This window comes from Tropicimonas isoalkanivorans (assembly GCF_900112335.1).
In the GTDB taxonomy this organism is placed as follows: domain Bacteria; phylum Pseudomonadota; class Alphaproteobacteria; order Rhodobacterales; family Rhodobacteraceae; genus Tropicimonas; species Tropicimonas isoalkanivorans.
In genome coordinates, this window is the sequence record NZ_FOLG01000005.1 from 55,564 (window position 1) to 113,010 (window position 57,447).

The window sequence follows — 57,447 nt, forward strand, 5'->3', positions numbered from 1 at the left end:
GGAACTTCGACGCCATGGAAATCGCGAGACGCATATAGGCGGTCACAAGACGGTGCATCGCTTTTTCATCACGATCGTCTCGCCAGGCGCGCGCGAGGGCGAGCTCCGTGTCGGCGTCGAGCAATTCGGCAGCCATCGCGTGTCTGGAAATGTTCAAGTCCTGAGATTCATCTCGAGCCATCGGCTATCCTTCCGTGGTCGTGCCCTGGGAGAGGGAATTTTGGCGGGTTGCAATTTTTACGCGCATAGCTGAACACCGGATCACTCAATCGGAGCAGCCTGCAAATGATGCCGAAACTGACCCTGGTGCTGGGAGGCGCAAGTTCCGGCAAATCCGCATTTGCGGAGGGATTGATGCGCGAGGTTGGCAGCGAAAAGATCTACATCGCTACTGCCCAAGCGTTCGACGCCGAGATGGAGGCAAAAATCGCCGCGCATAGGCAGATGCGTGGAACCCAATGGGAAACCATCGAAGCTCCGCAGACGCTTCCCGAGGTCATCGGGAACATCCCGGGGCAGCGCCGCGTTCTGATCGACTGTGCAACCATGTGGTTGAGCAACCGACTTCTCGCCGAAGCTGATATGGATTCCGAGATTTCTTGCCTGCTCCAAGCTCTTCACGGCTGTGCCTCTCCTATCGTCATAGTCTCAAACGAGATAGGTCAAGGAATTGTTCCGGAAAATTTTCTCGGACGCCGTTTCCGGGACCTTCAGGGACGGCTGAATCGCCTGCTCGCAGAGCGCGCGGACCTGGTCGTGGCCGTGATGGCGGGCCTTCCGCTTACGTTGAAGGGGGCGTTGCCGGAGATGGTGGAATGGTGAACTGGTGGTGGGTGCGCCACGGACCCACGGGGCGACGAGACATGAACGGGTGGACGGACGTCCCCGCGGACCTGTCCGACATCCCGCAACTGGACAGATTGGCGGACTTTCTCCCAGCGGAGGCAGCCATCGTCTCCTCCGATCTGGTCCGCGCCGTCGCCACGGCCGACGCCCTTCAGCGCGGCAGGGCACGTCTGCCGCACGAACGCGGACTGCGGGAGATCCACTTTGGCACGTGGGAGGCAAAAACCTTCGACGCTGTCGACGCGCAAGATCCACAGCTTGCCCGCCTCTACTGGGAAAGCCCGGGCGACGTTCGCCCACCGGGAGGCGAAAGCTGGAACGATCTGTCCCGCCGTGTCGACCGGGTCGTCGACTGGCTGACTGGCGAGGAAGGCGACATCATTGCCGTCTCCCATTTCGGCCCAATCCTGTCGCAGGTGATGCGGGCGCGCGCCTGCACGCCGGCGGAGGTTCTAGCGGAGACGATTGCCCCCCTTTCCGTCACCCGACTTGCCTGGGACGGAACGCGCTGGACGGCCGAACTGGTGAACCATTTGCCGTAGACCATCACCCCATCGCAGTAGTTCGGGGTGCAAACGTTTTCTGGTGATACACCCCCTCGGCATCTAGTTTCCTGCCATGTCCTACGAGCTTCTCATCGGAGATCCTGCGTACTCCAGCTGGTCGCTTCGCGCGTGGCTGTTGTTCGACCGTTTCGGGCTGCCGGTGAGAGAAATAATGGTAAGTTTCCTGCAGGATAGCGTCGCGGCACAGGTTGCGCCGCACCGACCTGCGCGCACCGTTCCAACCATGCGGACGCCGGACGGGACCGTCGTGTGGGATTCGCTTGCAATTGCCGAAGAACTTTGCAGCCGCCACCCGGATCTTGGCCTCTGGCCCCGCGACGCAACTGCGCGCGCCATCGCTCGTAGCCTGTCGGCCGAAATGCACTCGGGATTTGCGACGTTGCGCTCGGAATGCCCCATGAACCTCAATCGCGCCTACCGCAACGTGCCGGTCAGTCCAGAGTTGCGCAACGACCTGCGGCGCATCGAACACATGTGGGACTACGCACAAACGATCTGCCTCTCGGAAGGCCCGTGGCTGTGCGGCACCTACTCAATCGCGGATGCATTCTATGCACCGGTGGCAGCCCGGATCGCGGGCTACGGATTGTCCGTCTCCGCGACGGCCCGCGCCTACGTGGCGGCACATCTTCGCGATCCCGCCTTTCGGCGCTGGCGGGCCATGGCGCTCTCCGGTGGGCATATCCTGCCATGGTACGAACGCGGCTATCCCCGCTCGAACTGGCCCGGCCCCGTCCCCTCTCCCGCACGTGCCCTGCCAGACGGCCCCTCGGTCAACGCCGCCTGCCCCTTCACCGGCCGGCCGGTCACGGAATTCGCCGAAATCGAAGGGATGATAATCGGGTTCTCGGAAATTTCAAACAGGGACAAGGCCGTTGCGGACCCGGACGTCTGGCCGCAAGTCCTCGCGTTAACCAAATCTAAACCGCAACCGTCGCAACATTAACCATTCTTTTGGTGAGAGGCGGGGAATGGTATCACGCGCCCATACGGTGGCCTTCGAAGGCGTGGAGGCGCGTCCGGTGGAGGTGCAATGCGCCGTAACGGCCGGATTGCCCGCCTTTTCCATCGTCGGACTGCCCGACAAGGCGGTCAGCGAGGCCAGAGAGCGCGTTCGCGCCGCGCTCGGCAGCATGGCCATTGCCCTGCCCTCCAAGCGGATCACGATAAACCTGTCGCCGGCGAATCTGCCCAAGGAGGGCTCTCACTTCGACCTGCCCATCGCCATTGCGCTCCTTGCTGCTCTGGAAATTCTGCCCGATGAGGTCGCGGAAGAAACACTTTCGATTGGCGAATTGTCCCTCGACGGCTCGTTGGTGCCGGTCATTGGCGCGCTCCCTGCTGCGATGTCGGCGGCCGAAGAGGGCCGCAGCCTGCTGTGCCCGCACGGGTGTGGGCCGGAGGCCGCATGGGTCGGCGCTGCCAAGGTGATCGCACCCAAATCCCTCGCCGACGCGGTGCGCCACTTCACGGGCCAATGCCCGCTGGAACCGGCGCAACCCGGTGAGGTTGCCTCCCACGGTGGCGGACGTGATTTTCGGGACGTCAAAGGTCAGGAGCGCGCGAAGCGGGCGCTGGAGATTGCGGCTGCGGGTCGGCACCACGTGCTGATGGTCGGCGCGCCGGGGGCGGGGAAGTCAATGCTCGCAGCACGTATGCCAAGCATCCTGCCGCCGCTAACGCCGGCCGAGGCGCTGGAGACATCCATGATCCATTCCCTCGCCGGATTGCTGGACGAGGGCGGCATCTCCCGCGACCGACCGTTTCGGGAGCCGCATCATACGGCCTCCATGGCCGCCATCGTGGGCGGCGGGCGCGGGGCGAAACCCGGGGAGATCTCGCTGGCGCACAACGGCGTGCTGTTCATGGACGAACTTCCGGAATTTCCCCGAACCGTTCTGGAAACCCTTCGCCAACCGATCGAAAACGGCGAGGTGGTTGTGGCGCGGGCCAATGCCCATGTCCGTTATCCCTGCCGGTTCCTGCTGGTCGCCGCGGCAAACCCCTGCCGCTGTGGCCATCTGGCGGACCCGTCCCGCGCCTGTGCCCGCGCCCCTGGATGCGGTGACGATTATCTGGGACGCATCTCCGGCCCCCTGATGGATCGGATCGACCTCCGGGTAGACGTCCCGCCAGTGGGTCTCATGGACCTGGATCTGCCGGATTCATCCGAGGGCTCCACCGAGATCGCCGCCCGTGTCGCCAAGGCACGCGATCTGCAGACGCGGCGTTTCGCCAATGCACAGGGATGCCGAGTGAATGCGGATGCCGAAGGCGCCGAACTCGAGGAGGTCGCGACCCCGGACAGCGAAGGCCGCGCGCTCCTGCTCAAGGTTGCGGAGCGGTTCGGTCTCTCCGCGCGGGGATACCACCGCGTCCTGAGGGTCGCGCGGACCATCGCCGACCTCGACGGCAGCGAGAGCGTCCGACGGCCCCATATCGCGGAGGCCGTTTCCTTCCGGTTGTCGCTCGGGACCTCCAGCGCGGGTCAGGCGCGGCCGAGAAACCGGGCCACCGAAGCGACGGTTTCATCGGCCTCTGGCACATAGCCGCAAAAGATCGGCCACGCGTGGGGCACCTCGGGCCGTTCATCGAGTTCGACCTGCCCCCCGGCATTCCGCAGATGCTCCGCCATGGCCCGGGCGTCGTCCCTGAGGATTTCGGACCTGCCGACATGGATCTGCACCGGCGGAGGGGCCTCGAATGCAGCAAAGAGCGGCGAGACTCGGGGATCTTCGGGCGCGAGCGATCCGATCACCAGATCCCTCGCGAGTTCCATTCGGTTCGCCGGCAGATAGGCCTCGGTGTCCGCGTTTTCCCGAAGACTCGCGCCGGATAGCGTCATGTCCACCCAGGGAGAGAACGCAAACGCCGCCGCTGGCCGTTCCCCCCTGGCACACAGGTCCGCCAGCAACGAAAGCGCCAGACCGCCGCCCGCGCTGTCGCCCCCCAGCACGATCCTGTCCGGCGCGCCAACGCGATCGAGCACATTTGCATGGGCGGCGCACGCGTCCTCCAGCGCGGCGGGCGCCGGGTTCTCGGGCGCCAGGCGATAGTCCGGCAAAACCACTTCGCAACCGCTCGCCCGTGCCAGTGCCCCTGCCAAGGCCGCATGGGTTCGTGGACTACCGGCCATGTAGCCGCCACCATGAAAATACATAATGACATGCGAACCTTTGACCGCGCCCGGGCTGAACCTGTGCAGCGGAGGGCGGCCGGGCTCGACGGTGTGGGTCACGTCCGAGGCAAGCCGCAGGAAGAATTGCGAAAACAGATCGAAATCGCGCCGCGCCTCCCCCGGCTTCGTGACCGTGGCGAGGCGCGGCCTGACCGCAAGACGCAGTAATTCGTTCAGGATGACGAGTTGCCCGCTCACCCTGCGCGACGGGCCTCGATAGCTTGCCAGATCTTCTCGGCGACATTGATGCCGTCGAACCGCTCCAACTCCTGGATGCCTGTCGGCGAGGTCACGTTGATCTCGGTCAGGTAGTCGCCGATCACGTCGATCCCTACAAAGATCTGCCCGCGCTCCCGCAAGAGCGGCCCGATCGCCGCGCAGATTTCCCGATCTCGCTCCGTCAAAGCGATCTTTTCCGGGCGGCCGCCGACATGCATGTTCGAGCGCGTTTCCCCTTCGGCGGGCACCCTGTTGATGGCGCCTACGGGCTCTCCGTCCACAAGAATGATGCGTTTGTCGCCATTGGCGACGGCGGGAATGAACTTTTGCGCGATCAGGGGCTCGCGGCTGAAGGTGATGAAGAGCTCATGCAGCGAGGACAGGTTCCTGTCGTTCGGATCGAGCCGGAACACGCCGGCACCGCCATTGCCATACAGCGGCTTCAGGATGATGTCCCCATGATGCGCCTTGAACGCCTTCAGGTTTGCCAGGTCCCGCGCGATCATGGTCGGCGGAATCAGGTCCGGGAACTGCAGAACCAAAAGTTTTTCCGGGCAGTTACGCACCCAGAACGGGTCGTTGGCGACCAGAACATGCGGCTGGAGCCACTCCAGCAAATGCGTTGTGGTGATGTAGCCCATGTCGAACGGCGGGTCCTGACGCAGCCACACAACGTCCATCTCATTCAGGTCCAGCACGGTTTCCGGCCCGAGGGTTACGTGGTCCCCGCGTTGCCGTCGCACTGTCATCTTCTGAGCGCGGGCGAACACGCGGCCGTCCTCCCAGGTCAATCGGCCGGGAAGGTAGAAATACATCTCGTGGCCGCGCGCCTGCGCTTCTTCGGCCAGCCGAAATGTGCTGTCGGCGTCGATGTTGACGTCCGCGATCGGATCCATCTGAAAGGCGATCTTGAGCGGCATGGCAAAGGCTCCCGTTAACTTGGCGTCTTCATCGCTTATCGGCGACGGGGAGGCAACGGCCTGTTTTCAGCAGCCGAACGCGTTCTCGATGACTTGAAGTTGCCCTTGGCCGTCGACTAAGGCCACGTCGAAACGCACGTCCGTGAGCTGCCCCCGGGGCATGCGCCCCAGGTAGTCCGACGCGGATGCGAGGATGCGTTCCATCTGCCGGCGGCTGACGCGCTCAGAGGCCCGGGCGAAATCGCGGGCCTTCTTCACTTCGACAAAGATCAGGCCGTCGCCATCCCTGACGATCAGGTCGATCTCACCGCCCTGCCCGCGCCATCGGCGCTCTGCGACCGGCCTGCCAGTCCGGGCATAATGCTTCTCGACAATCCCCTCTGCGGCCAAACCCGCATGATAGGACACAGATCCACTCATCACTCCTCCGTTCCGCCTTTTCGCAACTGCAACGCCCTTTGGTAAGCCTCCCGACGGGCGACCCCGAATTGCGCCGCGACCTCCGCCGCCGCCTCCTTGACCGACAACCTTTCCAGCGCATCCTTTAGCGCCGCGTCCACGTCGGCTGGCTCCGCCGACGTCCGGCGCATCCGGTCGACCACGAGGACGATCTCCCCCCGCGGGGCGGTCTCGGCAAGCCGTGCGATCAGGTCATCTATCGTGCCGCGCAGAACCTCCTCGAACCGCTTCGTCATTTCGCGACACAGCGCTGCTTGCCTGTCGCCTCCGAAGATTGGACTCATTTCCGCTAACAATCGGCTAACGCGCTTGGGGGAATCGAACAGCACGAGCGTCGCATCGGAGGCTGCCATCCCCTCCAGCCATTTCTTCCGGGCCCCCGCGGCGGCGGGAGGAAACCCCGCGAAGAGGAACCGGTCGCTCGGCAACCCAGACAAAGTCAGCGCCGTCAGCACAGAGGACGGCCCCGGCGCACATGTCACGAACAGCCCCGCATCGATTGCGGCGCGCCCAAGCTGGTAGCCGGGGTCCGCGACCAGCGGCGTGCCCGCTTCCGAGGCGTAAGCCACTGACTTGCCCTCCTCTACCATCCGCAGCAATCGGGGGCGTTGGGCCGCGCCATTGTGATCGTGATAGGCGACCAGCGGGCGGCCACCGATCGGTACGCCGTGGAGCTCCATCAGGTGGCGAACCGTTCTCGTGTCCTCGGCGGCGATCACGTCGGCGGAGGCCAGGATATCGAGCGCCCGAAGCGTGATGTCCCGCGCCGTTCCGATAGGCGTGGCGACGAAGTGGAACCCGGCGGGCAGGTCCACGATCTTGAACACCGCAGGATGGTCCGTGTCAGACATTTACTTGCCGCCCTCCAAGCCTTACGGTCTGCCGGCAAACTCCGCCCCCGGCTCGAGCCATCGCCGATAGACCATGAAGAGCGAGATTTACACCATGTTCTCAGCATTTAGAAATCCCCTTGTGACGGCGCGACGGGGGCTCGCTCTCGCTGCGGCCCTGTTCGTGGCCGGGTGCGACACCGTGCCGACGGCGGGCGGAGGGCCGCGAATCGATGCCGGTCAGCCCGTCACCGTTGCGCTGCTGGTTCCCGGGGGGAGCGGCGGGGACGCGGTCGTCTCCCGCAGCCTCGAAAATGCGGCGCGCATGGCCATTACGGATCTCAATGGTACCAACATCGACCTGCGCACCTACACCACTGGCGGCAACGCCGATGGTGCCGCCGCCGCCGCCACGCGCGCGGCAGGGGATGGGGCGAAGATCATTCTCGGGCCACTCTATTCGGAAGCCGCGAACGCCGCAGGCCGCGCCGTGGCCAGCCGCAACGTAAACGTGCTCTCCTTCTCCAACAACACCGCCATCGCGGGCGGCAACGTTTTCGTCCTCGGGAATACCTTCGACAACACCGCCAATCGCCTGGCCCGCTACGCGGCATCCCATGGGCGTGGCGACATCTTTGTCGTGAACGCCCGCAGCACCGCCGAGGAAGTTGGGCGGGACGCCATCCTGCGCGCGATCAACAGCAGCAGCGCCCGTCTGGCGGGCAACGCGTCCTTCGATTTCTCGCAGCAAGGAATTATCGCCGCAGTCCCGCAGATCGGCCAGCAGGTGGAAGCGAGCGGCGCCAACGCGATCTTCTTCACCTCGGACAACGACGGCGCGATGAGCTACCTGGCGCAGCTTCTGCCGGAAAACGGCATCGGCGCGCCGAACCAGCAGTTCATCGGCCTCACCCGGCTCGACATCCCGCCGGCCGCCCTGTCTCAACCGGGACTGCAAGGTGCCTGGCTCGCGCTCCCCGATCCGGGGCTCAACGCCAACTTCCGCAGCCGCTACGCCGCCGCCTATGGGTCCGAACCGCACCCGCTTGCCGGCCTTTCCTATGACGGGATCGCCGCAATCGGCGCCCTCATCGAACGCGGCCGGTCCGATGCCCTGTCCCGCTCCGCGCTCACGCAAGGCTCCGGTTTCGTCGGCGTGAATGGCATCTTCCGGCTCAAGTCGGACGGAACCAACGAGCGTGGCCTTGCGGTCGGGCAGATCCAGAACAATCAGGTAAGCATCATTGACCCCGCCCCGAGAAGTTTCGGCGGTTTCGGCTTCTGAGCCGCCGCCTCCTCCCATCGTTGCGACACCGCCAGTCGATCTGATCCGGCCGGCGCAGGATATCTTCGACGCAGCCGGTCTCCCTGACCGGCTCGCCGAAGCCGTGAAAGGGCGCGAAGGCACCGGCCGGCGCGCCCGCGCCACAGAGATCCTGTCCGAGACGCTCAGTCATGGCCGCGCCGCCATCGAGGAGGCGTTCGCCCGCTCCCCGAGGGCGTCGCGACAGCTCGTGCATTCCTACGCATGGCTGACCGACTGCATCGTCCGCAGCGCGCACTGGACCGCCACGACCCTGCTGGCGGACACGAGCCCGAACGACAAGAACGGCGGCTTTGCGATCATCGCCGTTGGCGGATACGGCCGTGCCGAGATGGCGCCGTTTTCCGATGTCGACCTGCTGTTCCTGTGCGAGTCCCGTATCAGCCCGGAAGTCGAACGGATCGTCGAAGAAGTTCTCTATATCCTATGGGATCTTCGGCTGAAGGTGGGGCATGCAACCCGCACCATCCGAGATTGCCTGAAGCTCGGTCGCGAGGACTACACGATCCGCACCTCGCTTCTGGAGATGCGGCATCTGGATGGAGATGCCGCACTCACCGAGACGCTGACGGAGCGGCTCTGGACGGAACTCTTCAAGGGGTCCCGCAAAGATTACGTCGAAGCCAAGCTTGATGAACGCGAACAGCGCCACAAGAAGCAGGGCGGACAGCGATACATGCTGGAGCCCAACATCAAGGAGGGCAAAGGCGGGTTGCGAGATCTGCAATCGCTGTTCTGGATCGCGAAATACGTCAACCGGGTGCAGTCTATCGAGGAACTCGTGGGGCTCGGCGTGTTCACCCCGGAGGAGTTCTGGGCGTTCGAACAGGCAGAGACGTTCCTATGGGCATGCCGGGCCCATCTGCATCTCGTCGCGGGCCGGGCGGTCGACCAGCTGACGTTCGACATGCAGGTGCCCGTTGCTGAGCGCCTCGGCTACAAGGACCACTCCGGGCGTCGGGCCGTCGAGCATTTCATGCAAGACTACTTTCGCCACGCGACGCAGGTTGGGGAACTCACCCGCATTTTCCTTACAGCTTTGGAGACAGCCCACGCCAAGCGGCCACCGATGCTGGCAAGCTGGCTGCGGCGGCGGCGAACCCACTTGCGCGAGGGGTACGAAATCCGTGGCGGCCGGCTCGCGATTGTCGACGACGTTGCGTTTCTGGCGGACAACCTCAATTTTCTCAGGCTGTTCGACGAAGCGTTGCGCACCGATACACTCATCCATCCGGAGTCCATGCGGCTGGTCTCGGCCAACTTGCACCGCGTCGACAACAAGATGCGGCGAGATCCGGAAGCGGCACGGATTTTCCTGCGACTGATGCTCGATCACGGGAACCCGGAGCGGGCACTTCGGCGCATGAACGAACTCGGTGTGCTTGCGGCCTTCGTGCCGGAGTTCGAACCCATCGTGGCGATGATGCAGTTCAACTTCTATCACGCCTACACGGTGGACGAGCACACCATCCAGTGCATCCGGGTCCTGGCCCAGATCGAACACGGAGAACTGGTGGAGGAATTGCCGGTTGCGTCCCGGATCCTTCGGAAAGGGGTCAATCGCCGCGTCCTCTACCTCGCGCTCTTCCTGCACGACATCGGAAAGGGCCGGGACGAGGACCATTCGATTCTCGGCGCGCGCATCGCCCGTCCCGTCTGCCAGCGGCTCGGTCTTGATGAGGACGAGGTGGCCACTGTCGAATGGCTTGTGCGCTACCATCTGGTGATGTCGGACATGGCCCAGAAACGGGATATCTCCGATCCGCGCACCGTGCGCGACTTCGCCAAAATCGTGAAGAACCGCAAGCGGCTGGACCTGCTAACCGTTTTGACTGTCTGCGATATCCGCGGGGTCGGACCGAACGTCTGGAACAACTGGAAGGCGCAACTGCTCCGCTCCCTGCACCGCCAGACCGCCGACGCGCTGGAGAACGGCCTCGAGGAGCTGAACCGCGAAAACATCGGCGAAGAGGCCCAGGCCGCGTTGCGCAAGGCTCTGTCCGACTGGCCGCCGGAAGAGGTCAACGCCGAAATCGAACGGCACTACCCGCCCTACTGGCAGGGGCTGCACACCGACGCTCACGTGGTCTTCGCCCGACAGTTGAAAGATCTGCCGACGGACGAGATCCGCATCGACCTCACGCCCGACGTGGAACACGACGCCACGCGGGCTTGCTTCGCGCTTGCCGACCATCCGGGGATTTTCTCCCGGCTCGCCGGGGCGTTGGCGCTGGTGGGCGCGAACGTTGTGGATGCGCGCACCTACACCACGAAGGATGGTTTCGCGACTGCGATCTTCTGGATACAGGACAGCGAAGGCGCGCCCTACGAGTCTGGCAAACTGCCGCGCCTGCGGCAGATGATCGACAAGACCCTGAAGGGCGAAGTCATTCCCGGCCAAGCCCTCGAAAAACGCGACAAGCAAAAGCGGCGGGAGCGTGACTTCCGCTTTCCCACGTCGATCCACTTCGACAACGACGGCTCGGAAATCTATACCATCATCGAGGTGGACACCCGGGACCGCCCCGGTCTCCTCTACGATCTCACGCGGACGCTGGCGAACGCCAACATCTATATCGCCTCGGCCGTGATCGCGACCTACGGGGCGCAAGTGGTCGATACCTTCTACGTGAAGGATATGGTCGGACTGAAAATCTACTCGGACTCGAAGCGCCGCTCGCTTGAGAAGAAGCTGGTCAGCGCGATCGAACGCGGGGCGGAAAGGGCCAGAACCGAATGAAACCGATCCGCCTGATGGCGGGCTTCCTGACGGTCGGGTTCTGGACGCTGATGTCACGGATCCTCGGGTTCGTGCGCGATATCTTCATCGCCGCGACCCTTGGCGACGGGCCGGTGGCGGAGGCCTTCCTGATCGCGTTCAGCCTGCCAAACATGTTCCGCCGTTTTTTTGCGGAAGGTGCGTTCAACATGGCGTTCGTGCCCATGTTCTCCAAGAAGCTGGAGCGAGATGAGAACGCGCAGGAGTTCGCACAGAACGCGTTCAATGGCCTTGCGACGGTGCTCATCGGCTTTTCGCTGCTGGCGCAAGTCGCGATGCCGTGGCTGGTGCTGGCCATGGCCTCCGGCTTTGCGGCGGACGAGCGGTTCGGCATGGCGGTCCATTTCGGGCGGATCGCGTTTCCCTACATCCTCTTCATCTCGCTGGCGGCCCTGCTGTCCGGCGTCTTGAATGCGACTGGCCGTTTCGTCGCGGCCGCGGCGGCGCCGGTCCTGCTGAATGTCATCCTTGTCAGCGCCATGCTACTGGCGAAGGCGAGCGGCGGCGATTTCGGCACTTTCCTCGTCTGGGCCGTACCGCTCGCGGGAACAGCCCAGCTTGCCCTCGTCTGGTGGGCGGCGGCACGGGCGGGCTTCCGCCTGACGCTGGGCTGGCCGCGCCTGACACCCGAGATGCGCCGCCTTGCCCGTATTGCGGGCCCGGCGATGCTCGCTGGCGGCGTGGTGCAGGTGAACCTGTTGGTGGGGCGGCAGGTCGCGAGCTATTTCGATGGCGCGATCCAGTATCTCAATTTGGCGGACCGCCTCTACCAACTTCCCCTGGGGGTTGTGGCCATTGCTATCGGCGTCGTCCTGCTGCCGGACCTCTCGCGCCGGCTCGCCGGCGGAGACACTGCGGGCGGTCGGGACGCCTTGAACCGCGCCGCCGAATTCGCGCTTCTGCTCACCCTCCCCGCCGCGGCAGCGCTGATCGTGATCTCAGACCCCATCGTCTCGGTGCTGTACCAGAGGGGCGCGTTTGGGCCGGAAGCGGCCGAACGCACGGCGCTCGTCACCGCGATTTACGGCGCCGGCCTGCCTGCGTTCGTTCTGCAAAAAGTGCTGCAGCCGCTTTATTTTGCCCGCCACGATACCCGAACACCCTTCAATTACGCGCTGGTGGCCATGGTTCTGAATGCCGTCATCGCGATCGGCGGGGCGTTCCTGATCGGCTTCTACGCCGCCGCTTGGGCCACGACGCTGGCGGGATGGGCGATGGTGGTCTTGCTGTGGGCGGGGTCCAGAGGCATGGGCGAGGCGGCCGCGCTTGACGCGAGGCTCAAACGGCGCATCTGGCGGATCGTTTTGGCCTGTGTGGTGATGGCCGGCTGCCTGTTGGGAACGCGGACTTTGCTTGGCGAGTCGCTGTACGAGCCCGGCCTCCGCTACGCCGCTCTTGGGGCGTTGGTCGGCGTCGGCATACTGAGCTATTTCGCTGCCGCCCACCTGCTCGGCGCGACCCACCTTGGGGAGATACGTCGGGCGATGCGGCGGCAGCCGTCAACCTGACAGGGACGGGGCGCTCCCGCCCGCCCGCGCCACATCAAAGATGTGACCCGGCCCGTTGGGCCACGCCGCGCGCTTTCGCGCGCGGCGGTGCGTCTCACATGACAGCGCCCACCTGCCAGGGGATGAACTCGTTGTCGCCAAACCCCAGGTCCTCGCTCTTCGTCCGTTTTCCAGACGCCACGTCCAGCATTTCCTGAAAGATCTGCTCGCCCATCTCCTCGACGCTCACGCCGTCGCTGACAATCACGCCACAATTAATGTCCATGTCGTCAGACATGCGGGCGAACATTTCGGAATTGGTGGCGAGTTTCATGGAGGGCGCCGGCTTGTAGCCGAAGACAGATCCGCGCCCTGTGGTGAAACAGACCAGGTTGGCCCCGGATGCCACCTGCCCCGTGATGGAGGCTGGATCATAGCCGGGGCTGTCCATGAAGACGAAGCCGGGCGTGGTGACGCGCTCGGAATACTCATAGACGCCCGTGAGGTTCGTCGTCCCGCCTTTCGCCGCGGCGCCGAGGGACTTCTCGAGGATCGTCGTCAAACCGCCAGCTTTGTTGCCGGGGCTGGGGTTGTTGTCCATCACGCCCTTGTTCCGCGCGGTGTAGTCCTCCCACCAGCGGATGCGCTCCAGAAGCTTCTCGGCGATCTCCGGCGTTTCGGCGCGGCGGGTCAACAGGTGCTCTGCGCCGAAGATCTCAGGTGTTTCGGCCAGGATTGCCGTGCCCCCGTGCCGCACCAGCTGGTCCGCGGCGTTCCCGAGAGCCGGGTTGGCGGTGATCCCGGAATAGCCGTCGGAGCCGCCGCATTGCAAGGCAACGGACAAATGCTCCGCGCTGACGGCCTCGCGGCGGCAGGCGTCGGCCGCAGGCAGCATGGCCTCGATGCGACGGACGGCCTCCTCCACCGTCTTGCGCGTGCCGCCGGTTTCCTGGATTGTCATCCGCTGGAACCGCTCCCCTTCTTTCAGGCCGTAGGTCTCCATCATCAGGCTGATCTGCATCACCTCGCAGCCCAGCCCGATCACCAGCACGCCGGCGAAATTCGGATGCGCGGCATACCCCGCAAGGGTCCGCTGGAGCATCCCGAACCCTTCGCCGTCCATCGCCATGCCGCAGCCCGTCCCATGGGTGAAGGCCGCCACGCCGTCCACGTTCGGGAATGCTGCGAGCCGCTCTGGGGTGAAATGCGCCGCCGCCATTCGTGCGACTGTTGCGGAGCAATTCACCGTCGTCAGGATGCCGATGTAGTTTCGCGTGCCGACGCGGCCGTCCGGGCGCTTATACCCCATGAACTGCGCCCGTTCGGAGGCGGGGACGAAGTCGGTCGGTTGGGCCCCGGCGCAAGGTTCCGGATCGCGCTCGAAGTCTGCGCGGTAGGCGCAGTTCTGCGTGTGAACGTGGTCGCCCGCAGCGATTGGAACGGACGCGAAGCCGATGACCTGGTTGTACTTCCGAATTGCATCGCCTTGGGCAATCTCGCGCGTGGCGATCTTGTGCCCTCTTGAAACGGCCTGAGAAACGGTCAGCCCGTCCACTGTGTCTCCAGCCTCAAACGCGCGCAAAGCCATGCGGACGTTGTCTTCGGAGTGCAGCAGGATCGTATCGGAGGAAGTCTTGGCCATGGATCGCCCCTATGTGAATTCCGGCATATTAGATGCTAGTTGATGGTTTTTGAAGTGCCTCTAGTCGCGCAAATCGGCTGGCCGAATGGCATCGGCCAGCCCCTCCGGTCGGGTTTGAATGTAAATGAAGGCTATTCCAGCCGGCGCGACCGAGCCGAAAACGTGCGCCTCAGGCGCCGTCGCACATCCAAGCCAGTTCCGCTTGCATCCGATCCATCGTTTCGGCGTCACGGGCCGAGAGCATGTAGCCCTTGTGGATCGTCGGCGCATAGGATCGCCCGCCCAGCAAGCGCACCACGCCGCCCGCCTCCTCAACCGCGAGGGCGCCTGCGGCGTGATCCCACGGCATCAGCTTGGGATCGAAGCTGAAGTCCCCCACACCGAAACACATCATGCGATACGTGTGGCAGGCGCAACGAAGGTCGAGCACCCTGCCCTGCCGCAACAGGTCCAGTTGCGCCCTCTCCTGCATATGCTTGGGCAGCATAGCGGGCGCGCCGAAGCCGCCAAAGTCGGTCGCCTCCCGTGGCCCGTCAATCCGCAGCTGCCGTTCCGTTCCGTTCGCAGTGCAGAACCAGGTGCCGCCACCCCGCCGGGTCAGGATCCAGTCGTCGTTTACCGGGTCGTACAGCACGCCGAAAACCGTCTCGCCCCCGCTGGTCACCGCGAGAAGCACGCCGAATGTCGACAGCCCCTTGGCGTAATTCCACGTGCCGTCGATGGGGTCGATGATCACCGCGGTCTCCGCCGCGGCGATACGGTCGAGAAGGGCTGGCGTCTCGGCGACGGCCTCTTCGCCGATCACTTCCGCATGTGGAAGGATCTTTTTCGCAGCGGCGGAAATAAGCACCTCAGACCGGCGGTCAGCGACAGTGACGAGGTCGTCGGCGCTCGCCTTGGAATCGATCGCATCGGCATCCAGATTGCGGAACCTAGGAAGGATCTCTGTCCTCGCAGCGTCTCGTATGGCGTCGATCAGGGCGGCTTCCTGCTCTCGGTTGGGACTCATGAAACCTCTCCTGTTCGTTCCGGTATTGGGGCCTCCTATACCCTCTCCTGGACGCGCGCGTCAGGGGGCAGCCGCATCATACCTGCCTTGCCGGCCGGACGTTGAGCGGTTTCAGCGGGAATCGAGCAACCGATACCAGCGGTTCACGAATGGCAGGACCATACGTCGATGCTGGCCGAACGGAATGCGCCTCGGCTCGCGGCGCATCAACTCCGGATAGGGTCGGCGTTCGGGCTGACCTAGGGCGAGGCCGGCGAGAATGGTACCGGCGTAGCTGCCCATTGCCACTCCGTTGCCGTGGTAGCACATGGCGGCATAGGCGTTCTCCATCCCTCCCATCGGCCCCGCGAACGGTGTGAAATCGCGCGATATGGCGACAAGGCCCGACCAGAAAAAGGGCGTTTCGACATGCCGCCACGCCGGGAAGATCCGGTCGAAATCCGCTCGCGCCATGGCCCGGATGCCCGCATGCGCGGCCTCGGTCGCCCGCACGGCGCCGCGCAAGCCAAAGAGCATTCGTCGGTCCGGCATCAAGCGAAAATAATGCAGCAGGTTGCGGGTGTCGTAGCACATCTGGTGCGACGTCCATCCCTGCGCGGCCAGTTCCTCCTCGGTCAGCGGGCGCGTGACAAGGATGTTGGACTGGACAGGCATGTAGCGGCCCGCCATCCAATCCGGCAGGTCCTCGGAGCTATACCCGTTTGTGGCCATCAGCAGGGTGCGGGCGGTGATTGTGCCGTGCGGAACCTGCAACCTCCAGCGCCCGTTCCGGCGTGCAATCGCCGTGACCGGGGAACTGCCGAAGATCCTGGCTCCGGCCGAGATTGCTGCCTGCTCCAGCCCGAGGGCGTACTTCAACGGGTTCAGAGCGAAACCGATTGGCGTGGTGATGGCGCCGTGGAACTCCGAACTCGCCATTCCGTTCTCGGCCAGCCCATCGGCTGGAATGACCTCGCATTTCACGCCGTACCTGGCGTTGATCTCCCGCGCCTTCTGCTCAAGGGTCGCAACGTCCACGCTTCTGTGGGCAAGCATGGTCTCGCCCTTGGAGTGGGTGTCCGCCGCGATGCCATGGCGTTCCAGCCGCTCGGCCACCGTCTCCACCGCCAGCCGCTCCGCGTCGAAAAAGGAACGCGCCTCAGACGGCCCGTACCGCCGTTCCAGCGTGCCGGCGTCCAGTTTCGCCCCGCCGAGACAGCAAAACCCGCCGTTGCGGCCGGAGGCACCCCAAGCGGGATGCTTCGCATCTACCAGCACCACGTCCGCTCCCGCCTCCGCAAGGTTCAACGCGGCGGAGAGTCCGGTGTAGCCGCCGCCGACGACCGCGACATCGCAGGACAGCGACCCCTCGACGAACGGCAACGCACCCTCGTCCTTCGGAACCGTGGTATTCCAGAAATTGCCCTCAATAGGGCGCGGCCCGTAGGCCATTGGCTCATAGACCCGTTTCATCCCTGCATCGCCGCGCGTTCTTCACGCGCCTGCCGCGCGATGGCCCGCTTGGAGACCAGCGACGTCGCGATGACTCCGACCGCGACAATGGAAATCATGATTGTGGAAAGCGCGTTGATTTCCGGGCTGACACCGAGCCGAACCGAGGAAAAGATCTTGATCGGCAGCGTGGTGGAACTTGGGCCGGCGGCGAAGGACGCGATGACGAGGTCGTCGAGCGACAGGGTGAACGCGAGCAACCAGCCCGAGATGACGGCCGGCAGGATGATGGGCAGCGTCACGAGCCGGAATGCCTCGAAGGGTGTGCACCCAAGGTCCAGCGCCGCTTCCTCGACGGAGGTGTCGAAACTCACCAGGCGGGAAGAGACCACGACCGAGACGTAGCACATCGAGAACGTGCTGTGGGCCAGAACGATGGTGAAAATACCCCGGTCGAGGTTGATGGAAATGAAGAGCAGCAACAGCGACAGGCCGGTGATGACCTCCGGCATGACGAGCGGCGCATAGATCATCCCGGAGAATAGCGTTCGGCCAAAGAACCGCCCTCCGCGCACCAGGACATAGGCTGCCATCGTTCCCAGCAGCGTCGCGATGGTCGATGACGCGAGCGCCACTTTCAATGTGACCCACGCCGCATCGAGGAACGCCTCGTTTCGGAACAGTTCGCCATACCAACGGGTGGAGAATCCCGCCCACACCGTCACCAGCTTGGAGGCGTTGAAGGAGAAGACGACGAGGATCAGCATCGGCACATAGAGGAACGCGAAGCCAAGCGTCAGCGAGACGGTGTTAAACCAGGTCAGACGCCTCATCTGTCCGCCTCCTGCTGGCGCTGCTGCTGCCGCTGGAACAGGATGATCGGCACGATCAGGATCGCAAGCAGAACCACCGCGACAGCCGAGGCGACCGGCCAGTCGCGGTTGGAGAAGAATTCTTCCCACAGCACCTTGCCGATCATCAGAGTCCCGGAGCCGCCCAGGAGCGAAGGGATCACGAATTCACCGAGCGCGGGGATAAAGACGAGGAAGCACCCCGCGATGACACCCGGTCGCGACAGCGGCAGCGTCACCAGCCAGAAAGCGCCGGAACGGGTGCAGCCAAGATCCTCCGCGGCCTCCAGAAGCGAGCCATCGAGCTTCTCCAGAGTGGCGTAGATCGGCAGGATCATGAATGGCAGGTACGTGTAGACGATACCGATATAGACCGCCGAGTTGGTGTTCAGGATCGTCAGCGGCTCCGAAATCACACCCATCCAGAGCAGGACCTGATTGAGGAACCCCTCGTTCGACAGGATGCCCATCCAGGCGTAGACGCGGATCAGGAAGCTGGTCCAGAACGGCAAGATCACCAGCATCATCAGCGTCGGCCGCCACTCGTCGGGCGCGTTGGCCATGCCGTAGGCGATGGGGAACCCCACCAGCAGCGTCAGGATAGTTGAGATGACAGCAATTTGCAGGCTGGACAGGTAGGCCTTCCAGTAAAGGTCGTCCTGCGTGAGCCAGACGTAATTCTCGAAATCGAGTTGGGAGAGGAAGTCCTTGAATCCCGCCCACCCGGCGGAGAAATCCAGCGTCGGGGTATAAGGTGGAATCGACAATTCCACGTCCGACAGGGAGATCTTGAAGACGATAAGGAACGGCACCAGGAAAAGTGCCAGCAGCCACATGTAGGGGACGAGTATCAGGAATGCCCTGCGGAAGTTCATGGGGCTACTCCGTCAGGACGACGCCAGCGGACTCGCGCCACCAGAGCCAGACCTGATCGTCCCAGGTGAACTTTCGCTTCTCGATCCGTCGGGTGTTGGCCGTCTGCGCCTTGAAGATTTCGCCAGTCGGGATCTGCACGTGGTAGGTGGAGATGTTGCCGAGGTAGGCGATGTCGATGATCTTGCCCTGCATGATATTGGACTTGCCCTCGGGATGCTCCCGGGAGATGTGCACCTTCTCGGGCCGGATCGCGAACGTGCAGCGTGTGCCGTCCGCGATGGGCACCATCGGCGTGCCGACGATCGGCGGCTTGCCTTCAGCCCAGTGAATCTCGATCTTTCCGTCCGTGTGGTGGGCGGTGGCGTTGCCTTCCACTAGGTTCACGTCGCCGATGAAGTCCGCCACGTAGACGGAGTTCGGTGTCTCGTAAATCCGGTCGGGCGTGTCGACCTGCACCATCCTGCCGTGATCCATCACCGCCACGCGGGAGGCCACGGTCATCGCCTCCTCCTGGTCGTGGGTGACAATGACAAAGGTGGTGCCAGTCTTCTCCTGAATTTCCATCAGCTCGAACTGGGTGTCGGTCCGAAGCTTCTTGTCGAGCGCACCGAGTGGCTCGTCCAGAAGCAGCAGCTTCGGCGCCTTCGCGAGGCTGCGGGCGAGCGCCACCCGCTGCCGCTGACCGCCGGAAATCTGATGCGGCTTGCGCTTGGCGAATTTCTGGAGCTGAACCAGCCGGAGCATCTCCTCCACCCGGGCCGCGATCTGATCCTTCGGCAACTTGTCGCGCTTCAGGCCGAAGGCGATGTTGTCCCAGACCGTCAGGTGCGGAAACAGCGCGTAGGACTGGAACATCATGTTCACCGCCCGCCTGTTCGGCGGCACCGATCCAATGTCCTTGCCGTCGAGCAGGATGTAGCCTTCGGTCGCCGACTCGAACCCCGCAAGCATTCGCATAAGCGTGGTCTTGCCGCAGCCGGACGGCCCGAGAAGGGCGAAGAACTCCCGCTCGTAGATGTCGACCGTCAGGTTGTCGATGGCGGTGAAGTCCCCGAAACGCTTGGTGACGTTCTGGAACTGGATCAGCGGGCGCGCGGCGGGATCTTTCCACGGCGCGAAGACGGACGGGCCGGAAGGCGCGGGTTCAGACATCTGCGTCCTGTGCTGGGAGAAAGGGAAAAGAGACCTCGCGCGCCCTGGCGCGCGAGGCCGACCGATGGATCAGGTGCCGGACTTGATCTTGGTCCAGAGCCGGGTCACGACGCGCTGCACCTTCGCCGGATAGGGCGTGGTGGTGAACAGGTTGTTCAACGTCTCCTCGTCCGGGTAGATCGCCGGATCGCCGATCACGTCCTCCACCAGGTACTCTTGCGAGGCCTTGTTGCCGTTCGCGTAGTAGACATAGTTCGACGCCGCGGCCATGTTCTCTGCATCCAGGATGAAGTTCAGGAACGTGTGCGCGCCATCCGGGTTCGGCGCGTCGGCAGGGATCGCCATCATGTCGAACCACATCTGTGCGCCTTCCTTCGCCGCATGGTAGGCGATCTCGACGCCATTGTCGGCCTCTGCCGCCCGGTCCCGCGCCTGCAGGATGTCACCCGACCAGCCCACGGCCACGCAGATGTCGCCGTTGGCAAGCGCGTTGATGTACTCGGAGCTGTGGAACTTCTGGATGTAGGGGCGGATCGGCATGAAGACCTCTTCCGCCTTGGCGATCACATCGGGATCGTGGCTGTCCGGGTCCTCGCCGATGTACTTGAGCGCCATGGGGATCATCTCGGCCGGCGCGTCGAGGAAATGCACGCCGCATTCGGCGAGCTTCTCCATGTTCGCGGGATCGAGGACGAGGTCGAGGCTGTCGATCGGGGCGTCCTCGCCCAGGATCTCCTTTACCTTGTTCACGTTCGCGCCGATGCCGGTCGTGCCCCACATGTAGGTGATGGCGTATTCGTTGCCCGGATCGTATTGCGCGGTCCGCTCAGAGATGACGTCCCAGAGGTTATCCCAGTTCGGCAGCTTGGACTTGTCCAGCTTCTGGAACGCTCCGGCCGCGATCTGGCGCTGCAGGAACGTCCCGCTCGGCACCACCACGTCATAGCCGGACCCGCCGGCCAGCATCTTGGTCTCCAGCACCTCATTGGAGTCGAATACGTCGTAGACCAGGTCCAGCCCAGTCTCCTCCTCGAACTTCGTCAGAAGGTCTTCGTCGATGTAGTCCGACCAGTTGTAGACGCGGACCTCTTCGGCAACGGCGGCTGTGGCTCCCATGGAGACCGTCAGCAGCAGCGTCGCAATACCCTTAGTCATTCCGTCTTCCCCTGTTGGTTTTGTTTGCCCGTTCTTGGTGTGCGTTGTAATTTGATCAAACGTTGCACTTCAGCGCAAGCTTCCCGCACGGTGGCCGAATTGCAAGCCCGCGTTTTAGACCCCCTGCCGGCGCCAGGCCGCCGTGATCAAGAAAAAGGCAAGGCTCGTGACCACGCAAGAGGCAAAGACACCCGAACACGAAGCGATCTACCAAAAGATTCGTGACATGATCCTGTTCGGAGAGGTCGCACCGGGCGAGCCCCTGACCATCCAGGGACTTTGCGGCCGTCTCGGTGCAGGCATGACGCCCGTGCGCGAAGCGATCCGCCGGCTGACTGCCGAAGGGGCGCTCACCGCCCTCGGGAACCGCCGCCTCTGTGTGCCGCGGATGACACTCAACCATTTGGAACAAATAGGCTTTGCTCGACGCGCCATCGAGCCGGAATTGGCGCGCCGCGCTGCTGAAAGAGCCGATGACACGCTCATCCTGGACCTACGCGCAATCGACGCCCGGCTCGATCTCGCCATCGCGCGTGGCGACGTCCAAGGATACCTGGAGCAGAATTTCCGGTTCCACTTCCGCCTCTACGAGCATGCCGGTGCAGACGTCCTTCTGGCGCTTGCGAGCGGATTGTGGACCCGCGTCGGACCGTCCCTGCGCATTGTGTGTGGACGCTTCGGCACCTCGAATCTGCCCGATCAGCACGATGCGGCCCTCGACGCCCTCGAAAGCGGCGAAGAGCATAAAGTTTCGGCAGCGATGGAAGAGGATATCGGCCAAGGGCTCGAGCAGATTCGCCTTTCGCTCGACGAAGTCGAGTCCGAAACTGCCTGAGACGGCTCGCGTTGACACGCGACAGAATTTGATCATAACTCGCAGCAACTCCGGAAACGCGCGCACCTGGCGCCGGCGCGACCCCGGTGCCGCGCCGCCCGCACACACCTGACGAGCCAAAGGACGCTTTCACCATGCCGAGATTTACGACCAACTGGATCGGCAACCTTCCCCAGGCCTTCCTCACCCATCTTGGGGACCGGCGGCTGGAGGAGGTGGAGGCGATCATCCCCGACATCGTCGGTATGTCCCGAGGCAAGGCGATGCCGCACCACAAGTTCAAGCCGGACGAGACGTTCTATCTGCCGATCTCGCTCTTCTATCAGACGATCTCCGGCGAATACGTCGACATGGACATCCCCGATCAATGGTTGGAGAAGGACATCGTCTTGCGCCCGGACATGACGACAGCGACGGCAGTGCCCTGGGCCGAGGACGCGACGGTGCAGGTGATCTGTGACCTCGAAACGCGGGAAGGCGAACCCCTCGGGATCGCGCCACGGAACGTGCTGAAGCGCGTCCTGAGCTTCTATGCCGAACAGGGTTGGAAGCCGGTGGTGGCACCGGAGCTGGAATTCTACCTCACCAAGCCGAACACCGACCCCAACGAGCCCATCGAACCGCCCTTGGGCCGAACCGGACGGAAGGGCGCGAGCCGGCAGGCCTTTTCGATGGTCGCCGTCGACGAGTATGGCGAGGTCATCGACATGATCTACGACTATGCCGAGGCTCAGGGCCTGGAGATCGACACAGTGATCCAGGAAGGCGGCGCCGGACAGATCGAGATCAACCTGATGCACGACGATCCGCTGAAGCAGGCGGACCAGGTCTTCTATTTCAAGCGGACGATCCGTGAAGCCGCACTCAAGAACGGCGTTTTCGCGACCTTCATGGCCAAGCCGATGCGCGACGAGCCCGGCTCGGCGATGCACATCCACCAAAGCGTGGTGGATACGAAAAACCGCAACATCTTCTCGACCAAGGACGGCAAGGAGACCGACGCCTTCCATCACTTCATCGGCGGCAGCCAGAAGCACCTGATGTCGGTTGTGCCCTTGCTGGCGCCCTATGTGAATTCCTTCCGCCGCTTTAATGCGGAGGGGATGAGCGCGCCCACCAATCTGGAATGGGGCAGCGACAACCGCACCACGGGGCTACGCATCCCGAACTCTCCACCCGAAGCGCGACGTGTCGAAAACCGGGTGATCGGGATCGACTGCAACCCCTACCTGGCCATCGCGGCGAGCCTTGCATGCGGATACCTCGGCATGATGGAGCGCATCGCCCCACGGCCAGCCGCGGTTCACGAGGTCTTTCAGAGTGACAGCCGCCTGCCGGGAGACCTTGGCGCCGCACTCCAACTTTTCGACGATGAACACCCGGTGCGCGACGTGCTCGGGCGGGATTTCTGCTCGCTCTACTCGGACATCAAGCACGCCGAACACGACGAATACAAACGCGAGATATCCCCCTGGGAACGCCAGCACCTGCTGCTGAACGCTTAAAAAGGACTGCCCGATGAACCTGATTTCCAACTTCCCGCCCACGGCAGAACTGCAGGCGCTGGACGCGGCCCATCACATGCACCCTTTCACCGACGGCGCGGAACTGGCGGCAAAAGGAGCGCGGATCATCACCCGCGCCAAGGGCGTGACACTCACTGACAGCGAGGGTGAGGAGATCCTCGATGCAATGGCCGGCCTGTGGTGCGTCAACATCGGCTACGGCCGGGACAGCATGGCCGAGGCGGCCGCGCGCCAGATGCGGGAACTGCCGTACTACAACACGTTCTTCCAAACGAGCCACGTGCCCGCCATCGAGCTGGCACGAAAGTTGGCGGAAATCGCTCCGGGCGATCTGAACCACGTCTTCTACGCCTCGGGCGGGTCGGACGCGAACGACACTAATGTGCGCCTCGTCCGGCACTATTGGGCGGCGAAAGGCAAGCCGGAGAAGAAGGTCATCATCAGCCGGAAGAATGCCTACCACGGCTCCACGATGGCCGGGGCTTCGCTTGGCGGGATGACGGGAATGCACGCCCAGGGCGGACTGCCGATTCCGGACATCGTGCATATCGGCCAGCCGCATTGGTACGCGGAAGGCGGGGACATGACGCCCGAAGAGTTCGGACGTGCCCGCGCGCGGGAGTTAAAAGCGAAGATCGAGGAACTGGGGGAAGACAAGGTTGCGGCGTTTATCGCCGAGCCGATCCAAGGGGCTGGCGGCGTCATCATCCCGCCGGACAGCTACTGGCCCGAGATCCAGCGCATCTGCGACGCCCATGCCATCCTGCTGATCGCGGATGAGGTGATCTGCGGTTTCGGCCGGACCGGCCAGATGTTCGGCAGCCAGTCCTACGACATTTGCCCCGACATCATGACGGTCGCAAAGGGTCTCAGCTCCGGCTACATCCCCATTGGCGCCTCGATCGTTTGCGACGAGGTGGCAAACACGGTGGCGGAGGCCGGCGACTTCAACCACGGCTACACATATTCCGGCCACCCCGTCGCTTGCGCCGTGGCGTTGGAGAACCTCCGCATTCTCGAAGACGAGAAACTGGTGGAGAACGTGGCCTCCGGGACCGGCCCCTATCTGGCGGAAAAGTGGCGTCAACTCGCCGAACATCCGCTGGTGGGAGAGGCCGTGATCCGCGGGTTCATGGGCTCGCTTGCCCTCACCCCGGACAAGGCCGCCCGCGCACCCTTTGCGGCCGAGACGGGCACTATCGGCCTGATCGCGCGAGGGCACTGCTTCGAAAACAACCTCGTCATGCGCCATGTTGGCGACCGCATGATCATCGCGCCGCCGCTGATCCTGACCAAGTCAGACGTCGACGTGCTGATTGAACGGGCCGTTCGGGCGCTGGACCTGACACTCGCCCGGATCAAGGACGAAGGTCTGTACCGGTAACACACTGATGGATCTGCTGACTGCCAACGATCGCCCCGGCGAATACCCCCAGTCGTACTACGCCGCCCATGCCAAGCCCCTGCCCCCCTTCCCCGCAGCGGAAGGGGACGTGCGGTGCGACGTGTGCGTCGTGGGCGGCGGCTTCACCGGGCTCAGCGCAGCGTTTCACCTGGCGGAACGCGGTTTCAACGTTGTGCTTCTCGAAGCGCAGCGCGTCGGTTTCGGCGCATCTGGCCGCAATGGCGGACAGGTTTGGGCCGGTCAGCGCATGGACCAAGACGCGCTGGAGGCCGCTCAGGGCCACGACGACGCCCGAACCCTTTGGGACATCTCGCTGGACGCCGTTGACCTTGTGCGGAAACTTACCGCGCGGCCGGAGATGGAGGGCTGCACGTATCATGCGGGGCTGATCCACGCCGATCACCGGGCCCGTTTTGTGCCGGAGACACAGGCCTATGTCGAAACCCTGCGGGAGCGGTACGACTATCGCCATGTGCGGTTCCTCGGCCGCGAGGAGATCCGTAGTATCATCGGCACGGACGCTTACCACGGTGGCTTTCTCGATACGAATTCCGGCCATCTTGACCCGCTGCGCTTTGCCTTGGGCCTTGCCCGCATGGCCGCGAGCGCGGGTGTCCGGATTTTCGAGCGGTCAAAGGTAACTGGCCTGGAGCCCGGCGCGCCCGCCCGACTGCGGACGGACAGCGCGACCGTCACCGCCGATCACGTGGTTTTGGGGTGCAATGGCTATCTGGGCGATCTTGACCCGCACGTCGCCGCCCGGGTCATGCCGATCAACAACTTCATTGTCGCGACGGAGCCGATGACGGCCGAACAGCAGGCAAGCATCATCCGAGGCGGCTACGCTGTGGGCGACAGCAGGTTCGTCGTCAACTATTACCGCTTCTCGGAAGACCGCCGGCTACTCTTCGGCGGAGGAGAGAACTACAGCTACCGCTTCCCGACCGACATCCGAAAGAAGGTTTCGAAGCCGATGCTGGAGCTGTTTCCCCATCTGAAGGATACCAAGCTGGACTACGCCTGGGGTGGCACGCTCGCAATCACCATGAACCGGATGCCGCATTTTGCGCGCCGCGCGGGGAACGTTCTCAGCCTTTCGGGATACTCCGGGCACGGTGTGGCCATGGGAACGCTCGCCGGACAGATCGCGGCGGAGGCGATCGCAGGCCAGGCGGAGCGCTTCGACGTGATGGCACGCGTCCCGACCCCGCGGTTCCCCGGCGGCAGCAGCCTGCGCAGCCCGCTTCTGGCGCTCGCAATGCTCTGGTATTCCCTTCGCGACCGAATCTGAAAACGGAAACCACGGCCAGGCCTCTCGGCGACGCAAAGCTGACCAGTTCGCGCCGCCGTGCGAGCAGGGGATCAGATGCCGGCGTAGATCTCCGCCACCCGCGCGACCGCGGCTTCCGGCGTCATCTCCTCGCTTTCGCCGGTGCGACGGCAGGTCAGTTCGACCACGCCGTTCTTCAGCCCGCGCGGACCGACCGTGATCCGCCAAGGCAGGCCGATCAGATCCATCGTGGCGAACTTTGCCCCAGCGCGTTCCTCCCGATCGTCGTAGAGCGGGTCGAGACCCTTTGCGCGCAACGCCTTGTAGAGATCTTCGCAGGCGCCGTCGGCAGCAGCGTCACCCTGCTTTAGGTTGACGATGCCACAATGGAACGGCGTCACGCCCTCGGGCCAGATAATCCCGTTCTCGTCGTGGTTGGCCTCGATCAACGCCCCGACGAGACGGCTGACGCCGATGCCGTGCGAGCCCATATGCACCGGCACACGCTCGCCGCCCTGTGTGGCAACGGTCGCTCCCATCGGCTCGGAATACTTAGTGCCGAAATAGAAGATCTGCCCCACCTCGATGCCGCGCGCCTCCCGGCGGCGCGCCTCCGGCACCTGCTCCTGAAACACTGCTTCGTCGTGGGTATCGTCCGTGCGGGCGTAGCGGGATGTGAATTCCTCCAACACACCTTGGCACTGCTCGACGCTGTCGTAGTCGATATCCCGGTCGCCGAACCTGAGGTCGGTGATCTCGCTGTCGTAGAACACCCCGCTTTCGCCGGTATCGGCCAGAACCAGAAACTCGTGTGTATCGTCGCCGCCAATCGGCCCGCTCTCGGCACGCATGGGAATGGCCTGCAGCCCCATCCGCTCGTAGGTACGCAGGTAGCTCACCAGGTGGCGGTTGTAGGCGTGCAGTGCATCCTCGCGGGTCAGGTCGAAGTTGTATCCGTCCTTCATCAGGAACTCGCGGCCGCGCATCACGCCGAAGCGGGGGCGGACCTCGTCGCGAAACTTCCACTGGATATGGTAAAGCGTGAGCGGCAGATCCTTGTAGCTGCTCACATGGCTACGGAAGATGTCGGTGATCATCTCCTCGTTGGTGGGCCCATAAAGGATGTCCCGGTCATGGCGGTCGCGGATGCGCAGCATCTCCGGCCCGTAGGCGTTGTAGCGCCCCGATTCCTGCCACAGGTCGGCCGGCTGGAGAGTCGGCATGAGAAGAGGGATGTGGCCGGCGCGCTGCTGCTCTTCATGCACGATCTGCTCGATCCGCCGCAGCACCCGGTAACCGAGCGGCAGCCAGGAATAGATGCCGGCCGCCTGCTGTCGGATCATCCCGGCGCGCAGCATCAGGCGGTGGCTGGCGATCTGGGCGTCCGCGGGGGTCTCCTTGAGGACGGGCAGGAAGTAGCGGCTCAGGCGCATGTCTCGATTCCCTCGTGTCGTTCCGCTCTCCGTTACGCAAAGGCCGGGGGGTTTTCCACCCCCCGGACCCCCTGGAGGGTATTTTCGCCAACAAGATGAGGCTGGCGCGGTGACCGGCTTGCAAAGTGGCGCCGGCTGGGCGAAACCTCAGCCGGAAAAGGAGATTGCATGTCCCTTCCCGTTCGCACCCAGGTGAAAGTCTGGTCTGCCGTGGCGCTGGCATTTTTCGTCGTGCTCTGGTTTCTGGGCGACGTGCTATTGCCATTCGTGGTCGGCGCGGCCATTGCCTATCTGCTCGATCCGATCGCGGACTGGTTCGAAAGCCACGGCCTGTCGCGGGCGATCTCCGTGTCGATCATCACCCTCGGCGGGTTTCTTTTCTTCTTCCTTCTGTTCCTGCTCGTCATTCCCACGCTGGCGGAAGAAGCGACGGCGCTCTTCCAGACAATTCCGGAACTCGCGCTGCAATTTCAGGATTTTCTAACCGCCAGGCTGCCGTCCCTCGTGGATGCCGAGTCGATGATCCGGCGATCTCTTGCCTCCGTCGGGTCGGCCATTTCGTCGAAGGGGACGGAGCTGTTGCAAGGCGCGTTCGCGTCGTTCAGCGGGCTGGTCAACGTGCTGACCCTGCTCGTCATCGTGCCGGTCGTCTCTTTCTATCTTCTGCTGGATTGGGACAGACTGGTCGCCCGAGTGGACGACCTGTTGCCACGTGACCATGTCGACACCATCCGCAAGATCGCGCGGGAAATCGACGACACTCTCTCCGGCTTCATCCGCGGTCAAGGCCTCGTCTGCCTTCTGCTCGGCCTCTACTATTGCATCGGCTTGTTTCTGGTTGGGCTGGACTTCGGCCTTCTGGTGGGCGCCTTGGCGGGGTTGCTGACATTCATCCCGTATGTCGGCGCGCTGGTCGGCGGAATTCTCGCGATCGGTCTGGCCCTGTTCCAGTTCTGGGGCGACTGGACCATGATCGCCATCGTCGTCGCGATATTCTTCTCCGGGCAGTTTCTGGAGGGTAACGTTCTTACGCCGAAGCTGGTTGGCGAATCCGTTGGATTGCACCCGGTCTGGCTGTTGATGGCGCTGACGGTCTTTGGCGCGCTCTTTGGCTTCGTGGGGATGCTGGTTGCCGTGCCGCTCTCGGCGGTCATCGGCGTGATCGTCCGCTTCTTTGCCGAGCAGTACAAGAAGGGCAAGCTTTACCGAGGGCAGGCGGCGACGCGGGAAGAGGCCGCGGCCATGGCGCACGAGGCGGCGGAAACGCAGGACTCGCGCGCACCGACGGTCTGATGCCCGAGCAACTCAAGTTCAATCTGCCGGTTCGTTCTGCCACCGGCCGCGAAGATTTCTTCGTCGTCGACGCGAATGCGCTCGCCGTTGCAGAGATAGATCGCTGGCCGGACTGGCCGGTGCGCAAGCTGGCGCTGGTCGGCCCCGAAGGGTCCGGCAAGTCGCACCTCGCCCACGTCTGGGCCACGGAAGCCGGTGCGCGCATCGTGTCGGCGCGGGACCTCGCCCAGCAGGTGCCCGAGCCAGGCAATTTGGCGGTGGAAGACGTGCCGCAGATTGCCGGAGACGCTCAGGCGGAGACGGCGCTGTTTCATTGGCACAACCTCGTTCTGGCCGAAGGCGGCAGTCTGTTATTGACGGGGGACACCTCCCCTGCCCTCTGGCAGATCGCGCTGCCGGATCTCGCTAGCCGTATTCTCGGAACTCCCAGCGTGCGGCTGGAGCCCCCGGACGATCAACTCCTGCAAGCCGTTCTGCTGAAACTGTTTGCCGACCGTCAGATCGAGCCACAGCCAAGTCTTCTACCGTGGCTCCTCAGGCGGATGGACCGTTCGTTTGCCGCGGCCGGACGTATTGTGGCCGCGCTCGATGCCCATGCCCTTGGCACCGGGCGCCCGATCGGGCCGAAACTCGCGGCGGAGGTCTTGGAGCGCCTCGATGAGAGCGATAGACAGGCCTGAGATAGTTCCGCGCCGCATTCCCGCCGGCCAGCCGCCCTGGCCGGTCCCGGCACAGACCGACAGGCACCTTACATGACTCAGGCTGATTTCCTGAACTCCCCCCTTCCCGAGCCGGTGGAAATTCCGGCCGCGCATGTCACGGGCCCGAAACGCTTCTTCAACCGGGAATTGTCCTGGCTGGCGTTCAACTGGCGGGTACTCGAGGAAGCCATGAATCCGAAGGTTCCGCTGCTGGAGCGGGTACGGTTCGTGTCGATTTCAGCCACCAACCTGGACGAATTCTACACGGTCCGCGTGGCGGGCCTGCGGGAGCTGCACCGGGAAGGAAACCTGACCCCTGCGGCGGACGGCCTGACGCCGGGCGAGCAGTTGCTCGAGATCAACGACAACGCCCGCCGACTGCTGCGGGAGCAGCAGAACACATGGAATAAGCTGAAGCGGGATCTGGAGGCGGAAGGGATACGCCTTCTCACGCTTTCGAAGCTCACGGCGGAGGACAAGGCGCATCTGGAGAGGCACTTCCTCGCCCAGGTCTTCCCCGTGCTGTCGCCGCTGGCGATCGACCCGGCACATCCCTTCCCCTTCATTCCGAACACGGGCTTCTGCCTCGCGCTGCAGCTCCGCCGGGAGTCGGATGGCGTGTCGCGGCAGGCATTGCTGCCCATCCCGGCGCAAGTCGACCGTTTCATCGCCCTGCCCAGCAAGCGCCCCGAACATCGCTACCTGCCGTTGGAGGATCTGCTGATCCTGCACTTGGCCTCGCTTTTCCCCGGCTACAAGCTGGTGGGGCATTGCGCCTTTCGCGTGCTGCGTGACAGCGATCTCGAGGTCGAGGAGGAGGCAGAGGATCTGGTGCGCGAGTTCGAGGTGGCCTTGAAGCGCCGTCGCCGGGGCGAGGTCATCCGGATGAAACTCACCGCCGGCGCGCCAGAGAAGCTCAAGGCGACGATCATGGAGGAGCTCAACATCGCCGAAGCAGAGGTGGTGGAGGTCAAGGGCCAGCTCGGGCTTGCCGATCTGAAGGAGCTGGTGATCGACAGCCGCCCGGACCTCCTCTGGCCCAGCTTCACACCGCGAATTCCGGAGCGCGTGCAGGACCACGACGGCAACATGTTCGACGCTATCAAGCAGAAGGATATGCTGCTGCACCATCCGTACGAGACCTTTGACATGGTGGTGCGGTTTCTGACGCAGGCGGCAAGGGATCCGAATGTTTTGGCGATCAAGCAAACGCTCTACCGCACATCGAAGGATTCGCCCATCGTGGCTGCGCTGTGCGAGGCGGCGGAGGACGGCAAGTCGGTCACTGCGCTGGTGGAGCTGAAAGCGCGCTTCGACGAAGCCGCCAACATCCAGCAGTCCCGCAAGCTGGAGCGGGCTGGCGCGCACGTTGTCTACGGCTTCACGAACTACAAGACCCACGCCAAGATCAGCGCCGTTGTCCGGCGGGAGGGTGACCGGCTGGTCACCTACACCCACTACGGCACCGGGAACTATCACCCGATCACCGCGAAGATCTACACCGACCTGAGCTTCTTCACCTGCGACGAGGCGCTCGGGCGCGATGCGACCAAGGTGTTCAACTACCTCTCCGGCTATGCCCGCCCTGAGACGCTGGAGAACCTGGCGATTTCTCCCATTACGCTGAAGCCAAGACTGCTGGACCTGATCGGCCGCGAAGCGGAGCTGGCCCGCGCCGGCCGACCGGCGGAAATGTGGGCCAAGCTGAATTCGCTGATCGACTCGGAAGTGATCGACGCGCTCTACGATGCCTCCCGTGCCGGGGTGCGGATCGATCTGGTGATCCGCGGAATTTGCGGGCTTCGCCCCGGAATCAAGGGGCTGAGCGAGACGATCCGGGTCAAGAGCATCGTGGGTCGCTTTCTCGAGCATTCCCGCATCATTTGCTTCGGCAACGGCTCGGGTCTGCCGAGCAAGCGGGCGCGCGTGTTCATCTCGTCCGCCGACTGGATGGGGCGGAACCTGAACCGGCGGGTGGAAACGCTGGTGGAGACGACGAATCCTACGGTCAAGGCACAGATCATGAGCCAGATCATGGCCGCCAACATGGCAGACGAAGCGCAAAGCTGGGTCCTCAATCCCGACTTCAGCTACACACGCCACCCGATCGGGGAGGGAGATACCGGGTTCAATTGTCACAGGTTCTTCCTCGAGAACCCTTCGCTGTCTGGCCGCGGCTCGGCCGGTGCGGCCGATGTGCCGGAGTTGACCCACAGCAAGGATTGACCTTCGTCACCCGCGCTGCAAATAACCCGCTGGCAGGCGACTGGAGGCCGTTATGGACGACGGGACACCCGAAGCGCACGACTCGTGGGACCCCTTCGGAAGACCGATCTTCGCTGATCCGGCGGCACGGGCGCTTTCCAGGGTCGGTGTGCTGGACGTTGGCTCAAACTCCATCCGCCTCGTCGTCTTCGACGGTGCCGCGCGCAGCCCGGCGTATTTCTACAACGAAAAGGTGATGGCCGGGCTTGGCTCCGGGCTGGACCGGACAGGCACCCTCAACCCACTCGGCCGCGAACGCGCCCTTGCCGCGATCCGCCGCTTTGCCACCCTGGCCGAGGGGATGGGGATCGCGCCGCTGACCGCCGTCGCCACGGCCGCCGTCCGACAGGCCAGCGACGGGGAGGAATTCTGCCGTCAAGTGGAGGTGGAGACGGGCCAGGCAATCCACGTGATCGACGGCGAGGAAGAGGCTCGCCTTTCCGCTCAGGGCGTCCTACTCGGTTGGCCCGAAGGCGAGGGTCTGGTGTGCGACATCGGCGGCTCTTCCATGGAGCTCGCGCGGATCGAGAGCAAACGGGTCTGGGAGCGTGCGACCGCGCCGCTGGGGCCGTTGCGTCTGATGTCCATGCCAGGCGGCGCCAAAGCGCGCGCCCGTGAGATCAAACAAGTCGTCGGCGCTCTGGCCGACAGGATCGAGCGTCATGACCACCTGTTCCTCGTTGGCGGTTCATGGCGCGCCATCGCGCGGCTCGACATGGTCCGCAAGGACTATCCCCTGTCGGTTCTGCACGATTACCGCATGACGCCGAAGTCGATCCGCGCCACTCTGGACTGGATCGATGGCCAGGACCTGGAACAGTTGCGCGAGGTCGCGCGCCTCTCATCCGCCCGTATTTCGCTCGTGCCGATTGCTGGCGAGGTGCTGCGCCGCTTGATGTCAACGTTCCATATCCGCGAAGTCACGACCTCCGGGTACGGCATCCGCGAGGGCCTCCTCTACGAGCAGATGCCCCATCGCATCCGCGCCCGTGACCCGTTGATCGAGGCCGCACGGTACAGCGAGGCCACCTCGGCACGGCTACCCGGTTTCGGCCGTATCTTGCACGACTTCATCTCGCCGCTCTTCCCCCAGCCTCGTGCCGACCCGCGATGGATCAGGGCCGCCTGCCTGCTGCACGACGTGAACTGGCGTGCCCACCCGGACTACCGCGCAGACGTCTGTTTCGACAGCGCCACCCGCGGCAACCTTGGAGGCATCGACCACATCGGCCGCATCTACCTCGGTCTCGCGCTGGCGCACCGCTATCGCAACGCCCGGCCGGGGAACCGCTTCACGCCACTGCTTGAGATGCTCGGGGAGCCTCTGACCCGAGAGGCGGAGATCCTGGGCAAGGCACTGCGGTTCGGGGCCATGTTTTCCTTCGCCAATCCGGAGGGCATGGGAACCTTCCGGTATCGGCCGAAGAAGAAAACACTGGAACTGCGCCTGCCGCCGAACTCCGCAACACTCTATGGCGAGGTCGCAGCCGCGCGTTTCGATTCGCTGGCCCGTGCCATGGGTGTGGAAACCATCGTCACGTTAACACGGACCCGCCGCAAACCTGCGTGATGCGGGCGCGGCCCGCGGCTATCAGATATCGATTTCGTCCTCTTCCGGCGCATCCGGTGACAGCGGCGTTTTCCGTCTGAGGATGATGTCGCCGTTGGGCAGCTTTTCGGGCGGGTAGTAGTTGTCCAGATCGCCGATCATGTCGGAGAATTCTTCCATCAACGGCATGAAGTTGTTCACGAAAGCCCGCAATTTGGGCTCCATCTCGGTAGCCAGGTCGTCCATAAATGGTTCGATCTGATCGACCAGCCCCCGCAGCAGAAGCTTGGAGCCCTCCTCGATCAGGTCGAACCCTTCCTCAACTTCGCCCTCCTCCGGGGTATCGCCGGGGGGAAATATCTCCTGTGCCGGCGCGGATACCGGCAGCAGCGCGAGGGACAGGGCCAAAGATACGGCGGACCAGCGTGTCATTGGGCGATCATACGCTCGATCCATCGATGGCGGAAGCGCTCAGGTCGATGTCGAGCGTCACAGGGAAGTGATCCGACGCGTCGAGAAGCGCCTGCCGCAGTTCGGGGATCTTGTAGATCGCGGTGTCGTCAAACGGGTGCCAGATCCGCCAAGTCGGTTTGCGCTCCAGCAGGTCGCCCGAGAGCATGATGAAATCCAGCAGAGCGGACACGTATTGCTTCGACTCGTCGTTGTAGAACCGCGCGGAGGATCGGTGAGCGGCGCTATGGCGAGCGAGCACGGGCAGCGCGTTTGGATCGTGCAACTGCTCCGGTGTCGGCCGGTCGTGACCAGAGACGATCTCCACCCCCGACCTGCCGAACAGTGCCTCGTACTCGTCCAGTCCGGGACCGTCGTTGAAGTCACCGAGCACGATCAGCGGCTCGCCCTCGGCCAGATGCTCGTCGACGCGCTGGCGCAGCCAGATGCACTGAGCCAGTTGCTTGCGGCGATTGGCAATCGACCGCCGCATGATGTCGTCCTTCCTGCGCGCCCCGTGCGGAGCCTTCGATTTCACGTGTACGCCGATCATGTGAAACGCAAAGCCGTCCGATGTGCGCATGGCAAGCTCTAGCGGAGGCTTGGAAAATTGCACCACGTCCAGCGTGGCGTCGATGTCCAGGTCGATCTGAAACGAGCCATCGAAGCGCGGCGCATCCGTCCCGCCCGTCTTGCCGGCGAACTCGCCTCTCGGGTCGTGTTCTGCGCTCAACACGTCGGGGTCGTAGAGCAGCGCGATCTCCTGCTCGGTATGGTTCCGAAATCCGATGACGGCCCGGCGTTGGCGCAGACCGACGACACGGGCGAAGTTCTCCAGCGCCTGGACGGTGCTGCGCCGCCGATTGTCGTCGGGGGCCTCGATCACCAGAACGGCATCGGCGTCGAGGGCCGTGAATACGATTCCGATCGCCTCGAGCTGGGTGGCACGCGTAATGTCGTAGCGGGCCGACCATTCCTCATCCGCAATCGGTTGCCCCTCGTCATCGAAGAGCGCGTTCATCCATTCCACGTTGTAGGTCGCGATCCTCATTGGGGGTCCTATGCCGACTTCCCGGAAATCTCCTCCCAGGCCCTGTTGACGGCTATAAGCCGCTGTTCGGCCAGACGCACCGCTTCTTCCGGCACACCGCGGGCGATCATCGTGTCGGGATGGCTGTCGCGCACCGCCTGCGCCCAGGCGCGCCGGATCTGCTGCATCGGCATATCCGCGGTGACCCCGAGCACGTCATAGGGATCGGGAGTGGCATCCGGCACGAACCGAGCGCGCAGGCTTCGGAACTCGCCCTCCGTGAGCCCGAAGATCGTCGCGATCTGGAGCAGCATCTCGTTCTCGGCCAGGTGATACTGCCCATCGGCGGTCGCTATGTGAAACAACCCCTCCATCAAATCGCGCAGCACGTCGTGCCCGCCCTCGAACAGCGCCGCGATACGCTGGGCATAGGCGTCGAAGCCCGCCACGTCCTGCCGCGCCAGATTGAAGACGCGGGCCGCGTTGGCCTCTTCCTGCGGCGGAATGGTAAAGACCTCACGGAACGCACGCACCTCGTCGCGCGTCACGGTGCCGTCGGCCTTGGCGAGCTTGGCGCCGAGGGCAATCACCGCAATGGCGAAGGCCACGCTGCGCTCCGGCGGCGTGCGCAGGCGGTCGAAGACCTGGCTCAGTGGCTCCCCGGCTGCAAGCGCTCCAAGCGCGTCCGATATGCGGCTCCAGATGGACATGGCCGCACCCTATCCGGGCAGGACTGCGGCCGACAGGGCCTATTGGGCCGCAGGCGCGCCAAACGAAAGGCGGCGCGAATTCGCGCCGCCTTCCAATCCTTTGCACATGTGGCGGATCAGGCCGCGGTGTCCCGGGTCTCGCTGATGATTTCCAGGATATCCTTGGCGGCGGCCGGGATGTTCGTGCCCGGGCCGAAGATCGCCTTCACCCCCGCATTGTAGAGGAACTCGTAGTCCTGGTGCGGGATAACCCCGCCGCAGATCACCACGATATCCTCTGCGCCTTGCTTTTTCAGCTCTTCCACCAAGCGGGGGGCCAGCGTCTTGTGACCGGCAGCCTGGCTGGAGATACCGACAATGTGCACGTCGTTGTCGACGGCATCCTGCGCGGCTTCTTCCGGCGTCTGGAACAGCGGCCCCACGTCGACGTCGAAACCGATGTCGGCAAAGGCGGTCGCGATGACCTTGGCGCCGCGGTCGTGCCCGTCCTGACCCATCTTGACCACGAGCATCCGCGGACGGCGGCCTTCCTTCTCGGCGAAGGCTTCCACCGACTTCTGAATCGCGGAGAAGTCGTCGTCGCCCTCGTAGGCAGCGCCGTAGACACCGGCGAGCGTCTTCACTTCGGCCCGGTGACGGCCGAAGACCTTTTCCATCGCCATGCTGATCTCGCCAACGGTTGCCCGGGCGCGAGCGGCCTCGACGGCGGCTTCGAGCAGGTTGCCCCCCTCGTTCGCGCGGCGCGTGATCTCCTCCAGCGCCTTCTGGCAAGCGGCCTCGTCACGGGTATCGCGTACACGATTGATCCGACGGATCTGAGATTGGCGCACAGCCATGTTGTCGACGTCGAGGATCTCCAGATCCTCTTCCTTCGCCAACTTGTACTTGTTGACGCCAACGATCACGTCTTCGCCGCGGTCGATCAGCGCCTGACGTTTGGCGGCCGATTCCTCGATCCGGAGCTTCGGCATGCCGGAGGCGACGGCCTGGGTCATGCCGCCCATCTCCTCGACCTCTTCCATCAGCGCCCAGGCTTTCTCCACCAGTTCGTTCGTGAGCGCCTCGACGTAGTAGGAGCCGGCCAGCGGGTCGACGACCTTGGTGATGCCGGTCTCTTCCTGGAGGATGATCTGGGTGTTCCGTGCGATCCGCGCCGAAAAGTCGGTCGGCAGCGCGATGGCCTCGTCCAGCGCGTTGGTGTGCAGCGATTGGGTGCCGCCGAGCGCGGCCGACATCGCTTCGTAGGCGGTGCGGATGACGTTGTTGTAGGGGTCCTGCTCGGCCAGGCTCACGCCGGAGGTCTGGCAGTGGGTGCGCAGCATCTTGGAACGCGGATCCTTGGCGCCGAGGTCGTCCATCACGCGAGCCCAGAGCGTGCGCGCGGCGCGCAGCTTGGCAATCTCCATAAAGAAGTTCATGCCCATGCAGAAGAAGAAGCTGAGCCGGCCGGCAAACTTGTCGACCGGCATGCCGGCCTTGATCGCGGTACGCACGTATTCGCGCCCGTCAGCCAGCGTGAAGGCCAGTTCCTGTACGAGGTCCGCGCCGGCTTCTTGCATGTGGTAGCCGGAGATCGAGATCGAGTTGAACCGCGGCATCTCGTTGGACGTGTATTCGATGATGTCGCCGATGATCCGGATCGAGGGCTCGGGCGGATAGATGTAGGTGTTGCGGACCATGAACTCCTTGAGGATGTCGTTCTGGATGGTCCCAGAGAGCACCTTGCGGTCGTGTCCCTGCTCTTCGCCCACGACGATGAAGTTCGCGAGCACCGGGATCACCGCACCGTTCATGGTCATAGAAACCGAGATCTTGTCGAGCGGGATGCCGTCGAACAGGATCTTCATGTCCTCCACGCTGTCGATGGCCACACCGGCCTTGCCGACGTCGCCTTCCACGCGGGGGTGGTCGCTGTCATAGCCGCGGTGGGTGGCCAGGTCGAAGGCGACGGAGACGCCCTGCTGGCCGGCGTCCAGCGCGCGGCGGTAGAAGGCGTTCGATTCCTCGGCGGTGGAGAAACCTGCGTACTGCCGGATGGTCCACGGGCGTCCGGCGTACATCGTCGCACGCACACCACGTGTGAACGGCTCGAAGCCGGGAAGGCTGCCCATATGCGGCAGGTCCGCAGTATCCTCGGCAGTGTAGAGCGGCTTGACCTTGATGCCCTCGAGGGTCTCCCAGGTCAGGTCGTCCAGCGACCGGCCCCGCAGCTCCTTGGTGGCAAGCTCAGCCCATTCCTTGGGGAGAGACGTTTCGCTCATCGGGTGTTCATCCTTCCTTCCTGTCCATCGCGCGCAGGTCTAGGCACATGCGCCAGCAATGAGGGTTGCAGGCCCGTTCGCGCCGGAACGCAACCGGGCAAGATCTTCGGCATACTGCGCGGCCAGTGCCGCCATTCGTACAGCGTCGCGCGACGGCCATCGGTCGCGTGCGTCCGCAGACAGGGGACTGGGCAAGCCACTGCTATTCTTGCACCTTACCTTGTGCAAGTCCCCGATCATAGGGTTACGGGGCTGCCATTGTCGCACTCCCGCCATGTGCATGGCGCCATGCAGCGGCCTGAAACGCGTCGCAGGCGGGTGAAACACGCGGCCCCGGGCGGGGCTGCGGCGACGCAGATCGCGGGCAACAGGGGATTTTCCCTTAGCTTTCCAGCCTGGCGTCCCTATATCTGTTGCGACGAGAGGAGAGCCGGACTTGTCCTTCAAGGTCCTGACGACATTGGTTGCCCTGCAACTGGCCGTAGCCGCCCCGCTCGCGGCACAACCGGCCGACAACGCCTTGGGCGGGGCTGCATCGCCGGCCGTCCCTTCGACGCTACAGATTCTCGACGCGGCGGATGTGGACCTCGATTCATATCTCTGGACCAAACGCGTTCTCGTGGTCTTTGCGGACACGCCGGCGGACCCACGATACATCGAACAGATGCGTATGCTCACGGACCGTCCGAGCGATCTTCTGGAACGGGACGTCATTGTGGTGACAGACACCGCCCCATCGGAACGTACGCCCCCTCGACGCACGCTGAGGCCCCGTGGGTTCGCTCTGGTGCTGGTCGATAAGGACGGTGGGGTCAAACTCCGCAAGCCGTCGCCGTGGTCGACGCGCGAAATCTCCCGCAGTATCGACAAGACCCCCCTGCGCCGTGACGAAATTCGCGAGCGGGGCGGCGGGACGCTCGGGCGTTAGGCCTGTGCTAAGATCACAGGTCCGCACTTGCCGGATGAAACCATGCCCCCTCCGGCAGTCCCGCGGCCCAGTCCGTCACTGTTTCCCGTAAGCGCACAGCCGCATCGGACGAGGTTGCGACAATGACGACCTCCGGCATGAGAGAATAGCGAAACGATCCGTCGATGCCGAGCGTACCTAGACGCACCCAGTCAGGCGCGGCCGCGGACTTCATCCATGGCTCGAAAATCATCGCCAATTCCACGTCATGCCGCGCTGCGAGTGGTCCGCCCCATCCCGGCGGCGCTCCTTCCTGACGCAACCTCAAGGCCTCGAGGGAGCCGAGCCCCCAGAGATCCAACACATAGTGCGAATTGCCCCACGCTACGCGACCCAGATCAGTAACCGCCACCGGACCTCGAACGAAATCCTGAGCTAGTCTGGCCAGTTGGGCCTGCTGCCGATCAATGGTACGGGTGGCGTACGGATAGGTGCTAATGTGGTGCGCGCCATATACCACCGTGGCCACGAAAATCGGGACCAGTGCCACCAAACGCCACACCACACTCCCCCGAACAGCGAATGCGAGTGAAATGGCGGTCGCCGAAACGACTATGTAATTCTCATAGCGGTTCATCCAGCCAACCTTGCCAACCATGATGTGGGCGACCAGCGCACAGACAATGACCGCCAGCAGCCAGCGATATGGTCCGACGTCTCTGCCGGGCTCCATCACCGCGACGACCAAGAAGACAATTGAGCTCAGCAGGATTGAAAACAGAATTGCCCCATTGGGATGAGACGCCATTTCGAGCACATTTCCGATTATGCCGCCCGCAGGGGTACTGCTTTCGTTCATACCCAGCTTCGCCTGCACCGAACTCGGCAAAGGTTCGAGTCCGAGGCTGACAAGAAATACCATAAATCCCACTATCACGAGCAGCGCAGTCGCACCCGATGCGATTCCTGCCGCAGACCGCCTGCGCAGAACCAACACACCTGCCGCCAGCAACGACAACCCGAGCGCCTCGAAGCGGATGGCCGGGCCAAGGACGATGCCCAACGGAAGAAGGAAAGTCAGCCTGTCTTCATCGAGGAGGATCAACAGGCCCAAAACGATCGCAAGGCTCGCAGCAGTATGTAGCGTATGCTCCATGCCAGTGTAGGCAATCCCTGGCAGATTAATGAGCAGCGGCACAACAGCAGCGGCAAATATACCGAATGAACGCGATGCCGTCTCATAGCCCGCCTGAGACAAGATACGACCCCAGAGCCAGCCGCAGGCCGTCAGAGCGACAATGTTCCAAATGAGGGGAAGGAACCGTTGTGCTTCAGCTCCCGCGAAAAGAATCAGAAAAACCGGGTAAAGCGGCGACGAAGCCGCCGAAGCGTACTCGCCCGAATTGACGCCGTAACCGCCATGAGCAATCTGCTCAGAAATGGCGAGGTGGATGTAGACATCATCAAGCGGGTACTCGAAAACACCCGCATTCAGAAAAGCGACAAGCTGCAGGAGCGTGAAGCCGAGAAGCACGCTCGCCGTGGAAACGACCGGCAATTTCAAAGTATGGCCGGCCGCGTTCTCTTGGAGATCAGTCACTCAAATTCCATGATGACTTCGTCGACCGCCAGGCTATCGCCCGGCTCGGCGTTGATCTTGGACACGACAACCCGCTTCTCCGCCCGCAGGATATTTTCCATCTTCATGGCTTCGATCGTGCAGAGCGCCTGGCCTTCCTGCACCTCCTGACCCTCCTCGACGTTCATCTTCACGATCAGGCCGGGCATGGGGCACAGCAGCATTTTCGACGTATCGGGCGGCACCTTCTCCGGCATCAGGCGCGCGAGTTCCCCCTGCCGCGGGGTGTAGCAGTGCACCTTCATGTCCGCTCCGCGATACCGGATGCGGTATCCGGCGGTGATCTTCTGGACCCGGAAGGCATGCGGCGTCCCGTCGATGTCCACTTCGGCGAGGCTGTCGCCGGGCGTCCAGCCGCTGTTCAGCGTCAGCCGGCGGCCATCCTCGAAGATGACCGTGGCGCTGTTCCGCCGGGCCTCGACCTGCACGGCGAATTCCTCCCGATCCACGGTGATGATCCAGTCGGACCCGACTTTGCGCTTGTGGTTGTCCATCGTGCCGGAAATGCGCGTCCGGCGCACCTCCGCCATCCGATTCATGCTGGCGGCAAGGGCGACGACCTTGTCCTTGTCGTCTTGGGCAAGGTCCACCCCGGAGAACCCGTCGGGATACTCCTCTCCGATGAAGGCGGTGGTGATGTCGCCGGAGACGAACCGCTCGTGATCCATCACCGCGGACAGGAACGGAATGTTGTGACCGATCCCTTCGACCTCGAAACTGTCCAGCGCATTGCGCATCAGTTCGATCGCATGAGCCCTATCGGGCGCCCAGGTGCAGAGCTTCGCGATCATGGGATCGTAGAACATCGAGATCTCGCCCCCCTCGAACACGCCGGTATCGTTGCGGATCGCTTCGGTCTCGGCCGCATGTTCTTCCGGCGGCCTGTAACGGGTCAGGCGGCCGATGGAGGGCAGGAAATTGCGGTAGGGGTCCTCGGCATAGAGCCGGCTCTCGATGGCCCAACCGTTGATGGGGACATCCTCCTGGGCGAGCGACAGCGGCTCTCCGGCGGCCACCCGGATCATCTGCTCCACCAGATCGACGCCGGTTATCAGTTCCGTCACCGGATGTTCGACCTGAAGCCGAGTGTTCATCTCAAGGAAGTAGAAATTCTTCTCGCCGTCGACGATGAACTCCACCGTGCCGGCCGAGGTGTAGCCCACGGCCTTTGCCAACGCGCAGGCCTGCTCGCCCATCGCCTTGCGCGTCTCGGGATCTAGGAAGGGACTCGGCGCCTCTTCGATCACCTTCTGGTTGCGCCGTTGGATGGAGCACTCGCGCTCGTTCAAATAGATGCAGTTGCCATGCTGGTCCGCGAGCACCTGGATCTCGATGTGGCGGGGCTGGGTGACGAACTTCTCGATGAAGATTCGGTCGTCGCCGAACGAATTCGCCGCCTCGTTCTTCGAGGACTGGAAGCCCTCGCGCGCCTCTTCGTCATCCCAGGCGATCCGCATCCCCTTGCCGCCACCACCGGCGGAGGCCTTGATCATCACCGGATAGCCGATGTCGTTTGAGATCTTCACCGCCTCCTCAGCGTCATCGATCAGGCCCATGTAGCCGGGCACGGTCGACACCCCAGCCTCCTGAGCGATCTTCTTGGAGGTGATCTTGTCTCCCATCGACACGATTGCGGAGGCAGGCGGCCCGACGAAGGCGACACCCTCAGCCTCCAGCGCCTCAGCAAATTTCGGGTTCTCCGAAAGGAAGCCGTAGCCTGGATGCACCGCCTCCGCGCCCGTTTGCCGGATCGCGTCCATCACCTTGTCGATGACGATGTAAGACTGGTTCGCCGGCGACGGGCCGATGTGGACGGCCTCGTCGGCCATCTCGACGTGCAGAGCGTTCCGGTCGGCATCCGAATACACCGCGACCGTGGCGATGCCCATCTTGCGCGCGGTCTTGATGACCCTGCAGGCGATTTCCCCCCGGTTGGCGATCAGCAACTTCTTGAACATTATCCCTCCCCCTTCCGGAATTCCGGCGCGCGCGACGCAACCAGTTGCGTCAGCCCTGCAATGAAAAGGCCATCGGCGCCCGCAGCGCCGATGGCCTCGATTTGAACTCTTCGGGCGTGTATGGCCCGCGCAGCGTCAGAACGACCGGCCGGTCGCGCGCGCTGCATCGTCTGAAAGGGCGCCCGCGACGCCGCCGATGGCCGCGCCGGTCGCAATATCGTTATCCGTTGCTCCTGCGACCGCGGCGCCAGTGGCCGCCCCCACGCCTGCGCGCTGCAGATCGTTACCGGTCGTGCAGGCCGCCGCGAGGCTGGCCAAGGCCAGGAGCGGAAGCAGTTTGAGAGGTTTCGCCATGTCGTGTCTCCATGTTGCGTATGCGGCGCGGCGACCGCCACGCAGCTTGGACCGAATGTAGGAGTCCTCCCGGCCTTTTCACCGGGGACTTGGGGCGCAAGAAAAAACGGTGGCGGGCAAGATGTTTGCCGCAGCCACCGTGAGTCAGAAAGGGTACCTGGATAAGTCCCGTGAGCGGCGGACGTGATGGGATGCACCGCTCGGGAAACAGTCCTGCCGCAACAGAACAATTGGTCAAAGAGTTTGACCGTCGCAGGCGGCATATCAGCCAGATTCTGCCTGAGTCGTGATGAGATAGGCAGATTCACGCCCAAGAACCTCCGTCCTCGTCCCGATCTTCGTCGTCCGGCGCTAGTTCGGGGTCTGCGATAATGTCGAATCTGTCGAGCACGTGGGGATAGCTGCGCTGAACGGCAGCAAGATCGACTCGCAGCTTCGCCTCATAGGAGGCCGAATCGAACGGCTCCTCCGCCGGCACGACCTCCCGCCCGAAGAGCCAGTTCAGGCGCCCGGCGTCCAGATTTCCGCGCTCGAAGGGCGCATCGCCGAAATATCCGAGCAAGGCCTCGAGGAAGGCCTCGTCCGCCCGCCGGTCCGCCGGGCGCCGGTCGGCGTGCCGTTTGCGGGCCTGCAACGGGGTGGCGCCACTCTTTCCGGCACGGCGGAGCGTGAATTGATAGTCCGTTCCCGGCAGCCGGCCGGGGAATCCGCGATGTTTCAGCACGCCCGACACTCCTTCTGCCGATTTGGGATCGTTTCGCCGGGTCTCATTGCCAGATACATCCCTCTTCGTCCGGAAAGTAAGCGCCGATGAACATCGTCGCGTCGGGGTCGGTCGTGCCCCATTCAACGGGCCGGTCCAGAAGCGCGATGACGACCTCATCGATGCCTCCCTCCTCTGCCGCGGCGGAGAGGCCTTGGGTATTGCACAACTCATCGAGGTCCGTGGCCACGTCCTCGTAACCCATATCGCCGCCATCGCGGGCAATCCGGGGAGTGACGTAGCGCAGCGTCAACCACATCCTGCCGTCGGCCTGACGCTCGACGATCCGATCCAGGGGCATGACGGACAACCCGGAATGCAGCACGATCTCCTGTGCCGCGACAGGCTGCGCGCCAAGCGCCAGCCCCACCGCCCCGACCAGTTGAAACAAACGCATCACGCAGCCCTCCCCGCACAGCGTATCCAGCGAGCCCGACACTTCTTATGCTCCAGCACATCCGCAATCCGCGCCTCTATCCCATCGCGATCGAACGGGCGCACCGAAACGCGCCCACCGGCGCGCACCGCGAGTCCGCCATCGCGGCAGGCGATCTGGACGACGGGAGAGAAGCCCCGCTGGTGCTGCACAGCGCGCCAGATATCCTGCCGGATCTGATGCGCAAGCCGCGCGCGCCCGCCCCCGGGAAGCCAGGTCTCCGCCACCACATCGAAGCGCGGAGGGAGCGCGCGAGCCAGGGTCAGGACCGGACCCTCGCGCAACACATGCCAGCGGGCCCGGCTCATGCCGCCCCTCCCTCTGCCTTCCCGGCAGGCCGACCGAACGGGTTCGGTGTCAATTCCGCGCCCCCGTCTTCCCGGGCGGTTCCCGCAGGCCGGTTCCTCACAGCGGGATATTGTTGTGCTTCTTCCACGGCAACTCGCGCCTCTTGTTGCGCAGGCTGGCAAACGCGCGCGCCACCCGTTTTCGGGTCGAATGGGGCTGGATGACCTCGTCGATGAAACCCCGCTCGGCGGCGACGAAGGGATTGGCGAAGCGCCGTTCGTACTCCGCCGTACGCGCCGCGATCTTTTCGGGCTCGCCGAGCTCAGAGCGGTAGAGGATTTCCGTCGCGCCCTTGGCCCCCATCACGGCAATCTCCGCAGTGGGCCAGGCGTAGTTGATGTCGCCCTTCAGGTGCTTGGAGCTCATCACGTCATAGGCCCCGCCATAGGCCTTGCGGGTGATGACCGTCACCTTCGGCACGGTCGCCTCGCCAAAGGCGAAGAGCAGCTTGGCGCCGTGCTTGATGACGCCGCCATACTCCTGCCCCGTCCCCGGCAGGAAGCCCGGCACGTCGACAAAGGTCAGGATGGGGATTTCGAAGGCGTCGCAGAATCGAACGAAGCGTGCCGCCTTGCGGGAGCTGTCGATGTCGAGGCAGCCCGCGAGGACCATCGGCTGGTTCGCCACGACACCCGTCGTCCGCCCCTCAAGCCGGATGAACCCGGTAATGATGTTCTTCGCATGGTCCTTCTGGATCTCGTAGAAGTTGGCCTCGTCCGCCACTTTCAGGATCAACTCGTGCATATCGTAGGGGGTATGCGCGTTGTCCGGAATGAGCGTGTCGAGGCTTTCCTCGATACGGTCGGGAGAATCGAAGAACGGCCAGACCGGCGCCTTTTCGCGATTGTTCATCGGCAGGTAGTTGAACAGCCGCCGGATCTCGATCAGCGCTTCAACGTCGTTGTCGAAGGCCCCGTCGGCCACGGAGGACTTGCGGGTATGGGTCGAGGCACCGCCAAGCTCTTCCGCCGTCACCACCTCGTTCGTGACGGTCTTTACTACATCGGGACCGGTGACGAACATGTAGGAGGTGTCCTTCACCATGAAAATGAAGTCCGTCATCGCCGGCGAGTAGACCGCCCCGCCCGCGCAGGGCCCCATGATGACGGAAATCTGCGGGATCACGCCCGAAGCTTCGATGTTGCGCTGGAACACCTCGGCGTAGCCGGCAAGGCTGTCCACCCCCTCCTGGATGCGCGCGCCGCCGGAATCGTTGAGCCCGATCACCGGCGCGCGGTTCTGCATCGCCATGTCCATGATCTTGCAGATCTTCTGCGCATGCGTGGCGGACAGCGAGCCGCCGAAGACGGTGAAGTCCTGACTGAAGACATAGACGAGGCGGCCGTTGATCGTGCCCCAGCCCGTCACCACGCCATCGCCTGCGGGCTTCTCGGCATCCATACCGAAATCGTTGCAGCGGTGGGTGACGAACATGTCGAACTCCTCGAAGGAGCCCTCGTCCAGCAACAGATCGAGCCGTTCTCGGGCGGTCAGCTTGCCCTTCTTGTGCTGGCTGTCGATCCGAAGCTGTCCACCGCCCATGCGGGCAGAGGCGCGGCGGCGTTCGAGTTCCTCGAGAATATCTTTCATGTCGGCCTCCCCATTACGTCTGAAACTGCGTAGCAAAGCCGGGCGGTCCACAGGAAGCGTCATTTGGAAAATTTGCAAAGAATTGGCAGCGCAGCACCGGCAAATTGCAAATAAGGAAAACCCTCGCCCAATGCACGTCACGGCGGATTGCACTTGGTATCGCCTCCCGGCTACATCGCTCCCATGTCTGATAGAGTCACGATCCGCTTTCTGGATCGCTCCACCCCGCCGCATATCTTGACCCTCGTCCTCCTCGCCGGGCTCTCGGCGATGAACATGAGTGTCTTCCTGCCGTCCCTGCCGGCGATGACCGAGCATTTCGCGACGAGCTACGCCCTGATGCAGCTTTCGGTGTCGCTCTATCTGGCGACGACGGCGCTGATGCAGCTTGCCATCGGCCCGATCTCCGACAAGCTCGGCCGGCGGCCGGTCGTCCTCTGGGCTCTCGCGATCTTCCTCGCCGCAACCGCCGGATGCCTTCTCGCGCCGAACGTCGCGGTCTTTCTCGCTTTTCGAATGATGCAGGGCGCCGTGGTCGTGGGAATCGTGCTCTCCCGCGCCGTAGTGCGGGACATGTACCCGCAGAACGAAGCCGCGTCCCGGATCGGATATGTGACGATGGGCATGGCCTTGGTACCGATGATCGCCCCCATGATCGGCGGCGCGCTTCAGCAGGCCTTGGGCTGGCAATCGATTTTCCTGTTCCTGATGCTGTCCGGCGCCCTCGTCGGATGGGTGATCTGGCGGGACCTGGGAGAGACCGCCGTGGATACCGGCAGGCCCTTATCGCGCCAAATACGGGAATACCCCGAACTTCTGACCTCACCGCGGTTCTGGGGCTATGCCCTCGCGTCCGCGTTTGCGTCCGGATCGTTCTTCGCGTTCCTTGGTGGAGCCCCCTATGTCGCCTCTGTGATTTTCGGGCTGTCGCCCTTTTGGACGGGGGTGTGTTTTGGCGCGCCGGCGGTGGGCTACGCTGTGGGCAACTACATCTCAGGCCGGTTTTCCTCCCATGTCGGCATCAACCCAATGATCCTGTGGGGCTCGATCGCCTCCTCTAGCGGGATGGGGGCGTCTCTCATGGTCGGACTTGCCGGGTTTCATCCGCCGTTGGTATTCTTCGCCCTTGTCACCAGCGTGGGCATTGGCAACGGGATGGTGATCCCCAACGCGACTGCAGGCATGCTCTCGGTCCGTCCGAGGCTTGCGGGCACAGCCAGCGGACTTGGCGGGTTCATCATGATCGGAGGGGGCGCCGCCCTTTCGACACTCGCGGGGCATTTACTGGAGGGGGCGGAGACGCCGATGCCCCTACAGGGGTTGATGGCCGCTTCGTCGTTCATGGCGCTGGTCAGCATTCTCTACGTCCTGCGCAGGGAGCGGCATTTGCGACTTGCCCCCTGAGGTTTGCAAAGCTTAGATCGCTAAAACGCGAAGCTGCAAAGACCTCCATGGCCCAGAAGAAACTCTACGCGGGCGTCAAGCTGCACGAGATCCGAACCAAGCTTGGACTGACCCAGAAGGTCTTTGCGGCCAAGCTGGGCGTGTCTCTGCCCTACCTCAACCAGATGGAGAACAATCACCGCCCGATCTCCACGTCGGTCGTTCTCGCACTTGCGCAGGAATTCGGCATGGACGTGACGGAGCTGAGCGCGGGGGACACCGAACGACGGGTCAGCGACATGCGTGAAGCCCTCGCCGATCCGGTCTTCTCCGACACCCCGCCGCTCGCGGACCTTCGGCTCGCCGCCTCCAACGCGCCCGCCCTTACCCGCGCCTTCCTTGAGTTGCACGGCGCGTACCGGCGCACGCAGGAACTCCTCGTCTCGCTCGATGCCGCGCTCGGGCAAGACAGGGAGCGGCTCGCCCAGTCGCCGTGGGAGGAGGTGCGGGATTTCTTTCACTATATCGACAACTATATCGACTCCGTGGACCGGGCCGCCGAACAGTTCGCCGGCGACGATCCCATGGCGGCCGCACGCGCGGAACTTCACAAGCGCAACATCGTCATTCGTGTGGAGGACGCAGAAAGCCTTCGCGCCTTCGACCCCGGTGCGGGAACGCTCACTCTGTCGGCCGGCGCCAACCCAGCGACGCGGGACTTTCAAGTGCTCCACCAGGTCGCGTTGCTGACGCAGAGAGACCTGCTGGAGGCAACTCTGGACCTCGCCCGTTTCCAGACCTCGGAAGCCCGGGCGATCGCACGGATCGGGCTGGCCAACTATTTCGCCGGAGCGGCGCTTCTGCCCTACGGCCGCTTTCAGGCTGCGGCCCACGAGACCCGGCACGACATCGAGCGGCTTGCGCACCGCTTCGGTGCCTCCATCGAGCAGGTCACGCACCGGCTCGCCACGCTTCAGCGCAGCGGTCACAAGGGGGTGCCGTTCTTTTTCGTCCGCGTCGATCAGGCCGGGACGATCACCAAACGCCATTCGGCCGCGCGGATGCAATTCGCCCGCTTCGGCGGCGCGTGTCCCCTGTGGAACGTGCACCGCGCCTTCGAGACGCCAGGGCATTTTCTGCGCCAGCTGGCCGAGACGCCAGACGGTGAGCGCTATATCCTGCTCGCGCGAGACGTATCGAAACCGGGCGGCGCATGGGGCGTGCCGGACCGGCGCTATGCCATCGCGCTCGGCTGCGACGTGGGGTTCGCGTCAGAACTTGTTTATGCCGACGGGCTCGACACCACCAACCCTGCGGCTTTCGAACCCATCGGCACCTCTTGCAGGATCTGCCCGAGGCGCACCTGCCACCAGCGGTCCATTCCCCCGCTGGAACACTCCCTCACCGTCTCGCCCGATCGGCGGGCGGTCCTGCCCTACGAGATCGGGGACTGACGGAGCCTTACGCCTCCACGAGCCTGCGGTAGATTTCGTCCTTAAGGAACGCCCGGCGCTTCTTGAGTTCGTGCTCGGCCAGGTCTTCCATCGGACGTTCGTAGGTGTCGGCCTGGTAGACACGCACATTCAGCGTCGAATACTCCTCGGCGAGGCTGGCGAAATCCGGATCTTCCGCCGAAAGCCTGCCGATCAGGTCGCTCTGTGCTGGGAAATCCTCCGCGAGTTCGTGGGGAACGTGTGACATGGCTTCTTCCTCCTCCTTGCGCGTCATGAATTTGTGAGGCGGCGACTCACCGGGCGTCCTTGATATGCGTCAAATTTCGCATGCTCCCGCCTGAGAATGCCCACTTCCCCGCCCGCTCTCGGGCGCCACCGCGCACGACCCTGGCGATCTTGCTAGCGCAGGCACACCACCGCGGCCGTCACAGCCCCTCGGCGTGGTCTGATCGGGACGCCGTTCGGCAGGGCGTTCCGGCGCATCCCGCGCCCTTGCGTCCCTGCGCCCCTTCCCCTATGCCCGCTCGCGAACGACACGAAAGGAATGGGCGGGCACCATGCCGCTTCTGGTGATGAAATTCGGCGGCACCTCGGTCGCCACGCTGGACCGGATCCGACGCGCTGCCAAGCGGGTCGGCCGGGAGGTTGCAAACGGCTACGATGTGATCGTGATCGTCTCGGCGATGGCCGGCAAAACCAACGAGCTCGTCGGCTGGGTCGAGGAGACATCGCCGCTGTTCGACGCCCGCGAATACGATGCCGTCGTCAGCTCTGGCGAAAACGTCACCGCGGGCCTGATGGCGCTCACCTTGCAGGAAATGGACGTGCCGGCGCGTTCGTGGCAGGGCTGGCAGGTGCCATTGAAAACGACAAGCGCCCACGCCTCCGCCCGTATCGAAGAGATCCCCACCGACAACCTGAACGCCAAATTCGCCGAAGGGATGAAGGTGGCCGTGGTCGCCGGGTTCCAGGGCATCTCGCCAGAGGGCCGGATCACCACGCTCGGCCGTGGCGGGTCTGACACAACAGCCGTCGCCTTCGCCGCCGCTTTCGGTGCGGAACGGTGTGACATCTATACGGACGTGGACGGCGTCTACACCACGGACCCGCGGATCACCTCCAAGGCCCGGAAACTGGACAAGATCGCCTTCGAGGAGATGCTGGAGCTTGCCAGCCTCGGCGCGAAGGTGCTGCAGACCCGGTCGGTGGAATTGGCGATGCGCTACAGGGTCCCGCTGCGCGTCGTGTCGAGTTTCGAAGAATACGATCCCAATGCAGGCACGATCGTCTGCGACGAGGAGGAAATCATGGAAAGCAATGTCGTCTCGGGCGTGGCTCATAGCCGCGACGAAGCAAAGGTCACGCTTCTGTCCGTGGCGGACCGTCCCGGCGTCGCCGCTGCGATCTTCGGCGCCCTCTCCGAAGCCGGCGTCAATGTGGACATGATCATCCAGAACATCTCGGAGGAGGGTCGCACGGACATGACCTTCTCCTGCCCCACCAACCAGGTGGCGCGCGCAGACCGCTGCGTTCAGGAGGCCCGGGAGAAGAAGCTGATCAACTTCCACGGGCTGGAAGTAGACAGCGATGTGTGCAAAGTATCCGTCGTCGGCATCGGGATGCGGTCCCATACCGGCGTCGCGGCGCAAATGTTCGAGGCGCTTTCGGCCGAAGGGATTAATATCAAGGTCATTACGACCTCCGAGATCAAGATCTCCGTGCTGATTGACAGAAAATATCTGGAACTGGCCGTGCAGGCGCTCCATGATGCCTTCGGGCTGGAGAAATCGGGGTAACGCCGCCCCCGCCCACAGGGGATGTACCGGTGAGTGATACTCGAAGCGGTAGCAGGCGGCTTCTTGGCCGGCTGAGGCAGGCACTTGCGGAGCCTGCCGAAGGGCAGGAACGGCTCGACCGCATCACCCGGCTGATTGCCGAGGAGATGCACACGCCGGTCTGCTCAATCTACCTGTTCCGTGATCAGGAAACGCTGGAACTTTGCGCCACGCAGGGCCTCAACCCGGAGGCCGTGCACAAGACCCGCATGCGCCTGGGCGAAGGTCTCGTCGGCCGTGTAGCTGCCTCCACGCAGCCCATAAACACCGGCAACGCGCCGTCCCAACCGGGTTTCCGTTACATGGCGGAGACGGGCGAGGAGATCTATTCGGCGTTCCTCGGCGTACCGATCCAGCGGCTCGGCGAGCGGATGGGCGTTCTGGTCGTGCAATCCAAGGAGTCGACCCCCTACGACGACGACGCGATCTATGCGCTGGAAGTGGTTGCGATGGTGCTGGCCGAAATGGCCGAGCTTGGAGCGTTCGTCGGCGAAGGCGCCGCGATGGCCGCACCGCACCAGCACCCGGTAATGATCCGGGGCAGCATCGGGCAGGAAGGTGCAGCCATGGGGCATGTGCTGCTGCACGAACCCCGCGTGGTCGTCACCAACCCTTTCGCCGATGACGCCGAGGCCGAACTCCATAGACTTCACACAGCCGTGGACGAGCTTCGGATCTCCGTCGACGAGATGCTGACCGGCGCCGACCTGAAGGACAAGGAACAGAGGGAGGTCCTGGAGGCCTACCGGATGTTCGCCAATTCCAAGGGCTGGCTGCGGCGCATGGAGGCCGACATCAACCGCGGCCTGTCGGCGGAAGCGGCCGTCGAGAAGGAACAGACCGCCGCCCGCGCCCGACTGGAGCAGGTTCCGGACCCCTACCTCCGCGAACGGCTGCACGATCTGGACGACCTGTCCAACCGCCTGCTCCGGCTGCTGACCGGACAGGGCACGGATTCGGGTGTGGAGACGCCGGAGGACCCGGTTCTGGTCGCGCGAAACATCGGACCGGGCGAGTTGCTGGCCTATGGGCGCGGGCTCAGGGGCATCGTGCTGGAGGAAGGCTCCGTCGGCAGCCACGCCGCCGTGGTGGCCCGGGCGCTGGCGATCCCGCTGGTCATTAACGCCGAGAGGATCACCACGGAGGCGCTCAACGGCGACCGGATTCTCGTGGATGGCGACCAGGGCCTCGTGCACCTGCGCCCGGAGGACTCCGTCGCCGGGGCGTTCCGGGACAAGATGGCGATGATGACGAAGGCGCAGGAACGCTACGCCTCGATCCGCCGCGTCCCCGCCACAACCGTCTACGGCCCCACGATCCGTTTGGACATGAACGCAGGTCTGATGGCCGACCTGCCGTCGCTGCGCTCCTCGGGCGCCGAGGGCGTGGGTCTGTTCCGCACCGAATTGCAGTTCCTCGTGCGCAGCAAGTTTCCCACCCGGGGCGAACTTGCGGCGGCCTACAGCCGCGTGCTCGATGCCGCAGGTGGAAAGCGCGTCGTCTTCCGCACGTTGGACATCGGCTCGGACAAGGTCCTGCCCTACATGAAACCGCAGGACGAACCGAACCCCGCGCTCGGCTGGCGCGCGATCCGCGTGGGTCTGGACAAACCGGGCGTGATGCGGATGCAATTGCAAGCCTTGATCCGGGGCGCCAAGGGGCGGCCGTTGACGGTCATGTTCCCGTTCGTGGCCCAGTTCGACGAGTTCCGCGCCGCCCGCCAAATGCTGCTCGACGAGATCGAGCGGGAGAAGCGGTTGGGCCGCCCGTTGCCGAAGACGCTGGAGATCGGCGCGATGCTGGAGACCCCCAGCCTCGCCTTCGCACCGTTGCAGTTCTATGAGTTGGCCGATTTCATTTCTGTCGGCGGCAACGATCTGAAGCAGTTTTTCTTCGCGGCGGACCGCGAGAACGAACGCGTGCGGCGGCGTTACGACACGCTGAACGTCGCCTTCCTGACTTTCCTAGAATGGATCGTGATGCGCTGTCGCGAAACCAAGACGCCGCTGAGCTTCTGCGGCGAGGATGCCGGCCGGCCGGTAGAGGCGCTGTGCTTCGCCGCGATGGGCTTCCGCGCGCTCTCCATGCGGCCGGCCTCGATCGGCCCGGTAAAGCACCTGTTACGACGGTCGAACCTGTCGGAAGTGCGCGAGATCATCGACGACGCACGCGCCCACGGGGCCCAGTCGGTGCGCCCCGCCGTCATGGACTGGTTACGCCAGCAAGGGTGAACCGATCGGTACAACGTTGCGTCATTTCGTGAGAAACGACCTGAACCTGTCTAAAATGACAGGCACCCTGCCCCCCCTCTGACGCTTGTCGTCCTCCCGCTCGGATTCTACTTTCGCGCGAGAACAACACACCGTGTCTTCGCGCAATCGCGCCCGAAGGCATGGCGCTCCCCCTCCTGATCCGCAAGGTGGAACAGGGACCGTTCACCTGCGGGTTGCGGCCGGTGCTGGGGCGCGTTTGGAGAATGGGCGCTGCCGGGGCCCGGGGAGTGACGTGCGACGTGAAGGAAGTGCTCGAAATCCGTATCCCGCGAGGGAGAAGCGTCATCGCACGCGAGGTCCTGGAACGGATCGCCTGGCGCGGGTACATCCCGCCAGAGGGGGCTGAGGGGGAGAACGAGGTCATCTGGCACCTTCCGGCAGACCAGATCGACCTGATCCAGTCGGTCATGAAGCGCAACCGCCGGCAGGCGGGCGGATCTCCTCGGGACTGGAAGGAGATCGACCAGGTTTGCGAGGCAATCGCCGAACAATCCCGGCGCACCGGCATTCGCCCCAGTTACGGTCCCGACGACGTTATCCCCTGATGTGCCGGAGGGGCCGACGCGCCGGCGGCGCGCACAACCTGGCCGTGTACACTGGTCCACTCGCCAAGCCCAAGAACGCGGTCCGGATTTGTCGGCGGCGGCATCTCAACCCCGTCGAGCCGGTTGAAGCCGAAACGCCCATAGTAGGGCGCATCCCCCACCAGCAGCAGGCGGTGCCAGCCGATCTTCCCGGCCCTCTCAATCACGTCCCGGATCATCAGCGCGCCCAAGCCTTCGCCCTGGTGGGTCGGGTGCACGGCGACGGGACCGATGAGCGCCGCCGGATAGCCGCCGACCCGGACAGGCCAGACGCGGATGGCCCCCGTCACGATACCGTCCTCACGGGCCACCAGGCACAGGCGCGACACTGGCGGCACGCCCTCCCGCAACCGGTAGGACGACAGCGCCTCGCGGCCCGGCGCGAAACACAGATCGAAAAGCGCTTCGACCTCCCACCAATCCTCGGCCTGTTCCTGTTCGAGGATCACCACCTGCCCCACATGCCATTATTCGCGCTGGAAACGCCTCCGTGACAGCGTTAGATGACCTCCAAAGGAGATGCCAGACATGTTCTACCGCCCAGAGGACGGCCACGGACTGCCGCACAACCCGTTCAGCGCCATCGTCGCCCCGCGCCCGATTGCGTGGATCACGACCCGCGCCAAGGACGGGTCGGAAAACCTTGCGCCCTATTCTTTCTTCAATGCCGTCGCCTACACGCCGCCGCAGGTGATGTTCGCCACGACAGGTAAGAAGCACGACCGCGAAGGCACTAAGGATACGCTGGCCAACATCCGCGACACCGGCGTTTTCGCGGTCAACATCGTGGAATACGGCAAGCGAGAGGTGATGAACCTGACCTCCGGCATGTGGGACAAGGACGTGGACGAGGCGGAAATGGCCGGCATCGCACGCGCCGAATGCCAGGAGATCGACTGCGGTCGCATCGCCGACGCGCCAGCAACGCTGGAATGCCGGCTGACCCGGATCATCGACCTCGAGGGGCCGAACAACCGCGTGGCCTTTGGCGAAGTAGTCGGCGTGCACTTGCGAGACGATTGCCTGCGGGACGGTATCTTCGACGTGACATCGTTCCAGCCGCTGGCGCGGCTCGGCTACAGGGACTTCACCCACGTAACGGACGTGTTCACGATGCTCCGCCCAGGCGAAAGCTGAGCGCGCCGCACTCTGCCGGCTTGATTGAGAACGCGTCCGAGGGAATCGGACGCGTTTTTCTTGCTCAGTGGCCCGCCTGCAGAACTCCGGTGCGAACACTGTAGTTCGCGGCGATGGCGTAATCCGGGTCATCATCCGAGTCGACCATGAGCTGGCCTGCCTTCGTCAGGAGCTTGTGGCAGTCATGGCTGAGGTGGCGCAACTCAAGCCGCTTGCCGACCTTCTCGTACTTCGCCGCCAGTGCCTCGATCGCCGTCAGCGCGGACTGATCTGCCACGCGGCTCTGGGCGAAGTCCACGACGACGCGTCGCGGATCGTGCTCCGGGTCGAACAGGTCGGCAAAGGCGTGGGCCGAGCCAAAGAACAGCGGGCCCTCGATCTGGTAGACCTTCGCCCCCTCCGGCGTGATGTAGCTGCGCGCGTGGATGTGCGCCGCCGTTTTCCACGCGTAGACGAGCGCCGAGATGATGACGCCAACGACGACAGCCGTGGCAAGGTCGGTCGCCACGGTCACGACAGTGACCACCACGATGACCACCGCGTCCGTCAGGGGCACCTTGCGCATGATGGTGAAGGACCGCCAGGCGAAGGTGCCGATCACCACCATGAACATCACGCCCACCAGCGCGGCCAGCGGGATCTGCTCGATCAGCGGAGCGCCGAACAGGATGAATCCCAGCAGGAACAGAGCCGCCGATGCACCGGAAAGCCGGGTACGCCCACCCGAGTTCACGTTGATCATCGACTGGCCGATCATCGCGCAGCCACCCATGCCGCCAAAGAAGCCCGTCACGGTGTTGGCGACCCCTTGGGCGACGCATTCCTGACTGGCGCCGCCGCGTTCGTGAACGATCTCGCCCACGAGGTTGAGCGTCAGCAGGCTTTCGATCAGGCCAATGGCGGCGAGGATCAGGGCGTAGGGGAGGATGATCCACAGGGTCTCGAGGGTGAAGGGGACCATCGGCAAGTGGAACTGCGGCAAGCCGCCCTCGATGGACGCCATGTCGCCGACCCGGGGCACGTCGATGCCGAACAGGATGACGAGTAGCGCGGTCACGGCGATGCCCGCGAGCGGCGCGGGTATGGCAGTGGTGAGCTTCGGCAGGCGCCAGATGACCCCCATGGTCAGGACCACGAGCGCCAGCATCGTCACCAACGGCCAGCCGGTGAGCCATTCGCCCCCAGACATGCCGTGGCCGGACACCTCAGCACTGCCTGGAACCTGAAACTGCCCGAGCTGGGCCAGGAAGATGACGATCGCCAGCCCGTTGACAAAGCCGAGCATCACCGAGTGCGGCACCAGTCGCATGAACTTTCCGAGGCGCAGGATACCCGCGAGGATCTGGAACAGGCCCATCAGGACGACGGTGGCAAAGAGGTATTCGACCCCGTGTTCCGCAACCAGGCTCACCATAACCACCGCCAGCGCGCCCGTTGCGCCGGAGATCATGCCGGGGCGCCCGCCCATCAGAGCGGTGATAAGACCGACTATGAACGCAGCGTATAGCCCGACCAGCGGGTGCACACCGGCCACAAAGGCAAAGGCCACGGCCTCAGGCACGAGCGCAAGGGCCACGGTCAGGCCCGACAGGATTTCGGTTCGCAGATGATGGGAGGTCGTCAGGCGGTCGCCCGCGGAGAACTGGGCAAGGTAGTTGCTGTCAGCCAAGGCTGCCATGATCGCTCGGGTCACTAAGGGCCTCGTTCGCTCGTGTCGGATGAATGCACCGCCGGCGGGCGAAAGCCGCGAAGTGGCGGAACGGTCCGGTCCAGGCCATCGTCAACCGAAAAACGGTCGGCACACAGGCAAGGGCGGGGCTCGCCGCTAGCGATAACGAAAAATGCCGCGGCGCAGAAGGCCGCGGCACGGGAAGCCGTTATGCGCCAAGCGCATATCAGCTCGTCATTTTCAGCGATGCGCTGTAGTGCGAAGATAGAGGTAGAGCAGAATCACCCAGTCCGTCAGGAAGCCGATCATGAGGCTGCCGGCGGAGACGAACAGGACCCACAGAAGGTCATTACCCGCGAACATCAGCATCCATGCACCGGCCGCCCGCAGCACGAACGAACTTGCTTCGATGCTCATCGCATCCGGAGAGGCATCGCCCTGCCCCGACCAGATCGAGGGATGGCGGGGCAACAGGTCCGGTTTGAACCGCGCAATCCCGAGTGTAAGCGCGGCCCATCCGAGCAGGGCGACAACATAGGCGGCCTGCACTTGCGCGACCGTGGGGGCAAATGCCACCAGGAACACGGCAATTGCACCGCTACCCACCCACACGATGCGTTCGGGAACTGCTCGGCCACTCGTGTCGAACGGATCGCACGAGAGCTGCCGCGCGACGAAGCTTGCGGCGGCGGCGACGACCAAGGGCGCGAGCGCCTGCCCCATAAAGGCAGCCTCCCGACCCAACATGGCGAGAAACGTCAATAGAAGAACGGAGCCTGGCAGAATCGCGGACAGACTCGGTCTAGGGACGACAATTATAGTACGAAAAACCCACACGGCATAAACCCTTGCCAACTTTTACTCACATTGTCTGTATGCCGGTAGAATTGGGCAAGAATGCGGTGATCGCGGATCTTTCCACGCAAGTTTTTGCGGCATAGGCTGCGCGCGAACACAAGATCGGCGGAATGGAAGGATGGTGGCCATGATCGGAGTCATCGGCGGCAGCGGGCTTTACGAGATCGAAGGGCTCGAGGGGGCGACCTGGAAGCGGGTGGACAGCCCTTGGGGAATTCCGTCGGACGAAATACTGACCGGGCGGCTGGACGGAATGGAAATCGCGTTCCTGCCCCGTCACGGGCGCGGCCATGTGCACTCCCCCACCACCGTCCCCTACAGGGCCAACATCGACGCGCTGAAACGCCTCGGCGTGACGGATGTGGTCTCGGTCTCGGCCTGCGGCTCCTTTCGCGAGGAAATGGCGCCGGGACATTTCGTGATCGTCGACCAGTTCATCGACCGGACCTTCGCCCGCGAAAAGAGCTTTTTCGGCACAGGCTGCGTGGCGCATGTGAGCATGGCCCACCCAACTTGCGCACTGCTGAGCGAGGCCTGTTTCGAGGCGGCAAAGGCGCAGGGGATCACGGTGCATCGGGGCGGCACCTACCTGGCGATGGAGGGGCCGCAGTTCTCAAGCCTGGCGGAGTCGCGCCTTTACCGGCAGGAGTGGGCCTGCGACGTGATCGGCATGACCAACATGCCGGAGGCCAAACTCGCCCGTGAAGCGGAGCTTTGCTATGCCTCTGTCGCGATGGTGACGGACTACGATTCCTGGCACCCCGAACATGGCGAAGTCGACATCAGCCAGATCATCGCTACACTGAA

The 57,447-nt window shown here is 63.9% G+C and carries 51 protein-coding genes and 1 pseudogene (2 of these 52 cut by a window edge); 24 read left to right on the forward strand and 28 right to left on the reverse strand.

What is annotated here, in order from left to right; genetic code table 11:
* A protein-coding gene (locus tag BM075_RS10465) for an RNA polymerase factor sigma-32 (RefSeq protein WP_093360630.1) crosses the window boundary here: on the reverse strand, positions 1-181 show its 5' portion. It extends 698 nt beyond the left edge of the window; 181 of the gene's 879 nt are visible here — the first part of the coding sequence; it begins with the start codon at positions 179-181; the stop codon falls past the left edge of the window.
* Between the two features lie 104 nt (positions 182-285).
* On the opposite strand from BM075_RS10465, the gene cobU reads away from it, so the two are divergent.
* The 5 genes and pseudogenes from cobU to BM075_RS10485 all read left to right on the forward strand — a co-directional run bounded on the left by cobU (position 286) and on the right by BM075_RS10485 (position 3,961).
* Entirely contained in the window at positions 286-822 is a 537-nt protein-coding gene (gene cobU / locus BM075_RS10470) for a bifunctional adenosylcobinamide kinase/adenosylcobinamide-phosphate guanylyltransferase (RefSeq protein WP_093360631.1), read from the forward strand.
* 41 nt (positions 823-863) lie between these two features.
* Positions 864-1,388: a histidine phosphatase family protein gene (locus BM075_RS10475; RefSeq protein ID WP_245758813.1), complete on the forward strand. Its 525-nt coding sequence runs from the start codon at positions 864-866 to the stop codon at positions 1,386-1,388.
* Between the two features lie 76 nt (positions 1,389-1,464).
* Positions 1,465-1,695 (forward strand): annotated as a pseudogene (locus tag BM075_RS25105) (glutathione S-transferase N-terminal domain-containing protein); the annotation flags it as partial.
* 114 nt (positions 1,696-1,809) lie between these two features.
* The gene (locus BM075_RS25110) at positions 1,810-2,358 is read left to right on the forward strand and encodes a glutathione S-transferase family protein (RefSeq protein WP_342741246.1); all 549 of its coding nucleotides are present in this window, start codon (positions 1,810-1,812) and stop codon (positions 2,356-2,358) included.
* Between the two features lie 25 nt (positions 2,359-2,383).
* Positions 2,384-3,961, forward strand: a complete 1,578-nt coding sequence (locus tag BM075_RS10485) for a YifB family Mg chelatase-like AAA ATPase (protein ID WP_093360634.1) — start codon at positions 2,384-2,386, stop codon at positions 3,959-3,961.
* On the opposite strand, the gene BM075_RS10490 is transcribed toward BM075_RS10485, so the two are convergent.
* The 4 genes from BM075_RS10490 to rsmI all read right to left on the reverse strand — a co-directional run bounded on the left by BM075_RS10490 (position 3,901) and on the right by rsmI (position 7,039).
* Positions 3,901-4,788, reverse strand: a complete 888-nt coding sequence (locus BM075_RS10490; RefSeq protein WP_093360635.1) for an alpha/beta hydrolase — start codon at positions 4,786-4,788, stop codon at positions 3,901-3,903. The two genes, BM075_RS10485 and BM075_RS10490, sit on opposite strands and share 61 nt — an antisense overlap.
* Positions 4,785-5,729 carry a glutathione synthase gene (gene gshB / locus BM075_RS10495; protein WP_093360636.1) on the reverse strand — a complete coding sequence of 315 codons (945 nt, stop codon included), beginning with the start codon at positions 5,727-5,729 and terminating at the stop codon, positions 4,785-4,787. Before gshB ends, BM075_RS10490 begins: the two co-directional genes overlap by 4 nt.
* 66 nt (positions 5,730-5,795) lie before the next feature.
* Positions 5,796-6,149, reverse strand: coding sequence for a YraN family protein (locus BM075_RS10500; RefSeq protein WP_093360637.1), 354 nt, complete (start codon positions 6,147-6,149; stop codon positions 5,796-5,798).
* On the reverse strand, positions 6,149-7,039 hold the full coding sequence (gene rsmI / locus BM075_RS10505) for a 16S rRNA (cytidine(1402)-2'-O)-methyltransferase (protein WP_093360638.1): 891 nt from the start codon (positions 7,037-7,039) through the stop codon (positions 6,149-6,151). The genes BM075_RS10500 and rsmI overlap by 1 nt, the downstream gene beginning before the upstream one ends.
* Before the next feature lie 94 nt (positions 7,040-7,133).
* On the opposite strand from rsmI, the gene BM075_RS10510 reads away from it, so the two are divergent.
* The 3 genes from BM075_RS10510 to murJ are packed head-to-tail and all read left to right on the forward strand — an operon-like array spanning position 7,134 to position 12,629.
* A complete protein-coding gene (locus tag BM075_RS10510; RefSeq protein ID WP_093360808.1) occupies positions 7,134-8,303 on the forward strand; it encodes a penicillin-binding protein activator in 1,170 nt (389 codons plus the stop codon).
* The gene (locus BM075_RS10515) at positions 8,263-11,082 is read left to right on the forward strand and encodes a [protein-PII] uridylyltransferase (protein ID WP_093360639.1); all 2,820 of its coding nucleotides are present in this window, start codon (positions 8,263-8,265) and stop codon (positions 11,080-11,082) included. The genes BM075_RS10510 and BM075_RS10515 overlap by 41 nt, the downstream gene beginning before the upstream one ends.
* A complete protein-coding gene (gene murJ / locus BM075_RS10520; protein ID WP_093360640.1) occupies positions 11,079-12,629 on the forward strand; it encodes a murein biosynthesis integral membrane protein MurJ in 1,551 nt (516 codons plus the stop codon). The genes BM075_RS10515 and murJ overlap by 4 nt, the downstream gene beginning before the upstream one ends.
* Positions 12,630-12,723: 94 nt before the next feature.
* Here the strand turns inward: murJ and BM075_RS10525 are convergent, their stop codons facing one another.
* The 7 genes from BM075_RS10525 to BM075_RS10555 all read right to left on the reverse strand — a co-directional run bounded on the left by BM075_RS10525 (position 12,724) and on the right by BM075_RS10555 (position 20,724).
* On the reverse strand, positions 12,724-14,250 hold the full coding sequence (locus BM075_RS10525) for a UxaA family hydrolase (protein ID WP_093360641.1): 1,527 nt from the start codon (positions 14,248-14,250) through the stop codon (positions 12,724-12,726).
* A gap of 169 nt (positions 14,251-14,419) precedes the next feature.
* A complete protein-coding gene (locus BM075_RS10530; RefSeq protein ID WP_093360642.1) occupies positions 14,420-15,259 on the reverse strand; it encodes an inositol monophosphatase family protein in 840 nt (279 codons plus the stop codon).
* Positions 15,260-15,370: 111 nt separating this feature from the next.
* Positions 15,371-16,711, reverse strand: coding sequence for an NAD(P)/FAD-dependent oxidoreductase (locus tag BM075_RS10535; protein WP_093360643.1), 1,341 nt, complete (start codon positions 16,709-16,711; stop codon positions 15,371-15,373).
* Entirely contained in the window at positions 16,708-17,523 is an 816-nt protein-coding gene (locus tag BM075_RS10540; protein WP_093360644.1) for an ABC transporter permease, read from the reverse strand. Before BM075_RS10540 ends, BM075_RS10535 begins: the two co-directional genes overlap by 4 nt.
* Positions 17,520-18,416: an ABC transporter permease subunit gene (locus tag BM075_RS10545; RefSeq protein WP_093360645.1), complete on the reverse strand. Its 897-nt coding sequence runs from the start codon at positions 18,414-18,416 to the stop codon at positions 17,520-17,522. The genes BM075_RS10540 and BM075_RS10545 overlap by 4 nt, the downstream gene beginning before the upstream one ends.
* 4 nt (positions 18,417-18,420) lie before the next feature.
* Positions 18,421-19,569, reverse strand: coding sequence for an ABC transporter ATP-binding protein (locus BM075_RS10550; protein WP_093360646.1), 1,149 nt, complete (start codon positions 19,567-19,569; stop codon positions 18,421-18,423).
* A 69-nt stretch (positions 19,570-19,638) separates the two neighbouring features.
* Positions 19,639-20,724 carry a polyamine ABC transporter substrate-binding protein gene (locus tag BM075_RS10555; RefSeq protein WP_093360647.1) on the reverse strand — a complete coding sequence of 362 codons (1,086 nt, stop codon included), beginning with the start codon at positions 20,722-20,724 and terminating at the stop codon, positions 19,639-19,641.
* 166 nt (positions 20,725-20,890) lie between these two features.
* On the opposite strand from BM075_RS10555, the gene BM075_RS10560 reads away from it, so the two are divergent.
* From BM075_RS10560 to BM075_RS10575, 4 genes are all read left to right on the forward strand, one after another.
* Positions 20,891-21,559, forward strand: coding sequence for a GntR family transcriptional regulator (locus BM075_RS10560; RefSeq protein ID WP_245758814.1), 669 nt, complete (start codon positions 20,891-20,893; stop codon positions 21,557-21,559).
* 134 nt (positions 21,560-21,693) lie between these two features.
* Entirely contained in the window at positions 21,694-23,064 is a 1,371-nt protein-coding gene (locus tag BM075_RS10565; RefSeq protein WP_093360649.1) for a glutamine synthetase family protein, read from the forward strand.
* Positions 23,065-23,077: 13 nt separating this feature from the next.
* Complete coding sequence (locus BM075_RS10570) at positions 23,078-24,469, forward strand: aspartate aminotransferase family protein (protein ID WP_093360650.1); 1,392 nt, start codon at positions 23,078-23,080, stop codon at positions 24,467-24,469.
* Positions 24,470-24,476: 7 nt separating this feature from the next.
* Positions 24,477-25,781: an NAD(P)/FAD-dependent oxidoreductase gene (locus tag BM075_RS10575; RefSeq protein ID WP_093360651.1), complete on the forward strand. Its 1,305-nt coding sequence runs from the start codon at positions 24,477-24,479 to the stop codon at positions 25,779-25,781.
* A gap of 71 nt (positions 25,782-25,852) precedes the next feature.
* On the opposite strand, the gene proS is transcribed toward BM075_RS10575, so the two are convergent.
* Positions 25,853-27,193 (reverse strand): proline--tRNA ligase, encoded by a 1,341-nt coding sequence (gene proS / locus BM075_RS10580; protein ID WP_093360652.1) that lies wholly within the window; start codon positions 27,191-27,193, stop codon positions 25,853-25,855.
* 168 nt (positions 27,194-27,361) lie between these two features.
* Between proS and BM075_RS10585 the strand changes: the two genes are divergently transcribed.
* From BM075_RS10585 to BM075_RS10600, 4 genes are all read left to right on the forward strand, one after another.
* A complete protein-coding gene (locus BM075_RS10585; RefSeq protein WP_093360653.1) occupies positions 27,362-28,486 on the forward strand; it encodes an AI-2E family transporter in 1,125 nt (374 codons plus the stop codon).
* Entirely contained in the window at positions 28,486-29,166 is a 681-nt protein-coding gene (locus tag BM075_RS10590) for a P-loop NTPase family protein (RefSeq protein WP_093360654.1), read from the forward strand. The genes BM075_RS10585 and BM075_RS10590 overlap by 1 nt, the downstream gene beginning before the upstream one ends.
* Before the next feature lie 72 nt (positions 29,167-29,238).
* Positions 29,239-31,413, forward strand: a complete 2,175-nt coding sequence (locus BM075_RS10595; RefSeq protein WP_093360655.1) for an RNA degradosome polyphosphate kinase — start codon at positions 29,239-29,241, stop codon at positions 31,411-31,413.
* A 52-nt stretch (positions 31,414-31,465) separates the two neighbouring features.
* Positions 31,466-33,022 (forward strand): Ppx/GppA family phosphatase, encoded by a 1,557-nt coding sequence (locus tag BM075_RS10600; protein WP_093360656.1) that lies wholly within the window; start codon positions 31,466-31,468, stop codon positions 33,020-33,022.
* A 21-nt stretch (positions 33,023-33,043) separates the two neighbouring features.
* On the opposite strand, the gene BM075_RS10605 is transcribed toward BM075_RS10600, so the two are convergent.
* The 4 genes from BM075_RS10605 to scpA form a co-directional block, all read right to left on the reverse strand.
* Positions 33,044-33,433, reverse strand: a complete 390-nt coding sequence (locus tag BM075_RS10605; RefSeq protein ID WP_093360657.1) for a hypothetical protein — start codon at positions 33,431-33,433, stop codon at positions 33,044-33,046.
* Between the two features lie 7 nt (positions 33,434-33,440).
* Entirely contained in the window at positions 33,441-34,502 is a 1,062-nt protein-coding gene (locus BM075_RS10610) for an endonuclease/exonuclease/phosphatase family protein (RefSeq protein ID WP_093360658.1), read from the reverse strand.
* Between the two features lie 8 nt (positions 34,503-34,510).
* Entirely contained in the window at positions 34,511-35,191 is a 681-nt protein-coding gene (locus BM075_RS10615) for a molecular chaperone DjiA (RefSeq protein ID WP_093360659.1), read from the reverse strand.
* Between the two features lie 116 nt (positions 35,192-35,307).
* Complete coding sequence (scpA, locus tag BM075_RS10620; RefSeq protein ID WP_093360660.1) at positions 35,308-37,452, reverse strand: methylmalonyl-CoA mutase; 2,145 nt, start codon at positions 37,450-37,452, stop codon at positions 35,308-35,310.
* A gap of 436 nt (positions 37,453-37,888) precedes the next feature.
* On the opposite strand from scpA, the gene BM075_RS10625 reads away from it, so the two are divergent.
* A complete protein-coding gene (locus tag BM075_RS10625) occupies positions 37,889-38,380 on the forward strand; it encodes a DUF4174 domain-containing protein (RefSeq protein WP_245758815.1) in 492 nt (163 codons plus the stop codon).
* A 13-nt stretch (positions 38,381-38,393) separates the two neighbouring features.
* On the opposite strand, the gene BM075_RS10630 is transcribed toward BM075_RS10625, so the two are convergent.
* From BM075_RS10630 to BM075_RS10660, 7 genes are all read right to left on the reverse strand, one after another.
* The gene (locus BM075_RS10630; protein ID WP_093360661.1) at positions 38,394-39,959 is read right to left on the reverse strand and encodes a hypothetical protein; all 1,566 of its coding nucleotides are present in this window, start codon (positions 39,957-39,959) and stop codon (positions 38,394-38,396) included.
* Positions 39,956-41,956, reverse strand: a complete 2,001-nt coding sequence (locus BM075_RS10635) for an acetyl-CoA carboxylase biotin carboxylase subunit (RefSeq protein ID WP_093360662.1) — start codon at positions 41,954-41,956, stop codon at positions 39,956-39,958. The genes BM075_RS10630 and BM075_RS10635 overlap by 4 nt, the downstream gene beginning before the upstream one ends.
* A gap of 135 nt (positions 41,957-42,091) precedes the next feature.
* Entirely contained in the window at positions 42,092-42,310 is a 219-nt protein-coding gene (locus tag BM075_RS10640) for a hypothetical protein (RefSeq protein ID WP_093360663.1), read from the reverse strand.
* 304 nt (positions 42,311-42,614) lie between these two features.
* Positions 42,615-43,034, reverse strand: coding sequence for a hypothetical protein (locus BM075_RS10645; protein ID WP_093360810.1), 420 nt, complete (start codon positions 43,032-43,034; stop codon positions 42,615-42,617).
* A gap of 43 nt (positions 43,035-43,077) precedes the next feature.
* Positions 43,078-43,470 carry a DUF6497 family protein gene (locus BM075_RS10650; protein WP_093360664.1) on the reverse strand — a complete coding sequence of 131 codons (393 nt, stop codon included), beginning with the start codon at positions 43,468-43,470 and terminating at the stop codon, positions 43,078-43,080.
* The gene (locus BM075_RS10655) at positions 43,470-43,817 is read right to left on the reverse strand and encodes a hypothetical protein (protein WP_093360665.1); all 348 of its coding nucleotides are present in this window, start codon (positions 43,815-43,817) and stop codon (positions 43,470-43,472) included. Before BM075_RS10655 ends, BM075_RS10650 begins: the two co-directional genes overlap by 1 nt.
* A 97-nt stretch (positions 43,818-43,914) precedes the next feature.
* On the reverse strand, positions 43,915-45,447 hold the full coding sequence (locus BM075_RS10660) for an acyl-CoA carboxylase subunit beta (protein WP_093360666.1): 1,533 nt from the start codon (positions 45,445-45,447) through the stop codon (positions 43,915-43,917).
* 183 nt (positions 45,448-45,630) lie between these two features.
* Here BM075_RS10660 and BM075_RS10665 point away from each other — a divergent pair, with 183 nt between their 5' ends.
* Together BM075_RS10665 and BM075_RS10670 are read left to right on the forward strand one after the other, a co-directional pair.
* Positions 45,631-46,851, forward strand: coding sequence for a multidrug effflux MFS transporter (locus BM075_RS10665; RefSeq protein WP_093360811.1), 1,221 nt, complete (start codon positions 45,631-45,633; stop codon positions 46,849-46,851).
* A gap of 47 nt (positions 46,852-46,898) precedes the next feature.
* On the forward strand, positions 46,899-48,284 hold the full coding sequence (locus BM075_RS10670; protein ID WP_093360667.1) for a helix-turn-helix domain-containing protein: 1,386 nt from the start codon (positions 46,899-46,901) through the stop codon (positions 48,282-48,284).
* Positions 48,285-48,291: 7 nt separating this feature from the next.
* Here BM075_RS10670 and BM075_RS10675 read toward each other — a convergent pair whose 3' ends face one another.
* A complete protein-coding gene (locus BM075_RS10675) occupies positions 48,292-48,531 on the reverse strand; it encodes an HP1242/YdcH family protein (RefSeq protein ID WP_093360812.1) in 240 nt (79 codons plus the stop codon).
* A gap of 310 nt (positions 48,532-48,841) precedes the next feature.
* Between BM075_RS10675 and BM075_RS10680 the strand changes: the two genes are divergently transcribed.
* The 3 genes from BM075_RS10680 to BM075_RS10690 all read left to right on the forward strand — a co-directional run bounded on the left by BM075_RS10680 (position 48,842) and on the right by BM075_RS10690 (position 52,937).
* Positions 48,842-50,080: an aspartate kinase gene (locus BM075_RS10680; RefSeq protein WP_093360668.1), complete on the forward strand. Its 1,239-nt coding sequence runs from the start codon at positions 48,842-48,844 to the stop codon at positions 50,078-50,080.
* A 29-nt stretch (positions 50,081-50,109) separates the two neighbouring features.
* Positions 50,110-52,350 (forward strand): phosphoenolpyruvate--protein phosphotransferase, encoded by a 2,241-nt coding sequence (ptsP, locus tag BM075_RS10685; protein WP_093360669.1) that lies wholly within the window; start codon positions 50,110-50,112, stop codon positions 52,348-52,350.
* Between the two features lie 161 nt (positions 52,351-52,511).
* A complete protein-coding gene (locus tag BM075_RS10690; protein WP_093360670.1) occupies positions 52,512-52,937 on the forward strand; it encodes a hypothetical protein in 426 nt (141 codons plus the stop codon).
* Here BM075_RS10690 and BM075_RS10695 read toward each other — a convergent pair.
* The gene (locus BM075_RS10695; protein ID WP_093360813.1) at positions 52,910-53,428 is read right to left on the reverse strand and encodes a GNAT family N-acetyltransferase; all 519 of its coding nucleotides are present in this window, start codon (positions 53,426-53,428) and stop codon (positions 52,910-52,912) included. The two genes, BM075_RS10690 and BM075_RS10695, sit on opposite strands and share 28 nt — an antisense overlap.
* A 76-nt stretch (positions 53,429-53,504) precedes the next feature.
* Between BM075_RS10695 and BM075_RS10700 the strand changes: the two genes are divergently transcribed.
* On the forward strand, positions 53,505-54,113 hold the full coding sequence (locus BM075_RS10700) for a flavin reductase family protein (protein ID WP_093360671.1): 609 nt from the start codon (positions 53,505-53,507) through the stop codon (positions 54,111-54,113).
* A 64-nt stretch (positions 54,114-54,177) separates the two neighbouring features.
* Here BM075_RS10700 and BM075_RS10705 read toward each other — a convergent pair whose 3' ends face one another.
* Positions 54,178-55,806, reverse strand: coding sequence for a SulP family inorganic anion transporter (locus tag BM075_RS10705; RefSeq protein WP_245758816.1), 1,629 nt, complete (start codon positions 55,804-55,806; stop codon positions 54,178-54,180).
* A gap of 216 nt (positions 55,807-56,022) precedes the next feature.
* Complete coding sequence (locus tag BM075_RS10710) at positions 56,023-56,505, reverse strand: hypothetical protein (RefSeq protein WP_093360673.1); 483 nt, start codon at positions 56,503-56,505, stop codon at positions 56,023-56,025.
* A gap of 253 nt (positions 56,506-56,758) precedes the next feature.
* On the opposite strand from BM075_RS10710, the gene BM075_RS10715 reads away from it, so the two are divergent.
* On the forward strand, positions 56,759-57,447 hold the 5' portion of the coding sequence (locus BM075_RS10715; protein ID WP_093360674.1) for an S-methyl-5'-thioadenosine phosphorylase. 181 nt of this gene lie beyond the right edge of the window; the window shows 689 of its 870 coding nt (coding positions 1-689); it begins with the start codon at positions 56,759-56,761; its stop codon lies beyond the right edge, outside the window.

Excerpts from the sequence above, each read along its gene's own strand:
- cobU (WP_093360631.1), top strand. The coding sequence starts at position 286 with ATGATGCCGAAACTGACCCTGGTGCTGGGAGGCGCAAGTTCCGGCAAA.
- BM075_RS10475 (WP_245758813.1), top strand. The coding sequence starts at position 864 with ATGAACGGGTGGACGGACGTCCCCGCGGACCTGTCCGACATCCCGCAA.
- BM075_RS25110 (WP_342741246.1), top strand. The coding sequence starts at position 1,810 with ATGAACCTCAATCGCGCCTACCGCAACGTGCCGGTCAGTCCAGAGTTG.
- BM075_RS10485 (WP_093360634.1), top strand. The coding sequence starts at position 2,384 with ATGGTATCACGCGCCCATACGGTGGCCTTCGAAGGCGTGGAGGCGCGT.
- gshB (WP_093360636.1), bottom strand. The coding sequence starts at position 5,729 with ATGCCGCTCAAGATCGCCTTTCAGATGGATCCGATCGCGGACGTCAAC.
- BM075_RS10500 (WP_093360637.1), bottom strand. The coding sequence starts at position 6,149 with ATGAGTGGATCTGTGTCCTATCATGCGGGTTTGGCCGCAGAGGGGATT.
- rsmI (WP_093360638.1), bottom strand. The coding sequence starts at position 7,039 with ATGTCTGACACGGACCATCCTGCGGTGTTCAAGATCGTGGACCTGCCC.
- BM075_RS10510 (WP_093360808.1), top strand. The coding sequence starts at position 7,134 with ATGTTCTCAGCATTTAGAAATCCCCTTGTGACGGCGCGACGGGGGCTC.
- murJ (WP_093360640.1), top strand. The coding sequence starts at position 11,079 with ATGAAACCGATCCGCCTGATGGCGGGCTTCCTGACGGTCGGGTTCTGG.
- BM075_RS10525 (WP_093360641.1), bottom strand. The coding sequence starts at position 14,250 with ATGGCCAAGACTTCCTCCGATACGATCCTGCTGCACTCCGAAGACAAC.
- BM075_RS10530 (WP_093360642.1), bottom strand. The coding sequence starts at position 15,259 with ATGAGTCCCAACCGAGAGCAGGAAGCCGCCCTGATCGACGCCATACGA.
- BM075_RS10535 (WP_093360643.1), bottom strand. The coding sequence starts at position 16,711 with ATGAAACGGGTCTATGAGCCAATGGCCTACGGGCCGCGCCCTATTGAG.
- BM075_RS10540 (WP_093360644.1), bottom strand. The coding sequence starts at position 17,523 with ATGAGGCGTCTGACCTGGTTTAACACCGTCTCGCTGACGCTTGGCTTC.
- BM075_RS10545 (WP_093360645.1), bottom strand. The coding sequence starts at position 18,416 with ATGAACTTCCGCAGGGCATTCCTGATACTCGTCCCCTACATGTGGCTG.
- BM075_RS10550 (WP_093360646.1), bottom strand. The coding sequence starts at position 19,569 with ATGTCTGAACCCGCGCCTTCCGGCCCGTCCGTCTTCGCGCCGTGGAAA.
- BM075_RS10555 (WP_093360647.1), bottom strand. The coding sequence starts at position 20,724 with ATGACTAAGGGTATTGCGACGCTGCTGCTGACGGTCTCCATGGGAGCC.
- BM075_RS10565 (WP_093360649.1), top strand. The coding sequence starts at position 21,694 with ATGCCGAGATTTACGACCAACTGGATCGGCAACCTTCCCCAGGCCTTC.
- BM075_RS10570 (WP_093360650.1), top strand. The coding sequence starts at position 23,078 with ATGAACCTGATTTCCAACTTCCCGCCCACGGCAGAACTGCAGGCGCTG.
- BM075_RS10575 (WP_093360651.1), top strand. The coding sequence starts at position 24,477 with ATGGATCTGCTGACTGCCAACGATCGCCCCGGCGAATACCCCCAGTCG.
- proS (WP_093360652.1), bottom strand. The coding sequence starts at position 27,193 with ATGCGCCTGAGCCGCTACTTCCTGCCCGTCCTCAAGGAGACCCCCGCG.
- BM075_RS10585 (WP_093360653.1), top strand. The coding sequence starts at position 27,362 with ATGTCCCTTCCCGTTCGCACCCAGGTGAAAGTCTGGTCTGCCGTGGCG.
- BM075_RS10590 (WP_093360654.1), top strand. The coding sequence starts at position 28,486 with ATGCCCGAGCAACTCAAGTTCAATCTGCCGGTTCGTTCTGCCACCGGC.
- BM075_RS10595 (WP_093360655.1), top strand. The coding sequence starts at position 29,239 with ATGACTCAGGCTGATTTCCTGAACTCCCCCCTTCCCGAGCCGGTGGAA.
- BM075_RS10600 (WP_093360656.1), top strand. The coding sequence starts at position 31,466 with ATGGACGACGGGACACCCGAAGCGCACGACTCGTGGGACCCCTTCGGA.
- BM075_RS10605 (WP_093360657.1), bottom strand. The coding sequence starts at position 33,433 with ATGACACGCTGGTCCGCCGTATCTTTGGCCCTGTCCCTCGCGCTGCTG.
- BM075_RS10610 (WP_093360658.1), bottom strand. The coding sequence starts at position 34,502 with ATGAGGATCGCGACCTACAACGTGGAATGGATGAACGCGCTCTTCGAT.
- BM075_RS10615 (WP_093360659.1), bottom strand. The coding sequence starts at position 35,191 with ATGTCCATCTGGAGCCGCATATCGGACGCGCTTGGAGCGCTTGCAGCC.
- scpA (WP_093360660.1), bottom strand. The coding sequence starts at position 37,452 with ATGAGCGAAACGTCTCTCCCCAAGGAATGGGCTGAGCTTGCCACCAAG.
- BM075_RS10635 (WP_093360662.1), bottom strand. The coding sequence starts at position 41,956 with ATGTTCAAGAAGTTGCTGATCGCCAACCGGGGGGAAATCGCCTGCAGG.
- BM075_RS10640 (WP_093360663.1), bottom strand. The coding sequence starts at position 42,310 with ATGGCGAAACCTCTCAAACTGCTTCCGCTCCTGGCCTTGGCCAGCCTC.
- BM075_RS10650 (WP_093360664.1), bottom strand. The coding sequence starts at position 43,470 with ATGCGTTTGTTTCAACTGGTCGGGGCGGTGGGGCTGGCGCTTGGCGCG.
- BM075_RS10655 (WP_093360665.1), bottom strand. The coding sequence starts at position 43,817 with ATGAGCCGGGCCCGCTGGCATGTGTTGCGCGAGGGTCCGGTCCTGACC.
- BM075_RS10660 (WP_093360666.1), bottom strand. The coding sequence starts at position 45,447 with ATGAAAGATATTCTCGAGGAACTCGAACGCCGCCGCGCCTCTGCCCGC.
- BM075_RS10665 (WP_093360811.1), top strand. The coding sequence starts at position 45,631 with ATGTCTGATAGAGTCACGATCCGCTTTCTGGATCGCTCCACCCCGCCG.
- BM075_RS10670 (WP_093360667.1), top strand. The coding sequence starts at position 46,899 with ATGGCCCAGAAGAAACTCTACGCGGGCGTCAAGCTGCACGAGATCCGA.
- BM075_RS10675 (WP_093360812.1), bottom strand. The coding sequence starts at position 48,531 with ATGTCACACGTTCCCCACGAACTCGCGGAGGATTTCCCAGCACAGAGC.
- BM075_RS10680 (WP_093360668.1), top strand. The coding sequence starts at position 48,842 with ATGCCGCTTCTGGTGATGAAATTCGGCGGCACCTCGGTCGCCACGCTG.
- BM075_RS10690 (WP_093360670.1), top strand. The coding sequence starts at position 52,512 with ATGGCGCTCCCCCTCCTGATCCGCAAGGTGGAACAGGGACCGTTCACC.
- BM075_RS10700 (WP_093360671.1), top strand. The coding sequence starts at position 53,505 with ATGTTCTACCGCCCAGAGGACGGCCACGGACTGCCGCACAACCCGTTC.
- BM075_RS10710 (WP_093360673.1), bottom strand. The coding sequence starts at position 56,505 with ATGGGGCAGGCGCTCGCGCCCTTGGTCGTCGCCGCCGCCGCAAGCTTC.